Origin of the sequence: Dickeya sp. MK7 (assembly GCF_000406305.1) — a bacterium.
In the GTDB taxonomy this organism is placed as follows: Bacteria; Pseudomonadota; Gammaproteobacteria; order Enterobacterales; family Enterobacteriaceae; genus Dickeya; species Dickeya fangzhongdai.
This window is the reverse complement of sequence record NZ_CM001984.1, coordinates 3,840,318-3,897,988: the sequence shown is the minus strand read 5'-3', so window position 1 is coordinate 3,897,988 and position 57,671 is coordinate 3,840,318. Positions and strand designations below refer to the sequence as shown.

Sequence of the window (57,671 nt, the reverse complement as noted above, 5' to 3'; positions counted from 1 at the left end):
ATGGCAGGAGTCCACCGCCGATGATCTCACCGCTTCGCTGTTCTCGGGCGTCTCTATTATTTACGCTGCCTGCCGTATCGAGTCCCCTGAAATAAAAAAGCACCATTAATCCTCTCGATAATGATGCTTTGTTCATGCCAGACAATAATCAGTCAGCTACAGGATTAGATGTAGATATTGATGCTGTTCTCATCCGTCGGCGCGTTGACGCCTTCCTGAGGTTTGGTCGATTGCACTGAGGACGACACATCAGACTGTTGGGACTGAGACTGCTGCGTTTTCTGCTGCTGCAACTGCTGAATCTGTGCCTGCAACTGCTGGATTTGCGCCTGAATCAGTACCTGCTGTTGTTTATAAACTTCCTGCTGATTTGCATCCTGGGTTGATGCCAGCTGTGTCGCCAGTTTTGTCGCCTGCTGAGTCAACTTCTGGATCTGTTGATTGAGCTGGGCGATCTGCTGATCAACGCTGGTACCGCTGCTGCCCGAGGATGCAGAGACGGCCGATGTTGCCGAGCCGATAGAGCTTGCCATAAATTCCTCCTGAAAATAGCCATAGTGGCTATGCCGTTATCGACATAGCCCAGCTGCATCCTTACTGGCTTTTCGCTTTCCTGACGATAAACATACAAATACATCAGGATAATAACATCCCGTCAGATGTAGGTATCGATTGTGCGATCGGATGAAAGCGGGTTGGTCTTTTCCTGTTTCTCGGTCTGCGAAGAGACAGCATCAGTCGCTGATTGTGATTGCTGCTGCGCTTTCTGTTGCTGCAGTTGCTGAATCTGCTGCTGTAATTGCTGGATTTGCGCCTGGACCATTTTTTGTTGCTGCTGCAACAATTGGCGTTCTTCATCGCTCTTGGCTTCGAGCATTTTCGCCACAGTTTTACTCAGATCTTTGGTCAAGGTCTGAATCTGTTTGGTGAGTTGCATGATCTTTTGCTCAATGCCTGCAGTGCTGGTACCTGCTGATCCTGAGGCCGCTGATGTTGCTGAACCGACGGAACTTACCATACCTACCTCCTTTGCTTTCTGAGAAATAATCTACTTCCTAAGAATGATCACACCTGCGATATGGCTATCGGCACCGCTCTCTGGTGACTTTAGCGTCCTTTGTGCCGCTTCCCTAAAAAAGCAAAACCCGCTGTCTGGCAGCGGGCTTGGTTATTCGGTTTCACGCTCTTGACCAATCAAATGTAAATATCGATCGCATGTTCGGCAGACGGACGATTGACGCCTTCAACCGGCTTGACCAGCGGTTTGCTTTCCTGCGGCGGCGGCACTTGCTGAGTCTGCAACTGTGCGATTTGGCCTTGCATCACCACAATCTGAGCCTGCATCGACTGCTGCTGTCCGTTAATCGTGGTTTCCTGCTGCTTTTTAGTGCTCTCGCCCGATGTCTCGGCGGCTTTCAGGTTTTGCAGATTGCGATCGGAAACCTTCTGTTCAGTGTTGGTTTCGACGCTGGTGGATGCTGGCACCGGCATCACTGCAAACGCAGAGCTGGTAATTGGACTCAGCATACATCCTCCTGATTATGTCGTCTGGGCAGGGGACTGTCCCTGCTATCTCTATTATCGGCACCTGGCGCGATCTTATGAGTGATTATTAACCAAAAAGCGAATTCTATCTACCCTTTGTTCGGGGCGAGGCGTAAAGAATTGTATCTTTACGCCAACCATTATTTCCCGTAGACATTAATCGCATCGGTCAACCGCAGAGCCTGTCTGCTGAGGCAGGTGGCGAACTCGGCTGACTGATCGACCATGCCGGTATTGCCGGCGGTCATTTGCTCGATTTGGGCAATCGAGTCGTTGATCAGCGACAGCGCGGCGGTTTGTTCGCGGGTGGCGTTGCTGATCTCGCTGATCATGGTCGCGACCTGTTGCACGTCGTTGACGATGTCCTGAATATGCTGACCGGCTTTGTCCACCAGCGCGCTGCCGTTTTCAACGCTGGTCATGTTGGCGTCGATCAGCGTTTTGATTTCGCGGGCGGCAGACGCGGAATGTTGCGCCAGGCTGCGTACTTCCGCCGCCACGACGGCAAAGCCGCGTCCTTCCACACCGGCCCGCGCCGCTTCCACCGCGGCATTGAGCGCCAGAATGTTGGTCTGAAACGCGATGCTGTCGATGACGCCGATGATATCGACGATTTTGCGGCTGGCGTTCGAAATCGCCTCCATCATACCCACCGCTTCAGCCATGATATCGCCGCCTTTACCGGCGGACAGGCTGGCGTTTTGCGCCATATTGGTCGCCTGCGTGGCGGTGTCCGCGCTCTGTTGAACCGCGACGGTAATCTGCTCGATGGCTGCCGCTGTCTGTTGCAGATTGGCGGAGGTTTCCTCGGTACGCGCGCTCAGATCGCCGTTGCTGTCGGCCAGTTGCTGGCTGACGCTGTTGATGCCCGCGACCTGCGTGCCGACGTCGTCCACCAGCGAATGCAGGTTCAGCCCGAACTGATTGACCACCCGCAGCAGCAGGCCGATTTCATCCACCCGGTTGAGATGGATACTGTCCGCCCGACGGCCGGACACCACCTGTTGCGCCTGACGCAGAATCAAACGCAGCGGATGCGCGATTTGCCGTTGCAGAAATCGATCGAGCGCTACCATCAATAGCAGGGTGGCGACCATCGACGTTGCGGCGCCGAAACCCAGTAAGATCAGCGCCAGCGGCACCAGACCGCCAAGCAGAACGGCCAGCCGTAACCGCGAGCGCACCGATAGCCGCTGGAACAGGGACAGAACCGAGAACAGACCGGTCCGGACCACCAGCCCTTTATAAAACCGGATATGGCGGGCCTGCTTATTCTGTACCGCTTCGTACAAGGGTTCCGCAGCCTGAATTTCTTCCGCTTTGGGGGTATTGCGCACCGAAATATAACCGGCGAGCTGATTGTGGTGATAAACCGGCGTGACGTTGGCGCGTACCCAGTAATGATCGCCGTTCTTGCGACGGTTTTTGACCAGACCGGTCCAGCTGTCTCCCTGCTGCAGCGTGTACCACATGTCGGCGAAGGCTTCGATGGGCATATCCGGATGACGCACGATATTGTGCGCCGTTCCCATCAATTCGTCTTCATCAAAACCGCTGACGCGAATAAAGGCGGAATTGGCGTAAGTGATGTGGCTTTTAACATCCGTGGTCGACATTAATGTGGTGTCGTCATCCAACAGGTATTCCTGTTGTGTAATAGGTGCATTAACCCTCATTGGAAACCCCGATGCTGTGTATCAGTAATATATCGTGAGAATAGAAGGGCCGACGTGTGAGCACGGCCTGATTAATCACACGGGCTGAGAGGTGTGTTGAATAATCGTTTTTATTTTTTTAACGCAAAGTTAAAAGATGCGAAAAAAAGGGCGCTTTAAAATTCAAAGCATCCCTGCGTAAAGTTGTTCCATTTTTTTGTAAGGGGGAATTTATGCTTTGCGTCTTTGTGTTGTCAATCAAATCATTTTTTGAGCAGCGTTTTTTTTACCTTCTTTGGGTTTATTAAATATTGTTCGATTTTTTCTTAAACTTAGGATCACAATAAAAACGTTTTATTAACAGCAATAACGAAAAAGTGCGTTATAAAAATAAAAGGCAATAATGCGAATTATTAAGTGAAATTAAATGGTGACTCAATGAAAGGAACGGCGGGTTATTTTCTGTCGTAAATAAATTTACGTAGATGATATCTCTAATTAATGTCGGCGGATTAAAAGGCGATGGGCGGAAAATATTTTAAAACGTTCGCCGCCGGATGAACCATCCGGCGGCGAACAGGGCGATTTACGTCTAACTGCGTATATCAGGTCACCGGCGCCGGGTTGAACACCGACAGGGCGTTGTGCAGACCCCATTGATCGGACCAGGTTTTTTTCTTGCCGCTGGCGATATCCAGAATAAAGCGGAACAACTGCCAGCCCACATCCTCAATAGTGGCTTCGCCGGTGGCGATGGTGCCGGCGTTGATATCCATCAGGTCATGCCAGCGTTCCGCCAGCGCCGTGCGGGTCGCCATCTTGATAACCGGTACGGCTTTCAACCCGTAAGGGGTGCCGCGTCCGGTGGTGAATACCTGTACCGTGATGCCGGAAGCCAATTGCTGGGTACCGCACACAAAGTCGCTGGCGGGCGTGGCCGCGTAAATCAGGCCACGTTTGGTCGGGCGCTGACCCGGCGACAGCACTTCGACAATCGCGCTGGTGCCGGATTTGGCGATTGAACCCAGCGCTTTTTCCACCACGTTGGCCAGGCCGCCTTTCTTGTTGCCGGGAGACGGGTTGGCGCTGCGGTCGGTTTTGCCGCTGTCCAGATAATCGTCATACCAGGCCATCTCTTCCAGCAGGCGTTTACCCACCTCTTCATTGATGGCGCGCGGCGTGAGCAGATGGATGGCGTCGCGGACCTCGGTGACTTCGGAAAACATCACCGTGGCGCCGCAGCGCACCAGCAGATCGGAGGCGAATCCCACCGCCGGGTTAGCGGTTACGCCGGAAAAGGCGTCGCTGCCGCCGCACTGCATGCCGACCACCAGTTCGGAAGCCGGCACCGTTTCGCGCTGACGGCGGTTGAGCTGTTGCAGATGTTTATCCGCCATGCTCAGGATGTCGTCCACCATAGATTTGAAACCGACATGATGTTCATCCTGCAACCGCACGATACTGGTGTCGTCCAGTGAAATGGCCTGTACATCCGGCGTACCCTGCAGCAGCCGTTCCGGCTGGAGTTTTTCGCAGCCCAGCCCGACCACCAGCACTTCGCCGCCGAAATTTGGGTTCAGCGCCAGGTTATGGATGGTGCGAATCGGCACTACCGCGGCCGGGGCATTGATCGCCACGCCGCAGCCGTACAAATGGTTCAGCGCTACCACGCCGTCCACGTTGGGGTAACGGGGCAACAGGTCGCGTTCGATCAGCGTGACGACATAATCCACCACGCCGGCGACGCAGTGTACGCTGGTGGTGATGCCAAGCAGGTTTTTGGTGCCGACGCTGCCGTCCGGGTTACGGTAGCCTTCAAAGGTATAACCTTCCAGCGGCGGCAGAGACGGTGGAACCCGGGTCGCCAGCGGCAAGGTTTCCAGCGCCGGGGCGTTGGGCAATTCCACCAGAGATTCATCGATCCAACTGCCGCGGGCGATGTCTCTGAGGGCGTAGCCGATGATTTCGCCATAACGGACGATGGAGTCGCCGAGGGCGATATCGCTTAATGCCACTTTGTGGCCCTGTGGTACGTGCTCTTTCAGTTCCAGGCCGCAGCTGAATCGGGTGCCGGCTTTCAGGCCGTTATTGTTAACGACAATGGCAACATTGTCAGACTCATGGACCTTGATATAAAGCGGCCGCTCACTGGCCACACCCTTGTTTGTGTTATCTGACATGGTGCTAACCTTTATTATGTTATACCCGTCATGCATCAGGTTGCCGGGATGTCGGCGGCGCTACCGGCCCGTACTCAGGCCTGCCGCCCACCGAGTTCAAATCGGCTCGCGCCGGTTTGTCACTTACCTCAGCCGCTGACTGCGATAAGTTCCCTGGGAGTTCACTCGGTCGCCGCGTTACAAGGCTCGTTATGAGCCTTGCCCTGAAGGGCCAACGCGAACGTTTTGTCCTGCAACCCGAATTATTGGGGTATATAACGCTGGTTAAAGTTATAACGCGCGGTTTATTTTCACTGCTGCTAATAATGACTTTGCTCGGCACCAGTATAGAGGAGCTTTCCTCATCCGGGCATTATGCAATTGACTGACATCCTGATGCGCTGTGCTTAATTTCTCTGGCGAAGAAACAACATGCAGTGAGACTTGTCACATTATTCCGTTCCCCTGTCTTCTCCCGCCTTATCGACACCGTCGCGCCCTGTGACCAGAACGACAAAAAACGGCGTTTTCGTGAAATGACTCCCAATTCGTTAGGCGATTGCAAGAATCCGTGTTGGTGATGATGGTAATTGTTGGGCGCTTGTCCAGTGAGGCTCCCAGGGCCGCCCTTTATAATTCTCCCCAGAAGTCGAAGAGGTCTCGTGGTTTATTTTTGCTGTTCTGTTTGTTCCTTTGCTCAGGTTTCAAACCATTACCGACTCTTGATTTCATTCTGGTAACCCAACCCTACATTGTGTTGTTATTCGGAATGAATGAGCTAACCGCTATCTGAAAGTAGGAGTTCATCATGAATACCGTCAGCACAGCAGCAGGCGTATTACAAAAGAAAACCAACGCCCGTTACTGGATTGTCGTGATGCTGTTTATCGTCACGTCATTCAACTATGGCGACCGCGCCACGATCTCCATCGCCGGTTCCGCCATGTCCAAAGAGATTGGTCTTGATGCCGTGGGCATGGGCTATATCTTCTCCGCGTTTTCCTGGGCTTATGTCATAGGCCAAATCCCCGGCGGCTGGCTGCTTGACCGCTTCGGTTCCAAGCGGGTCTACTTCTGGAGTATTTTCACCTGGTCGCTGTTTACCCTGTTGCAAGGGTTCGTGGATCTGTTCCACGGTTCAGCCATCGTGATTTCACTGTTTATGCTGCGTTTTATGGTGGGATTGTGTGAATCCCCGTCCTTCCCTGGTAACAGCCGTATCGTTGCGGCCTGGTTCCCGGCGCAGGAACGCGGCACCGCTGTCGCCATCTTCAACTCCGCACAGTATTTCGCCACCGTTATCTTCGCTCCCATCATGGGCTGGCTGACGCACGAAGTGGGTTGGGCGCACGTGTTCTGGTTCATGGGCGGTCTTGGCATGATCATCAGCTTCCTGTGGCTGAAAGTGATTCACGACCCGAAAGATCACCCGAGCGTGAACAAGGCGGAACTGGAGTACATCGAAGCGGGCGGCGCGTTGGTCAATATGGATGCGGCGGCGACTAAAAAAGAGGTCGCCCGCGGCGAGAAATGGCACCAGATTAAGCAATTACTGACTTCCCGCATGATGATGGGGATTTATCTTGGTCAATACTGCATCAATGCGCTGACTTACTTCTTTATCACCTGGTTCCCGGTGTATCTGGTGCAGGCTCGCGGCATGTCGATTCTGAAAGCCGGCTTTGTGGCCTCTATCCCGGCGATCTGCGGTTTTGTCGGCGGCGTACTGGGCGGGGTGATTTCCGACTTCCTGATGCGTCGTACTCAGTCACTGACTGTCGCGCGTAAAACGCCGATTGTGCTGGGTATGCTGCTGTCCATGTCGATGGTGATTTGTAACTACGTCACCACGGAATGGGTGGTGATTGCGGTGATGGCGGCAGCCTTCTTCGGTAAAGGCATCGGCGCGCTGGGTTGGGCGGTAATGGCGGATACGGCGCCGAGGGAAATCAGCGGCCTGAGCGGCGGTCTGTTCAACATGTTCGGCAACATCTCCGGCATTGTGACCCCGATTGCCATCGGTTACATCGTCGGTAGCACCGGCTCTTTCAACGGCGGCCTGATTTATGTCGGTATCCATGCGCTGGTGGCGATTCTGAGCTTCCTGTTCATCGTGCAGGATATTAAACGTATCGAATTGAAACCTTATCAATCCCGCTGATGCAGGGTAAGGACGTGACTATGAGCAGTACGCAAGATTCCCCCGTCATTACCGACATGAAAGTCATCCCCGTCGCGGGCTATGACAGCATGTTGCTCAACATTGGCGGTGCGCACGGGGCGTATTTCACCCGCAACATCGTGATTCTGAAAGACAACGCCGGGCACACCGGCGTAGGTGAAGCGCCGGGCGGCGAGGTGATTTACAACACGCTGACGGCGGCAATCCCACAGGTGGTGGGGGCGCAGGTGGCGCGCATGAACCATCTGGTGCATCAGGTTCACAAAGGCAACCAGTCTTCGGATTTCGACTCGTTCGGCAAAGGCGCCTGGACGTTCGAATTGCGGGTCAACGCTGTCGCCGCACTGGAAGCCGCCCTGCTGGACCTGCTGGGTCAGCACCTGAATGTACCGGTGGCCGAGTTGCTGGGGCCGGGCAAACAGCGCGACGAGGTGACGGTGCTTGGTTACCTGTTCTACATCGGCGATCGCACCAAAACCGATCTGCCCTACCTTGAAGGCGAGCAGGGCAAGCATCCGTGGTATCACCTGCGTCACCAAAAGGCGATGGACAGCGAGGCGGTGGTGCGGCTGGCGGAAGCGGCGGCCGATCGCTACGGCTTCAAAGACTTCAAACTGAAAGGCGGCGTACTGCCGGGCGAGCTGGAAGTCGACGCCGTCAAGGCGCTGAAAAAACGTTTTCCGGATGCCCGCATCACGGTGGACCCGAACGGCGCCTGGCTGCTGGACGAAGCGATTGGCTTGTGCAAGGACCTGAACGGCGTGCTGACTTACGCCGAGGACCCGTGCGGCGCCGAGCAGGGTTTCTCCGGCCGCGAGGTGATGGCGGAATTCCGCCGCGCCACCGGTTTGCCGGTCGCCACCAACATGATTGCCACCAACTGGCGTGAAATGAACCATGCCGTGATGCTGCAGGCGGTGGATATTCCGCTGGCGGATCCGCATTTCTGGACCATGCACGGTGCGGTGCGGGTGGCGCAACTGTGTGACGAGTGGGGATTGACCTGGGGTTGCCACTCCAACAACCACTTCGATATTTCGCTGGCGATGTTTACCCATGTGGGCGCCGCGGCGCCCGGTAAACCGACCGCCATCGACACCCATTGGATCTGGCAGGAAGGTCAGCATCTGACCAAAGAACCGCTGCAGATTGTGAACGGCAAAATCAAGGTGCCGGAACGCCCGGGGCTGGGTATCGAGCTGGATATGGAACAGGTGATGAAAGCTCATGAGCTACACAAGAAACTGCCGAGCGGCGCGCGTAATGACGCGGCGGCCATGCAGTACCTGATCCCCGGCTGGAAATTTGATCGCAAGCGCCCGGTGTTCGGACGCGAGTTACCTAAGAATTCAACGTTTTAACAGAAGGAAACTATCATGACGTCGCAAAGTTCCACCCCGGTTATTACCAGTATGCAGGTGATCCCTGTCGCCGGGCACGACAGCATGTTGCTGAACCTCAGCGGAGCGCACGCGCCGTACTTCACCCGTAATATCGTGATCCTCCAGGACAATGCGGGCCATACCGGCGTGGGTGAAATCCCTGGCGGCGAGAAAATCCGCCAGACGTTGGAAGATGCCGCTGCGCTGGTAGTGGGTAAAACGCTGGGCGAATACAAAAACGTGATGACCGCGGTGCGTAACCAGTTCGCCGACCGCGATGCCACCGGCCGCGGTCTGCAAACGTTCGACCTGCGCACCACCATTCACGTGGTGACGGGAATCGAAGCCGCGATGCTGGACCTGCTGGGTCAATTCCTGAACGTGCCGGTGGCGGCGTTGCTGGGCGATGGTCAGCAGCGTGACGCGGTGGAGATGCTGGGTTATCTGTTCTACATCGGCGATCGCAACAAGACCGACCTGCCGTACCAGAATCAGTCGAATGAAAAATGCGACTGGTATCGCCTGCGCCACGAAGAGGCGCTGACGCCGGAAACGGTAGTGCGTCTGGCGGAAGCGGCGTACGAAAAATACGGCTTCAACGATTTCAAACTGAAAGGCGGCGTGCTGGCCGGCAGCGAAGAGGCCGAAGCGGTCACCGCGCTGGCTAAACGCTTCCCGCAGGCGCGCATTACGCTGGACCCGAACGGCGCCTGGTCGCTGAACGAGGCGATTGGTCTTGGCAAACAACTGCGCGGCGTGCTGGCTTACGCCGAAGACCCGTGCGGCGCCGAACAGGGCTTCTCCGGCCGTGAAGTGATGGCGGAATTCCGCCGCGCCACCGGGCTGCCCACCGCCACCAACATGATCGCCACCGACTGGCGTCAGATGGGCCACACTATTTCCCTGCAGTCGGTGGATATTCCGCTGGCGGACCCGCACTTCTGGACCATGCAGGGGTCGGTGCGCGTGGCGCAGATGTGCCACGAGTGGGGATTGACCTGGGGCTCGCATTCCAACAACCACTTCGATATTTCGCTGGCGATGTTCACCCACGTGGCTGCCGCCGCGCCGGGTCGGATTACCGCCATTGATACCCACTGGATCTGGCAGGAAGGCAATCAGCGTTTGACCAAAGAGCCGTTACAGATCGTCGGCGGCATGGTCGAAGTGCCGAAGAAACCGGGTCTGGGCGTCGAACTGGATATGGATCAGGTGATGAAGGCCCATGAGCTGTATAAAAACATGGGGCTGGGGGCGCGTAACGACGCCGTCGGCATGCAGTACCTGATCCCCAACTGGACGTTTGATAACAAACGTCCTTGCCTGGTTCGCTAATCCATCGCTGTTCGTTAATTATCGACAGTCGTTAATTGAGGTGCGCCGCCTCATCCGGGGCGGCGAGGTAAAGAGTAAGGACAAAACATGAAGACGCCACTGTTGCCTAACCAATTTCGCCAGGATTTACAGCAGGGGAAAACCCTGATCGGTTGCTGGTGCGCGCTGGGTAATCCTATTTCCACCGAGGTATTGGGACTGGCCGGGTTTGACTGGCTGGTACTGGACGGCGAGCACGCGCCGAACGATATCAACACCTTTATCCCGCAACTGATGGCGCTGAAAGGCAGCCACAGCGCGCCGGTGGTACGTCCGCCCTGCAATGAGCCGGTGATCATCAAGCGATTGCTGGATATTGGTTTCTACAACTTCCTGATCCCGTTTGTGGAAAGTGAAGAAGAGGCGATTCGCGCCGTGGCGTCGACCCGTTATCCGCCGGCCGGTATTCGCGGTGTGTCGGTCGGTCATCGCAGCAACGCCTACGGCACCGAGCCGAACTATTTCGCCACCATTAACGACAACATCACCGTGCTGGTGCAGATCGAAACGCAGGAAGGGGTGGACAATCTGGACGCGATCGCCGCGGTGGACGGCGTTGACGGTATTTTCGTCGGCCCGGGCGACCTGTCGGCCGCGCTGGGGTATCTGGGGCAGCCCAACCACCCGGAAGTGCAGAAAGTGATTCGCCATATTTTTGAACGCGCGGCCGCCCACGGTAAGCCGAGCGGCATTCTGGCGCCGGTGGAAGCGGATGCCCGTCGTTATCTGGAATGGGGCGCGCGTTTTGTTGCGGTGGGCAGCGATCTGGGCGTGTTCCGCGGCGCTACGCAGGCGCTGTGCGACAAATTCAAAAAGTAACTTGGATTAATCAGGGCCGCATCGGCCGTAAACATATCTGACCATGTCACTGAATGGACAACGAGGTTATCGCAATGAAAATTGGTTTTATTGGACTGGGTATCATGGGCAAACCGATGAGCAAAAACCTGATCAAAGCGGGTTACTCATTGGTCGTGCTGGACAGAAACAGCGCGGCGGTCGCTGAAGTTGTGGCGGCGGGCGCCACCTCGGCTGAAACGGCGAAAGCCGTGGCTGAGCAGAGCGATATCGTGATTACCATGTTGCCGAACTCGCCTCACGTTAAAGAGGTAGTGCTGGGCGAAAACGGCGTGATCGAAGGCGCGCGTAAAGGCACGGTGGTAATCGACATGAGTTCCATCGCCCCGTTGGCCAGCCGTGAAATTGCCGCGGCGCTGGCGGAAAAAGGCGTCGAGATGCTGGACGCGCCGGTCAGCGGCGGCGAGCCAAAAGCGATCGACGGTACGTTGTCCGTGATGGTGGGCGGCGACAAGGCGGTCTTCGACCGTAGCTATGAGGTGATGAAGGCGATGGCGGGTTCGGTGGTACACACCGGCGATATCGGCGCGGGCAACGTCACCAAGCTGGCGAATCAGGTCATCGTGGCGCTGAATATCGCCGCCATGTCGGAAGCGCTGGTGCTGGCGACCAAAGCCGGCGTGAATCCGGACCTGGTGTATCAGGCGATTCGCGGCGGTCTGGCGGGCAGCACCGTGCTGGATGCCAAAGCGCCGATGGTGATGGATCGCAACTTCAAGCCCGGTTTCCGCATCGACCTGCATATCAAAGATCTGGCCAACGCGCTGGATACGTCTCACGGCGTCGGGGCGCAGCTGCCGCTGACCGCCGCGGTGATGGAAATGATGCAGGCGCTGAAGGCCGATGACCTGGGCGGCGCCGACCACAGCGCGCTGGCTTGTTATTACGAGAAACTGGCGAAAGTGGAAGTTACTCGGTAGTTGACGGGGCGGCGTCGGCGCAAGGCGCGGGGCCGCCCGGTTGACGGAACATTTTTGACTTGCGCCGGTTCCTGGTTGTGTCCCGCAATTGTGCGTGACAGCGGCTGGCGGTCAAATCGCAGCGAGATCGGACGCGAACCGCGTGGTTGGGGAAGCCCAGACACACGTCGGGTCGTGCGGGATACTGCGTTTTGGCCCCGGCTCTGCGCCGGCGACGCGAATAATTGCGGGACACAGCCTACAGCGCGGGTAGTTGATGACGCGAGTCGTTTATGAAAATAGTTATCGCACCGGATTCTTACAAAGAGAGCTTATCCGCCCAGGAAGTGGCGACGCAGATTGAGGCCGGTTTTCGGGAGGTGTTCCCCGACGCCAGCTACGTGAAACTGCCGGTCGCCGATGGGGGAGAGGGAACCGTGGAAGCCATGGTGGCGGCAACCCGCGGTAAAATCGTCAAGGTGAACGTCACCGGTCCGTTGGGCGATGATATCGACGCTTTTTTCGGGCTGTCAGGGGATGAAAAAACGGCGTTTATCGAGATGGCGGCCGCCAGCGGGCTGGAACGGGTGCCGCCGCATCTGCGCAATCCGCTGCTGACCACCAGCTATGGCACCGGCGAGCTGATTCGCAGCGCGCTGGATCACGGCGTTCGCCACTGTATTATCGGCATCGGCGGCAGCGCCACCAACGATGGCGGCGCAGGGATGATGCAGGCGCTGGGCGCGCAGTTGCTGGACGACGCGAAGCAACCGATCGGGTTTGGCGGCGCGGAGTTGGCGCGGCTGGCGCACATTGATATTCATTCGCTGGACCCGCGTATCCGGCAGTGCCGGTTTGAGGTGGCTTGCGATGTCACCAATCCACTGACCGGCAAGCAGGGCGCATCGGCGATATTTGGGCCGCAGAAAGGCGCCACCGAGGCGATGGTAGAACAGTTGGATCAGGCATTACGCCACTATGCGGGCGTGATCCGCAACGATCTGGATATCGACGTGGAGCAGGTGCCGGGCGCGGGCGCCGCCGGCGGCATGGGCGCGGCGTTGCTGGCGTTCTGCGGCGCGGAATTGCGTCGCGGCATTGAGATTGTCACCGAAGCGTTAGGGCTGGACGAACTGGTCAGGGACGCGTCGCTGGTGATCACCGGCGAAGGCCGTATCGACAGCCAGACTATTCACGGCAAAGTGCCGATCGGCGTCGCTTCTGTGGCTAAACGCTACCACAAACCGGTGATCGGCATTGCCGGTAGCCTGACCGCAGACGTAGGCGTGGTGCACGATCATGGGCTTGATGCGGTATTCAGCGTGCTTTACAACATCTGTTCGCTGGAGGAAGCGCTGGACAACGCCGCCGCCAACGTGCGGATGACTGCGCGCAATATTGCCGCCACCATCAAACTGGCGCAGGCGATTTCCTGAGCTCGTCGCTGGCCGTCACCGCGACGGCTGACCAACCGGCAGGCGCTGCCTTTGCGTGCACCCGCCTGCCTGATGGTATTTCTGGTTTGTTATCGCCGCCGGCGTTTCAGGCTGAGGCTTCCAGCCGTTTGCGCGCCGCTTTTTCCACATTGGTCATTTCGTCCATCAACTCCAGCCATTCCGGCTCCAGTTCATCAGCCGACAGGCCTTTGCGCAGCGACTGTTCGAGGTAGTGACAGATCTGTTTGAGCCGCGGTACGCCGCTATAGCTGCAACTGCCGTGCAGTTTGTGAATGATGTCGACCAGATTGTCTGGTGAGTTGCCCGCCAGCACCGCGTCTACCTGCTGACGGACATCCGGCAGAAAATCCAGCAGCATCGCCAGCAGGTCGCGCGCCAGATCCGGTTTGCTGGCGGCCTGCCGCAACGCCAGATCCCAGTCCAGCGACAGCGGCGATTGCGCCGTGACCGCCATCATCGGCATCGGCGGCGCGGGCAGTTCGCTGGGCGTTTTACAGGCATGGCGCAGCAGCGTCTGGCGCAGCATCTGTTCGTCGATGGGTTTGGACAGATAATCATCCATACCCGATTGCAGCAGCACTTCGCGCTCGCCGCTCATGGTGTGCGCGGTTACCGCCACGATTGGCGTATGCGCGTGCTGCGACAATCGGCGGATATGCTCGCTGGCCTGCAGGCCGTCCATGCCGGGCATCTGTATATCCATCAGAATGATATCCAGATGGGTGCCCTGCGCGCGGGCGATGGCGTCGGCGCCGCTTTCGCACAGAATGATATTCTCCACCTGTTCTTCCAGCAGCGCGCCGATCAGCTTCAGGTTGGCCGGGTTGTCGTCCACCGCCATCACGCTGAGCGGTAAACGACTGAGCGACGCGGCGGGCGGCGGTAGCGCGCGCTCGCTGCTGTCCTGACTAAACAGGCTGTTATCCTGCAGCATCGGCAGCAGCCGCGGCGCGGTGATGGGCTTGCTCAGGCTGGCGTGGATGCCGAACGATTTCAACTGCTCCGCTTCCATTTCCGCCATGCTCGGCAGCGCCAGAATCACGCAGGAGGCCAGGCGACAGAAGTCACGAATCTGCGGCGTGAAATCCAACAGCGTATTGCGGTAGTGGATCGGTACGCCGATCAGCAGGATGTCGAAGGTGCGTTCCGGCAACTGTTCCATCGTCGGGCTGTAGCTGACGGTCAGCGGCGTATGCACCAGAATGTCCAGCGTCGCCTGAGCCGCCGCCGGGTTAGCTTCCACATAGGCCAGATGTTTGCCCTGCAAACTATCAAAGTGATAATCAGGCTCCAGCACGTGCGGGTTCATCTGTAGATTAACGGTACACCAGAAGGTGGTGCCCTGATTCAGTTTGCTGTGGAAACTGATGTCGCCGCCCATTTCCCGCACCAGCCGCTGGGTAATCACCAGCCCCAGACCGGTGCCGCCGTGCTGGCGTGAAATACTGGTATCCGCCTGACGGAACGCCTGAAACAGCTGAGTCTGCTGCGCTTCGGCAATGCCGATGCCGGTATCCTTGATCTGGATTTCCAGCAGCACCTGCAAACTCTCCTGCCTGCGCTTTTCGATGCGGATATCAATGTTGCCCTGTTCGGTAAATTTGATGGCGTTGCCCAGCAGATTGGTGATGATTTGCTGCAAGCGCAGCGGGTCGCCGACGAACTGTTCCGGCACGTCATGCTGGATGTTTAGCGTCAGTTCCAGCCCTTTCTCATGGGCGGTATGCGCCAGCAGCATAATCACTTCATCCAGCGTGTTGTGCAGCGAGAACGGGATATTCTCCAGCACCAGTTTCCCGGCTTCCAGCTTGGAGAAGTCCAGTACGTCATTGATGATATTGAGCAGATTGTTGGCGGAGCGCTCAATGGTTTGCAGGTAATCTTTCTGGGTCGGCGTCAGCTGGGTTTTCAGCGTCTGGCGGGTAAAGCCGATGACGCCATTGAGCGGCGTGCGCAGTTCGTGGGACATATTGGCCAGGAACTCGGATTTGATGCGCGCCGCTTCCTGCGCCCGCTTTTTGGCCAGATCCAGCTCGACGTTCTGGATCTCCATCTGTTCCAGCGTTTCGCGCAGGTCGTAGGTAGCTTGATCGATGTTTTGCTGCATCTCCTCATGATAGGCGGTGAGCGACATCGCCATCGAGTTGATGCCGTTTTTCAGCATGTCCAGCTCGCCCAGCATGTGGCCTTCCACCCGGCTGTCCAACTGGCCGCGACGGATACGGTCCACCGTTTCCACCATGTTGCGGATGGGGATGGTGACATCGCGCATCAGCCGATAGGCCAGCAGCATCGCCACGCCCATGCAGAACAGCAATAGCATCGCGGCCATGAACATCTCACGGTATTGCTGCAACCGGATGGTGTTCAAATCCAGCTCGACTGCGACATAACCCATCGGCGCCTGCCGGCTGATCAGCGTACCGGCGGAGACTTCGCCTTCGTTTTCGATAGGCATCTGCAACACCAGGCACTCTTCTTCGTTTTGCAGCCGCAGGGCGGTCGGCAGCGGATTGCCGGACGGCACCTGCAACAGCTGGCCGTGGGGGTTATTGGGGTTGCTGGTGACGATGAGCTGGTTGCGGGCGTCGAATACGCTGATGGTGCGCACAATGCCGGAATGATGACGATGCAGCATATTGACCAGTTGCCGCAGCGATTCCGGCTGACGCTGGGTCAAGGCATAGGCGCTATTGACCGCCAGCGGTTGAATGATACTGGCGCCGGCGTCGGCCAACTGTTCCTGCAACTGGTTATAGCGGTGGATGACGAAAAAACTACTGAGCAGCAGACCGATCAGCATGGTCGGGGCCAGAATCAGTATCATCATACGTGCGCGCAGACTGTATTTGGTCATGAGGTTCCAATGTGGGACAATTAAGGTCGACTATTCCATTAAATCAATGACAGCACACTTATGGCGCAATTCTACTCTCCAAACCGGCGCGTGACGACCCGGCAAACCCTTACCGTGACGGCGAATGATCTGGATCCATTCGGACAGGGAGTAGCCCGCCATCAGGGAAAAACGCTGTTCATCCCCGGCGTGCTGCCGGGTGAGCAGGCCGAGGTGCAGTTGACGGAAGAGAAACGCCAGTTTGCCCATGCCCGGCTGCGGCGGTTGTTGACCACCAGCGAAGAGCGCGTGACGCCGCGCTGCCCGCACTTTTCCGTTTGCGGCGGTTGCCAGCAACAGCATGCCAGCCAGCCGTTGCAGCACCGCAGCAAGGCGGCCGCGCTGACACACCTGATGACGCGGGAAACCGGCGCCGTCCCGCCGGAGCCGGAGGTGATCGCCGGATCGGCCTATGCCTACCGCCGCCGCGCGCGCCTTGCATTATACTATCAGGCGAAAACGCGCCGGTTACAGATGGGCTACCGGCAGGCGGGATCGCACGATTTGGTGGATATCGGCGCCTGCCCGATTTTGCGGCCGGAACTGGAAGCACTGCTGGCGCCGTTGCGCGATTGTCTCGGGCAGTTGCAGGCCGTCCGGCGGCTTGGGCACGTGGAGCTGGTGCTGGCCGAGCAGGGGCCGTTGGTGATCTTGCGCCATCTGGATCCGTTACGCGACGCTGACCGTCAGGCGCTGACGGCGTTCGCCGCTCAGCATGGCGCGGCGCTGTTTGCGGCGCCGGAAGCCGGCGCGCTGGAATGCCTGCACGGCGGCATGCCGTCTTATCGCATCGCCGGATTATCGCTGGCGTTCAGCCCGCGGGATTTCATTCAGGTCAATGACGACATCAACCAGCGTATGGTGGAGCGGGCGTTGACGTGGCTGGATCCGCAGCCGCAGGACCGGGTGCTCGACCTGTTTTGCGGCATGGGCAATTTTACCCTGCCGCTGGCGGCGCGCGCCGCCAGCGTGGTCGGGGTCGAAGGCGTGGCGGCGCTGGTGGACAAAGGGCGGGAAAACGCCCAGCGCAACGGGCTGACGCAGGTCACATTTTATCATCATGACCTGGAAGAGGACGTCACCCGGCAACCGTGGGCGTCGATGGGATTTGATAAGATACTGCTCGATCCGGCCCGCGCCGGCGCGCCGGGCGTGATGCCGCAGATTGTGAAACTGGCTCCCCGGCGGGTGGTGTATATATCCTGTAATCCCACCACGCTGGCGCGGGACAGCAAAGTGCTGATGGCCGCCGGTTATCGTCTGGCCCGGCTGGCCATGCTGGATATGTTTCCACATACCGGACATCTTGAGTCGATGGCACTGTTTTTGCTTGGTTCCGATGGCTCGGTAAAGTAGGGAGAAATTATGGTTGCGGTAAGAAGTGCGCATTTGAATACTGAAGGCAAGTTCGTGCCGGACGCGTGGATTGCCTCCCTGGGTATCGCCAGTAAAACGTCGTGCGAACGCCTCGCCGAAACCTGGCGCTACTGCGAAGAAAAAACAGAAGGCCACCCTGATGCGATGCTGCTGTTGTGGCGCGGCATCGAGATGGTGGAAATCCTCTCCACGCTGAGTATGGATAACGACAGCATGCGCGCGGCGATGCTGTTCCCGCTGGCGGACGCCAACGTGGTGGATGAAGAAACGCTGCGGGAAACCTTCGGCAAGAATATCGTCAATCTGGTGCATGGCGTGCGCGATATGGATGCGATTCGCCAGCTCAAGGCCACCCAGCACGATTCGATGGCCTCCGAGCAGGTGGATAATATCCGCCGTATGCTGCTGGCGATGGTGGAAGATTTCCGTTGCGTGGTGATCAAGCTGGCGGAGCGTATCGCCCACCTGCGCGAAGTGAAGGACGCGCCGGAAGAAGAGCGCGTGCTGGCGGCCAAAGAGTGTACCAATATCTACGCGCCGCTGGCTAACCGGCTGGGTATCGGCCAGCTTAAGTGGGAACTCGAAGATTTCTGCTTCCGCTATCTGCACCCGGATGAGTACAAACGCATCGCCAAACTGCTGCACGAACGCCGTATCGACCGTGAGCAGTACATCGACGATTTCGTCAAAAACCTGCGCGCCTCTATGGCGCAAGAGGAACTGAAGGCCGAGGTGTATGGCCGACCTAAACACATCTACAGCATCTGGCGCAAGATGCAGAAGAAATCGCTGTCGTTCGACGAACTGTTCGACGTGCGGGCGGTGCGTATCGTGGTGGAGCGGTTGCAGGACTGCTACGCCGCGTTGGGGATCGTGCATACCCACTATCGTCACCTGCCTGATGAGTTCGACGATTATGTCGCCAACCCCAAACCCAATGGTTATCAGTCGATCCACACCGTGGTGCTGGGGCCGGGCGGCAAGACGCTGGAAATTCAGATTCGTACCCGGCAGATGCACGAAGACGCGGAGCTTGGCGTCGCCGCACACTGGAAATACAAGGAAGGCGCCGCCACCAGCGGACGTTCCGGTTACGAAGAGCGTATCGCCTGGCTGCGTAAATTGCTGGCCTGGCAGGAAGAGATGGCCGACTCGGACGAAATGCTCGACGAAGTGCGCAGCCAGGTGTTCGACGACAGGGTCTATGTGTTTACGCCCAAGGGCGATGTGGTGGATTTGCCGACCGGTTCCACGCCGCTGGATTTTGCCTATCACATCCACAGCGACATCGGCCACCGTTGCATCGGCGCCAAGGTGGGCGGGCGTATCGTGCCGTTCACCTACCAGTTGCAGATGGGCGACCAGATCGAGGTCATCACCCAGAAGCAGCCGAACCCGAGCCGCGACTGGCTGAACCCCAATCTGGGGTACATCACCACCAGCCGCGGACGTTCCAAAATCCACAACTGGTTCCGCAAGCAGGATCGCGACAAGAATATCCTGGCGGGCAAACAGATTCTGGAAGACGAACTGGCGCATCTCGGCGTGAGCCTGAAAATGGCCGAAAAACTGCTGCTGCCGCGTTACAACATCAATTCGATGGATGAATTGCTGGCCGGCATCGGCGGCGGCGATATCCGCCTTAATCAGTTGGTTAACTTCCTGCAGTCGAAGGTGAACCAGCCGAGCGCCGAAGAGCAGGATCGCGAGGCGCTGCGCCAGTTGACGCAGAAATCCCAGCAACCGGCCCAGCGCGCCAGCGCTAAAGACAACGGCCGGGTGGTGGTGGAGGGCGTCGGCAACCTGATGCACCACATCGCGCGTTGCTGTCAGCCGATTCCGGGCGACGATATTATCGGTTTCATCACCCGCGGACGCGGCATTTCCATCCACCGTGCGGACTGCGAACAGCTTGACGACCTGCGCAGTCACGCGCCGGAGCGTATTGTCGAAGCGGTATGGGGCGAAAGCTACTCCAGCGGCTATTCGTTGGTGGTACGGGTGACCGCTAACGATCGCAGCGGCCTGTTGCGTGACATCACCACCATTCTGGCTAACGAAAAGGTCAATGTGTTGGGGGTTTCAAGCCGCAGCGACGTGAAGCAGCAGCTCGCCACTATCGACATGGACATCGAGATCTACAACCTGCAGGTGCTGGGCCGGGTGCTGGCCAAGCTCAATCAACTGCCGGATGTGATCGACGCCAGGCGCTTGCAGGGCAATTGATACTGTTGTTACTACCCTAAGGCGGGCCTGTCCCGCCTTTATCATGTCATTATCAGGATTATTATGAATTCATCCGCCATCGAGCGCTTACTCCACATCATGCAGCAACTGCGCGACCCGGAAACCGGTTGCCCGTGGGATCGCGAGCAGACGTTTGACACCATCGCCCCTTACACGCTGGAGGAAACCTACGAGGTGCTCGACGCCATCAGCCGTAAGGATTTCGACGACCTGCGCAGCGAACTGGGCGACCTGCTGTTTCAGGTGGTGTTTTACGCCCGAATGGCGCAAGAGCAAGGGCTGTTTGATTTCTCGGACGTGTGTGACGCCATTAGCGACAAGCTGGAACGCCGCCATTCGCATATCTTCGGCGACGCCACGCTGCCGGACAGCGACGCGGTGCTGGCTAACTGGGAGCAGACCAAGGCGCAGGAGCGGGCGGAAAAAGATCGTCATTCGCAGTTGGACGACATCCCGCAGGCGCTGCCGGCGCTGATGCAGGCGCATAAAATCCAGCAGCGCTGCGCCGCCGTCGGTTTCGACTGGACCACGCTCGGACCGGTGGTGGACAAACTGTACGAAGAGATCGACGAGGTGATGGTCGAAGCGCAGCAGGCGGTGATCGACCCGGAAAAACTGGGCGAAGAAATTGGCGATATGCTGTTTGCGGCGGTCAATCTGTCTCGCCATCTCGGACACAAGGCGGAAATCGCACTGCAGCAGGCCAATCGCAAGTTCACCCGCCGTTTCCAGCAGGTGGAGCAACTGATTGGCGAAAGCGGCAAATCCCTTGCCGACGCCACGCTTGATGAGATGGAAGCAGCCTGGCAACAGGTAAAAGCATCAGAAAAAAAGGATTGAAATCATTTCCTGAACGAAAGTCGGGTTTTCCCCGGTTTTTGGCGCTATCCGGCTGATTTTAAACCCGGTCATCGTCTCCCGCGTGGGTGGGAGATACCGCATCAGCCGGAGCCTGTCAACGTCACAAAGGGTAAAACGATCATTTGTGACGCCTCCCAGGTTCGGGTATACTACTTTCCCGTCCTGGTCTTTCCATCGTCCTTAAACCTAAACTTTCAGGTTCAGCATGACAACTAATTATATTTTTGTGACCGGCGGGGTCGTATCCTCTCTGGGTAAAGGCATTGCCGCAGCCTCTCTCGCGGCTATTCTCGAAGCCCGTGGCCTCAACGTGACCATCATGAAACTGGACCCGTATATCAATGTGGATCCGGGCACGATGAGCCCGACGCAGCACGGCGAAGTGTTCGTCACCGAAGATGGCGCCGAAACCGACCTCGATCTGGGTCACTACGAGCGTTTTATTCGCACAAAGATGACGCGCCGCAATAACTTCACCACCGGACGCATTTATTCTGACGTTCTGCGCAAGGAGCGTCGGGGCGACTATCTGGGGGCGACCATTCAGGTTATCCCGCACATCACCAACGCCATTAAAGAACGCATTATCGAAGGCGGCGAAGGCCACGACGTGGTGCTGGTGGAAATCGGCGGTACGGTCGGCGATATCGAATCGCTGCCGTTCCTTGAAGCGATTCGCCAGATGGCGGTGGAAGTGGGCCGCGAGCACACCCTGTTCATGCATCTGACGCTGGTGCCGTACATGGCGGCGGCGGGTGAAGTGAAAACCAAGCCGACCCAGCACTCCGTGAAAGAACTGCTGTCCATCGGTATCCAGCCTGATGTATTGATCTGCCGTTCCGACCGCACCGTGCCGGCTAACGAACGCGCAAAAATCGCGCTGTTCTGCAACGTGCCGGAAAAAGCGGTCATCTCGCTGAAGGATATTGATTCCATTTATAAAATTCCGGCGCTATTGAAATCTCAGGGTCTGGACGATTATATTTGTAAACGATTCAGCTTGAACTGTCCGGAAGCAAACCTGTCAGAATGGGAACAGGTTATTTACGAAGAAGCCAATCCGGGCGGCGAAGTGACCATCGGCATGGTCGGCAAGTACGTAGAACTGCCGGATGCCTACAAGTCAGTGATTGAAGCGCTGAAACATGGCGGTCTGAAGAACCGCCTGACGGTCAACATCAAGCTCATCGATTCGCAGGACGTGGAAACGCGCGGCGTCGATGTGCTGAAAGGGTTAGACGCGATTCTGGTGCCGGGCGGGTTCGGCTACCGCGGGGTGGAAGGGAAAATCATGGCGGCGCGCTATGCCCGCGAGAACAACATCCCGTACCTTGGCATCTGTCTGGGTATGCAGGTGGCGCTGATGGAGTTCGCCCGCAATGTCGCCGGTATGGAAGGCGCCAACTCCACCGAGTTTGTGCCAGACTGTAAATACCCGGTAGTGGCGCTGATTACCGAATGGCGTGACGCCGAGGGTAATATCGAAGTGCGCAGCGAAGACGGCGATCTCGGCGGCACTATGCGCGTAGGCGGGCAGCAGTGCCATCTGACTGAAGGCAGCCTGGTGCGCCAGATGTACGGTGAGCCGACGATCATTGAACGTCATCGTCACCGTTACGAAGTCAACAATATGCTGTTGAAACAGATTGAGGCGGCGGGATTGCGTGTTGCTGGTGTCTCCGCCGACCGTAAGCTGGTGGAGATTATCGAGATCCCTGATCATCCGTGGTTTGTGGCTTGTCAGTTCCATCCGGAATTCACGTCCACGCCGCGTGACGGGCACCCGCTGTTTGCCGGCTTTGTGAAAGCCGCCGGGGCGTACCAGAAGCGTCAGGTGAAGTAAGGTTTTACCGGTGAAATGAGTTTTGCAGCAACGCGCGGTCCTCTGATCGCGCGTTGCCGTCTGAGGTTTTAGTTTAACTTGTACTGAGGAAAATCTGATGTCCAAAATCGTTAAAGTCATTGGCCGTGAAATCATCGACTCACGCGGAAACCCGACCGTTGAAGCTGAAGTTCATCTGGAAGGTGGTTTCGTCGGTCTGGCTGCGGCACCGTCAGGTGCTTCCACGGGTTCCCGCGAAGCGCTGGAACTGCGTGACGGCGACAAATCCCGTTTCCTGGGCAAAGGCGTGACCAAAGCCGTTGCTGCGGTAAACGGTCCGATCGCACAGGCTATTCTGGGCAAAGACGCCAAGGATCAGGCTGCCATCGACAAGATCATGATCGACCTGGACGGCACTGAAAACAAATCCAACTTCGGCGCCAACGCCATTCTGGCCGTTTCTCTGGCTTCAGCTAAAGCTGCTGCGGCTTCTAAAGGCCTGCCGCTGTATGCTCACATCGCTGAACTGAACGGCACCCCGGGCAAATACTCCATGCCGCTGCCGATGATGAACATCATCAACGGTGGTGAACACGCCGACAACAACGTCGACATCCAGGAATTCATGATTCAGCCGGTTGGCGCGAAAACCGTGAAAGAAGCCATCCGTATGGGTTCTGAAGTTTTCCATCACCTGGCTAAAGTACTGAAAGGCAAAGGCCTGAACACCGCTGTTGGCGACGAAGGCGGCTACGCGCCGAACCTGGGTTCCAACGCCGAAGCGCTGGCTGTTATCGCTGAAGCGGTGAAAGCGGCTGGTTACGTGCTGGGCAAAGACATCACGCTGGCGATGGACTGCGCCGCATCTGAATTCTACAAAGACGGTAAATACGTTCTGGCTGGCGAAGGCAACAAAGCGTTCACCTCTGAAGAATTCACCCACTTCCTGGAAGAGCTGACCAAACAGTACCCGATCGTATCCATCGAAGACGGTCTGGACGAATCCGACTGGGCTGGCTTTGCTTACCAGACCAAAGTGCTGGGCGACAAAATCCAGCTGGTGGGCGACGACCTGTTCGTAACCAACACCAAGATCCTGAAAGAAGGTATCGAGAAAGGCATCGCTAACTCCATCCTGATCAAATTCAACCAGATCGGTTCTCTGACCGAAACGCTGGCTGCTATCAAGATGGCGAAAGACGCAGGCTACACCGCTGTGATCTCTCACCGTTCCGGCGAAACCGAAGACGCTACCATCGCCGACCTGGCGGTAGGTACTGCGGCTGGCCAGATCAAGACCGGTTCCATGAGCCGTTCTGACCGTGTGGCTAAATACAACCAGCTGATTCGTATCGAAGAAGCGCTGGGTGATTCTGCACCGTTCAACGGCCTGAAAGAAGTGAAAGGCCAGGCGTAAGCGCCTGCCGACCGGCGAACTCGACTCGCCGGTCATCACGTCTGACAATCCGGAAGCATTTCTGCTTCCGGATTTTTTTTGCCTGCCGGTTGGCCTCTGTGCGGTTTTATGGCCCGCTATCAGCCTGCCTGATTCGGCGCTGAATCATGTGAATTGCGAGCGTGCTTCCAGACTTTTCTGCCCCGTTGGGTCATGGGCATGACAAACAATGAACCCGATCCCAAATCCCTTCTTCACTGCATGCGAGCAGCGTCTCTACCCGCTAGAGTAATTTTGGACCGTAGGTTCTGTTAATTCGAAATCGTATTTCGACCAGAAGTTTGAAGCCGATCGGTTGGTTCTTCCCGCGGATGCCAGTAGCGGCGATGGGGTGGCAAACGCGCAAAGGTTTTTGCCTTGCCGCCTCGTTACCTTAACGCTACGGCGGCAACGATGTTTTTGGGTCCGCCGCAACACCTTCATAAATAAATCAATGAGGAAGGATGGCGATGAAAACACGTAAAATTGGGCTGGCGAATTACCTGGCCTACGGTTCCGGCGATTTCCTCGGGGCCGGCACCACGGCGCTCACCGCCGGCTGGCTGCTCTATTTTTACACCACGTTTTGCGGCCTGACGCCTATCGAGGCGACCTTTATTTTTGCCATGGCCAGGGTACTGGATGCGGTGGTCAGTCCGCTGATGGGGTTCCTGACCGATAATTTCGGCTCTACCTGGCTGGGCAAACGCTTCGGGCGCCGTAAGTTTTTTATTTTGCTCGGTATTCCCTGTGTCTTCAGCTACAGCCTGATGTGGGTCGGCCACATGGATTACTGGTACTACCTGATTACTTACCTGCTGTTTGACGTCATCTACACCATGGTGCTGGTGCCGTATGAAACGCTGGTGCCGGAAATGACCGATGATTTCAAACAGAAGACCAAGTTCTCCGGCGCGCGTATCGCGCTGGCGCAACTGTCGGCGATTCTGGCGGCGTTTCTGCCCGGTATCCTGCTGGGGTACTTCGGCAAAGACAATGCGGTCTCCTTCTTCTACTCCAGTCTGGTGTTCTCGGTGATCTGCGCCTGCGTGCTGGCGCTGGTGTACTTCTTCACCTGGGAGCGGCCGCGCGATCAAATGTCGGAAGCCTCGCTGCAGGCGGAAAAAGAACGCCAGTCGCTGACGCTGGGGCAGAGTCTCAGACGCCTGAACATTGAACTGTTGTCCACGCTGCGTATCCGCATCTTCCGTCAGCATCTGGGGATGTATCTGGGCGGCTATATTGCACAGGACGTGTTCAACGCGGTGTTCACTTACTACGTGGTGTTCGTGCTGATGCAAAGCCCGACCATGGCGTCCAACCTGATGGGGACGATGGCGATCCTGCAGTTTATTTCGGTGATTGCGATGATCCCGCTGTGCATCAAGTTCGGCCCGGCGCCGTCCTACCGTATGGTGGTCTGCCTGTTTGGTCTGAGCGCGCTCTCCTATGGCTTCCTGTACTACAGCGGCATGCATTCGGCGTTTTCGCTGTTGTTGCTGGTGTCCGGTCTGGCTGGTCTGGGCCGCGGCGGCATCAACTATGTGCCCTGGAATACTTATACCTACATCGCTGACGTGGATGAAGTCATCACCGCTCAGCGCCGTGAAGGGATCTTCGCCGGCATTATGACCCTGACCCGTAAAGCCTCTCAGGCCGGCGCGGTGATGCTGGTGGGCGTGGTGCTGCAGCTGTCCGGCTTTGTTTCCGGTCAGAGCGTGCAGGCGCCGGGCGTCAGCCACACCATTCTGATGGTGCTGTGTTTCGGCACTGTCGGGGTACTGGCGTTAGGCTTCCTGGTGTCGCTGCGCTTCAAGCTGAACCTGCAAACGCATGAAGTGCTGCGTCAGGAAACGGCGAAAATGCGCGAAGCAGGCCGCATCGTGCCGGAAAAAGTCACGCCGGAAGCCCGCGCCACGGTGGAAATGCTGGCCGGTATGCCATACGAATCCCTGTGGGGGAACAACAACATTGGTTATCTCAATCGTCACAAGGCGCCGGCCCGGCCGATCACCGGCGGAACGCCTCACCACGGCGTGCATTAAGCCGTGCTGTGCAGATTGATGCGTATCGAGAAGTCATCGATTGATAGGTAATAAAACTGGAATCGGATATCTGTTATGACCATTTTTCCTGTAAAACATAGCGCGCTGCTGCGCCAGCCCGAATACTTCATCTCCCGGGACGATTTAAAGGCGTTGATTTGCCGGGTGACCGACAATCTGATCAATATTGAGGATAAAACCGGTGAATTCCTGCTGCGGCTGGATGACGGCCGGGTGATCGATACCAAAGGCTGGGCCGGCTGGGAGTGGACGCATGGCATCGGGCTGTACGGCATCTACCAGTATTATCGTCAGACCGGCGACGAGCGGATGCGCGCCATCATCGATGACTGGTTCACCGCCCGGCTGGAAGAGGGCACGCCGACCAAAAACGTCAATACCGTGTGTCCGTTCCTGACGCTGGCCTACCGTTATGAAGAAACCGGCGACAGCCGTTGGGTGCCGTATCTCGAACGCTGGGCGGAATGGGTGATGTACGACATGCCGCGCACCCACAAGAACGGCTTGCAGCATATCGTCTACAACAGCGAAAACACCGATCAACTGTGGGACGACACGTTGATGATGAGCGTGCTGCCGCTGGCGAAAATCGGTAAGCTGCTCAACCGCCCCGAATTTGTAGAAGAAGCTACCTACCAGTTCCTGCTGCACGTGCAGTACCTGATGGATCGCCAGAGCGGCCTGTGGTTCCACGGCTGGACTTTCGACGGTAACCACAGTTTTGCGCAGGCCCGCTGGGCGCGCGGCAACAGCTGGCTGACCATCGTGATCCCGGAATTCATCGAATTGCTGGATCTGCCCGAACACAACGCCACCCGTCGTTTTCTGATTCAGGTGCTGGAAAGTCAGGTGGAAGCGCTGGCGAAGTATCAGGACGACAGCGGCCTGTGGCACACCTTACTGGATGACCCGACCTCGTATCTGGAAAGCTCGGCGACCGCCGGGTTTGCCTACGGTATCCTCAAAGCGGTGCGCAAGCGCTATATCGATCGTCGCTACGCCGACGTGGCGGAAAAGGCGATGCGCGGCGTGGTAGCGAATATCAGCGAGAACGGAGAGTTGCTGAACGTCTCCTTTGGGACGGCGATGGGTAAGGATCTGGACTACTACCGCCAGATTCCGCTGACCTCGATGCCATACGGTCAGGCGATGGCGATTCTGTGTCTGTCGGAGTATTTGCGCGTCTATCTGTAAAACGTGTCGAAGAGATAGCGAGTTTTGGACGGGCTTCCAGTGGAAGCCCGTTTTTTGAGGCTTGTGTGACTCACAACCCCGACAGACTGTAATTGACCGGCAACCAGCGGTAACCGTTGGTTTTACCGTTAGCGTCATGCTGTACCGCCACATGACCGATGCCGGGGAACGGCATGTGCGCGCCCGCTACCCAGTAACCCTGTTTCACCGTTTCTTTCAGCAGTGCATCACGGGTGCGAACCGCCTGCTCGCTATCAGAGTCAAACGCGATGGCGGTGTCTGGCAGCGGCATTTGTACCGCTTCGGCGTGCACGATATCACCCCACAGCAGGATTTTCTGGCCGTCGCTGTTGACCAGGAACGATGTATGGCCGGGGGTATGACCTGGCGTCGGCACGGCGGTAATGCTGGCGGGCAGTGACTGATGATCGGTGAAGGTCTTGAGTTTGCCGGCTTCGCGGATATGGCGGAACACTTCCTGCACGCGCTCAAATCCGGCTTTTTTGTCCTGCGGCGCTTTTTTCAGATTGTCCGGGCTTAGCCAGAAATCGGTGTCTTTCTGGTTCACGTAAATGGTGGCGTTGGGATAAACCAGTTTTCCGTCGCTGACCAGTCCGCCGAAGTGATCGGCATGCAGGTGAGTCACTAGTACGCTATCGACCTGCTCCGGTTTGTACCCGGCTGCTTTCAGGTTAGCCAGCGTTTTACCGGTGGTTTTTCCACCCAGCGCGCCGGTGCCGCTATCAACCAAAATCAGGTTTTTTCCGGTATTGATCAGAAACGCGTTGATAGAGGTTTCCACCTGCGGTTTCAGGTAGCTGGCTTCCAGCAGGCTGACGATTTTCTCCCGCGGCGTGCGGGTGAGCAGCTTGTCCATCGGCATGGTGTTGGTACCGTCGGACAGCGCGGTGATTTCATACTGCCCGACCATAATGCGGTAATAACCGGGCTGAGTTTTAACCTGGGCGACCGCTTCGGCATTGGCGAATGCCGGAACCAGAGATAATGACAAACAGAAAACAGCAAGGGGCTTTAATAACGTCATCTTACATTTCCTTATTTGTAAATATACCTTTCATCTTCCACATTGCAGCCGGCAGCGCTCAAATCGGCTTACGCAAACTTGTCGCGCATGCCCGTCGCTTACTGCGGTAAGCAAGCTCAGAGGATTCATGCTGTTGCCGCGTTCTACCTTGCCCTAAGGGGCCAACGCGTTGCGTTGTTCAAAACGCAAGCATTTTGTCCTGCAATGCGAGATCGATTGGCGATAGAGGTATGGCCGCATCATGTGCGACCTGTTGATTATTAACCGGGAATCGCACAGGCACAAATTTCGGGCAGCCGTTCTTTTTGGTTATTGCATCCGGCGGTTTGGCATGGCTTGCGCTATCGGCGATAATAGTGGTTTAGCCAGAAGGAATAATGAAACACGATGCTTTACCCGATTAACGAAATGTTCCAGACCCTACAAGGCGAAGGTTTTTTCACCGGCGTCCCGGCGGTGTTTATCCGTTTGCAAGGGTGCCCGGTGGGGTGCAGCTGGTGCGATACCAAACATACCTGGGAAAAACTGCCTGAGCGGCAGATTCCGCTGGCGGAGGTACTGGTTAAAAGCGGGGAAAGCGACGCCTGGAGCGGTTCCAGCGTTGAGGATCTGTTGCAGCAGATGGCATTGCAGGGGTACAGCGCCAGACACGTGGTGATTACCGGCGGCGAGCCTTGTATCCACGATCTGACGCCGTTGACGCAGACGCTGGAGCAGCGGGGGTTCAGTACTCAGATCGAAACCAGCGGCACCCACGAAGTACGCTGCTCACCCGATTGCTGGGTGACGGTTTCTCCCAAAGTGAATATGCGCGGCGGTCTGGCGGTATTGGATCAGGCGCTGCAACGGGCGAATGAAATCAAACATCCGGTGGCGCGCGAGCGGGATATTGAGGCGCTGGATGCGTTGCTGGCAAGACTGGATGACGACAAGGCGCGGGTTGTGGCGTTGCAGCCGATTAGTCAGAAGGACGACGCCACCCGGCTGTGTATTGAAACCTGCATCGCCCGCAACTGGCGTTTATCGATGCAGACCCACAAATACCTCAATATTGCCTGATGGGCGTCGTTTTAGCTGATAGCCGCGCAGGCCGCTGACTCAGTCGTCCTCGCCGCGGTATACGCAACCGGCGGTGCAGGTTTCTTTGACGGTCACCGCGCTTAATAATGGCAGCGTCGGTTTGAGTTGCTGCCAGATCCAGCGCGCCAGCACTTCGCTGGTAGGGTTTTCCAGCCCTGGAATATCGTTCAGGTAATGGTGATCCAACTGTTCCCAGGTGGGTTTGAATGCGGCTTTCAACTCGGCGAAATCCATCACCCAGCCGGTATAAGGATCGACCTCACCGGTAATTTCCAGACGAACCATGAACGAATGACCATGCAGGCGGCCGCATTTATGGCCGTTCGGCACATGGGGAAGCCGGTGCGCGGCTTCGAACTGGAAATCTTTAAACAGTGTGGTTGGCATGGTGAGGCTCTCGTGTCATTCAAAAAACCGTCGCATACTACCGGAAAGTGCCGTGTTAAGCACGTTTCCTGACACCAAACTGTCCTTTCTGCCAGTATCTGCGCGCCATCCTGCCAGGCTGTCAATCGGGCTATTCCGTCAGTTCGATAACCGCATCGTGACTCCAGCCGATGGGCAACGGAGACGGACGCTGCAACGTCATGTTGTGTAACGTTAATCCGCTGACGCCGCGTGCAAACAGCGCGGGCAGCCCGCTTGGGTAGGTTTCCACCCCGTAAGCGCGCCCGGTCTCCGGGTTGACCAGATAAGCATTGTCCAGCCCCATGCCGGTGGGGCGCTCCGGGTTGCAGGGCGGGCGGACGTCGTACAAGCCCTGTTCCGGCGAATCGCTCGGTCGCTGTTCTAACGTGATGCCGTCGAAATGAATATCGCGGATATAACCCGCCGGCGTACTGTGCAGGTTGATGGCGCCTTCGCTAACGCCGGACAGCCGCACGAAGCGCACATTCTCAATCACTCCGGGTTCAATCATCGGGTCGCGGTAACGTACCGACACGAATACCGGGTCGGCCTTGCCCCAGTGACAGGGCGGCGCCGCGACGCATTCGAAGGTGATATCGCTGAAACAGATACGGCGAAACGCGCCGCCGTCGCGGGAAATCAGTCCAATCCCCCGGTTGGAGTCGTAGATGGCGCAGTGGCTGACGGTCAGGTCTTCAATGTCGGTGAAGGTTTCGGTACCGATTTTCAGCGCGCAGCTGCGCGAACGCAGCCGGCAGTGACTGACCGTCATTCGCTGGGCCTTATACTGCATGGCGGGGGGCTTGGCGGTGGTTTTGATGCACAAGGCGTCATCGGCGGCGCTCAGGTGACAGTGACGTACCGTCACATCCTGACAGCTGTCGAGATTAAGCGCATCGGTGTTGGCCATGGTCATGTCGTTATCCACCGTCAGGCGTTCAACGTTGACCTGACGGCAACTCACCAGATGGACGGTCCACATCGGCGCCTGTTCGATGGTCACGTCCTGCAAACTGACCTGTTCGCAGTCCTCCAGCACCAGAATCCGCGGGCGATGCTGCGCCGGCAGGCGATAGCCCTGCTCATCGGGCTCGGCTGAGAAGTAGGCGTCGGCGCTACCGGTGATTTTCCCTTTTCCGCACAGGGTGATGTTGCGCTGCCGGCGGGCGTACAGAAACGCGCGATCGGAAAGCTCGGCCACGCTGACGGTAGTGGTTTGAGCAAAATCGTCATAGCAGGCGCTGGCGATCAGTTCCGCTCCGGCGTCCAGTTGCAGGCAGAAATTCGAGGGCAGCCGTAATCCTCCCAGCAGATAACGCCCCGCTTCCACCACCAGTGTGCCGCCGCCTTGCGCGGTCAGGTCGTCGATCGCCCGCTGGAACAGCACGGTGTCGGGGGTAACGCCATCGGCGGCGGGCGTGTAGGAGCGAATGGATAGCCTCATGGTTTTTATCCTGTTTCGATAGGGGTACGGAGGTCATTCCAGCACGGTTTTTCATCGCAGGCAGCCGCGGCGCGGCGGGAAATCGCTCAGGGTTAGAGCGCCTTCACAGCCTGTCTGACGCCATCCGACGGAATGTGAGCGTGATAACGTCATACTCGCTGCGGCCCTAACGCGATGTGTGTTTCATCACGTTTTTTATCCCTTCCGGCGAATGCGCGTAGCGTTGTCGGCGCATAGTGTTTTATTTTTGTTAAATAACTGTGAACTCGATCGCGCGACGTGTTCACAGTTGAACGCTGGTTGTGAGGCAAGGGCGCGGCAATGCGCCGGGCGGTGAACCTGCTTCCATGAAATGAGCGTTACCGGGGTTGTCGACACTCATTTTTTCAGCCTGCTCCGCATAACGCGCATTTGGTCGTTCCCCGGCGCTGGTGAAGAAAAAAACAATCTGCCTATCTTGTTTCCCAGCGGGAGGCGCCCTGTACCTGCCTGATTAACCTTCCGCCCTGAAATAACAACATAAAGAGGATCGGGGACATGATGAAATTGCTGGTAGGACTGGTGTTGTTGGCGTTTACCGTGCTGGGCCAGGTTCAGGCCGCGGAGCAGGTGACATTGCGTATGTCCTGGTGGGGCGGCAACAGCCGTCATCAGGCCACGTTGGCCGCCATTGAAGCCTTTCAGAAAAAATACCCGGGGATCACGGTCAAAGCCGAATATACCGGCTGGGATGGCTACCTCTCGCGCCTGACCACCCAAATCGCCAGCGGCGAAGAGCCGGACGTGGTGCAGATCAACTGGAACTGGATACCGATCTTCTCCCGCACCGGTACCGGCTTTTACGATTTGAACAAACTGAAAGAGACCCTAAAACTGCAGGATTTTCCGGCGGATGCGCTGACCACGGTGGACGGCAAAGTCAACGCCATCTCCACTTCGCTCAACGGGCTGGTGATGTATTACAACGTCGATACCTGGAAAAAGGCCGGTCTGGCGTACCCGACCACCTGGGAGGAGCTGTTCCAGGCTGGCAAGGTGTTCAGGGATAAGCTCGGCGACAACTACTTCCCGCTGGCTTCCCCGGCGCAGGATAGCGGCGAGGGATTGCTGGAGCTTCTCAACACCTATATGACCCAGAAATTTCATATCGGCATGATTGACGAGCAGAACAAACGCTTCAATTACACCGAGGCGCAGTGGCTGGAGGCGTTTCGTTTCTACAAACGGCTGGTGGATGATCATGTCATTCCGTCGGCGAAATACTACAACGCCTTTGGCAAAGCCGGGGTGTTTGAGACAAGGCCGTGGATCAACGGCGAATACGGCGGGGCGCAGCTCTGGGCCTCGGTGGTGAAAAAATACGCCGAACCGCTGGCGCCGCCCGCCAGACTGGAGCTGGGGCCGTACATGATGACGCCGGGCTCCGACAATCCGGGGCAATTCTTCAAACCATCGATGCTGTTTGCCATCAGCAAAAGCAGCAAACACCCGAAAGAAGCGGCGCTGCTGCTCAATTTCCTGATGAATGACCCGGAAGGCAGCCTGCTGATGGGCACCGAGCGCGGCGTACCGCTCAGCCGGGTGGCGCGTCAGGCGTTGCAGGACAGTCAGCGGCTGGATACGCAGGATCTGGCGGTGAAAGGGCTGATGCAGGCGCTGGAAAAACCGATGCAGACGCCAGTGTCCTCGTATATTGAAGATCCGCAATTGGCCAGCCTGATTCTGCAAACGGTTGAACAACTGGATTACGGCAACAGGAGCGTGGAGACGTCGGCGAAGAATTTCAACGACACGGGCAACCGCATCCTGAAACGAGTGATCCGCTGATTTACCGGCCCGGCGGCGTTACGCCTCGTGACGTGACGCCGCCTGATGACCGCCGCCGGTGTCCTGCGTCAGCACAGTCAGCTGTTGTTGCAGGCTGTCTGCCAGCGCGCGCGGGCGGGCGGCATCAAACATGACGTGCATACTCACCGGGTAGTCCCGGTGTTGCAGGCAGAAATCGTCCATTTCATGCGCGATGCCGTAGAGCGCCTGAATATTGGTTTTGGCGATTTCACGCAGCGTCCAGTTGTTTTCCACCCGCTGGCAGTAGTGCAGGGTGAAAAAGGCTTTCTGGGCATGGACGAAGGCGCGGCAATAGAGCGCCAGGCCGCGCCATTCCTGCTGCCAGCGCTGGCGCAGCGGTTCCGGCAGGTCGTGGTCGCGGGCAAACTGGCTGGCGGCCTGCTGGCTCTGGTCGGCCAACTGCCAGGCCGCATCTTTCTCCCGCACAATCTGGTACAGATTCTGGGAAGCCAGTTCCGTTTCGCGGCGATCAAAGGTGATGTCGCGCCCGGAACCGGGCAACCAGTGGTTGCGGTTGAGTTGACCGTACAAACTCCACACCGCCTGACCGTAACTGGACGGCAGCAGGCTATGGCGGTGGAACACATGGTGACGCGCATACAGCGACAACGACAGCGCTTGCTGCGCCTGTTCCAGCAGGGCGCGCATGGTGTGACGGACCGCATCGTCCGGCTGCCATTGCCAGCATTCCGCCAGCCACTGGCGAAACAGTTCGCTTTCGTTAACCGGCGGCGCGCTGTCGTTCAACAGGCGTGCGCAGGCGAACAGCGTGAATTCGCTCAACGACCCCAGCACGCTGTGGTTATCGACGCCGTCCCAACTGATGCGGCAGGCTGCGCTGACGATGGCCGGGTTCTTTTCCCGACACCACAGCAACCGCCCCTGAATCTCGGTGTAACGCAGAAACGGCAGATTGCCCCAGCCGACTTCCTCGCCCGCCAGATCCAACTCGACCCAAATCTCCCGGTCATCCAGCTCCAGCAGCGCCGGGTTGTTGGGGAATTCCGGCCAGAAGCGTTCCGGCGTCATCTTGATGGCGGCGGAGACGGTGACCGGCAGGCTGCGGATGGCCTCCAGTACGTGAGACATATCGTGATGATTGGCCGGAAAGGCGCGCAAGACCAGATGACGCTGATGGGCGTGAACGACGCGGGAAACGGCGGTAAACAATTGCCGGTAAATTGGTTCGCTGTCTAGTGTTGGCGGCATTGCCGGTGGCATCGTCGGTGAAATAATGCCGTTTTGCATCTCTTCGCCGGGCGGCGGAGCAAAACGTATCAGGCTATCGCTGTTGGAAATCGCCAGCATCAATCCACTCAAACGCGGGATCTGCTGCATCAACAGATCCACTTTAGCGGCCAGATAATCGCACCAGAAATGGGTGTCGATACGGAATTGACGCGCGTCGTCCAGCAACTGCGGGTGCTGCAGCAATAGATCGGTGGGGAAGGCCAGCTCCTTGCATTGCAGGTACAGCGCCAGCCCCTGTTCGCGACAATAGGCGGCGACCTGATTGAGATAGACGCAGCGCGAGCGTTGCTGGCTGCTGATGCGATCGTCAAAGCGGGCATGTTGATAGGCGGGCGGCGTCACCAGCTTGTCCAGCAGGTCCGCCTGTCCCAGCACCAGCGTATTGAAACCGTAACGGCGGGCGTAGTCCGCCAGCGCGGTAATATGCCGCCAGTGCCAGATATCCTGGGTGTTCAGTTCCAGTGCGCGACGCTGCCACATAATCGGTGTGCTCCCCGAACCACAGAGCATCGAGTATAACGCCGGCGCGATGGCGCAAAAGAAACATTAAAATAATCAATGCAGTAAATTGTGATCAATAACACTTAAAGCAATAAGTGTTATCAAAAAAACCATTTAGTCGTTTTGGTTATTAAATATTTCCATCATGTCTTTAATTGTTAAGATGGGGATGGTTACCTTATGTCCCATCTGACTTTCTATTTCATGAATTTGACTATTGCGGCAACCCGGCATTAGCGCCCGCGACCAGAACAAGGATACCGACACTACAATGACAACTCCGGCTTCTCCGACTCCGCTGCTCCCGTTGAGCGCGGAGCAACTTTCGCGTCTTCAGGCCGCGACCGGTGATCTTTCACCGACGCAACTGGCCTGGTTGTCCGGCTATTTCTGGGGCGTGATTCAGCAGCAGCCCGGCGCGCTTGCCGTACCGGTTGCAGCGGCGGCGCCAGCGGTTGACGCGGCGCCGCCGGCGTCCATCACGCTGATTTCCGCCTCTCAGACCGGCAATGCCCGCCGCGTGGCGGAGCAGGTGCGCGACGATCTGCTGGCGGCCAGCCTGCCGGTGACGCTGGTGAATGCCGGCGACTACAAATTCAAACAGATTGCGCAGGAAAAACTGCTGCTGGTCGTCACCTCGACGCAGGGCGAAGGCGAGCCGCCGGAAGAAGCCGTGGCGTTGCACAAATTCCTGTTTTCGAAGAAAGCGCCGTCGCTGGCGGGCGCCGCGTTTGCGGTGTTCGGCCTCGGCGATACCTCGTACGAGTTTTTCAGCAAGGCGGGTAAGGATTTTGACGGCCGTCTGGCTGAGTTAGGCGCCGAACGCCTGCTCGATCGCGTCGATGCCGATGTGGAATTCCAGCCGCTGGCGGAGCAGTGGCGTCGTCAGGTTGTGGAAACGTTGAAGACGCGCTTTGCCAGCCAGACGGCGGTGGCGGTGCAAACCGCGGCCAGCGGTCAGGTCAACGCCATCACCACCAGCCCCTATCACAAAGAGGCGCCTTACACCGCATCGCTGTCGGTCAACCAGAAGATCACCGGCCGCAACTCGGAGAAAGACGTTCGTCATATCGAAATCGATCTGGGCGATTCCGGACTGCATTATCAGCCGGGTGATGCGCTCGGTGTCTGGTATGAGAACGCCCCGGCGCTGGTGCAGGAACTGCTGGGATTGTTGTGGCTGAAAGGCGACGAATCCGTTGTCGTGGACGGCAATACCCTGCCGTTGAGCGAAGCGCTGCAACGCCATTTCGAACTGACGCAAAATACCGCGCCGATTGTCGCCAAATACGCGGCGTTGTCCCGCAACGAGGCGTTGCTGGGGCTGGTTGCCGATAAATCCGCGCTACAGCAGTACGCACAGCGTACTCCGCTGGTGGATATGGTGCGTGAAGCGCCGGTGGAACTGACGCCGGAACAGCTCACCGGATTGCTGCGTCCGTTGACGCCGCGCCTCTATTCCATCGCCTCGTCGCAGGACGATGTCGGCAGCGAAGTGCACATCACCGTCGGCGCCGTGCGTTATGAGTATGAAGGCCGTGCGCGTAGCGGCGGCGCGTCAGGCTATCTGGCGGACCGGTTGGAAGAGGACGGCGACGTTCGCGTGTTCATTGAGCACAATGATAATTTCCGCCTGCCCGCCAACCCCGAAACGCCGGTAATCATGATTGGTCCGGGCACCGGCATCGCGCCGTTTCGCGCGTTTATGCAGCAGCGTGAGGCTGAAGGCGCCGGCGGTAAAAACTGGCTGTTCTTCGGCAACCCGCACTTTACCGAAGATTTCCTCTATCAGGTGGAGTGGCAGCGCTACGTGAAAGACGGGCTGCTGACGACTATCGATCTGGCCTGGTCGCGCGATCAGGCGCACAAGGTCTACGTACAGGACAAAATCCGTGAAAAAGGCGCGGATGTGTGGCGCTGGATTCAGGATGGCGCCCATATTTATGTCTGCGGCGACGCCAATCGCATGGCGAAGGATGTAGAGCAGGCGCTGCTGGCCGTGGTGGCTGAACACGGCGGAATGGACGCCGAACAGGCGGATGAGTTTTTAAGCGAGCTGCGTCTTGAGCGGCGTTATCAGAGAGATGTGTACTAATGAGCGAAAGATATTCTGGTCCGCTGGTGGTCGAGGGCAAGCTGGCTGATGCCGAGCGTTTGAAGCTGGAAAGCAATTACCTGCGCGGCACGATTACAGAGGATTTGAGCGACGGCCTGACCGGCGGCTTTAACGGCGACAACTTTCTGCTGATTCGCTTTCACGGCATGTATCAGCAGGATGACCGCGATATCCGCGCCGAGCGCGCGGAGCAGAAGCTGGAGCCGCGTCATGCCATGATGCTGCGCTGCCGCCTGCCGGGCGGGGTGATGACGCCGAAGCAGTGGCTCGGCATCGACCAGTTCGCCGGTGAAAAGACGCTGTACGGCAGCATCCGCATCACTAACCGCCAGACGTTCCAGTTTCACGGCATTCTGAAGTCCGACCTGAAATCCGCCCATCAACTGTTGCATGAGGTTGGGCTGGATGCGCTGGCGACCGCCAACGACGTCAACCGTAACGTGCTGTGCACCTCTAACCCGGTGGAGTCAGAGCTGCATCAGCAGGCCTATGAATGGGCGAAGACGATTTCCGAGCACCTGCTGCCGCGCACCCGCGCCTACGCCGAGATTTGGCTGAATAAGGAAAAAGTCGCCACCACCGACGAGGAGCCGATTCTGGGGGCGACCTATCTGCCGCGCAAGTTCAAGACTACGGTGGTGATCCCGCCGCAGAACGATGTGGATCTGCACGCCAACGATTTGAACTTTGTTGCCATTTCAGATAACGGCCAACTGGTAGGTTTTAACGTGCTGGTAGGCGGCGGTCTGTCTATCGCCCACGGCGACAAGGCCACCTATCCGCGCACCGCCAGCGAATTGGGCTATATTCCATTAGCGCACACGCTGGCGGTAGCTGAAGCGGTGGTGACCACTCAGCGTGACTGGGGCAATCGCACCAACCGCAAGAACGCCAAGACTAAATACACGCTGGAACGGGTGGGCGTCGAGACGTTCAAACAGGAAGTGGAGCGCCGCGCCGGCATCACTTTTGAGGCCGTTCGCCCGTATGCGTTTACCGGTCGCGGCGATCGCATCGGCTGGGTGAAAGGGATCGACAATAAATGGCACCTGACGCTGTTTATTGAAAACGGCCGCATTCTGGATTATCCGGGGCGCCCGCTGAAAACCGGCATGGCGGAGATCGCCAAAATCCACAAGGGCGATTTCCGGTTGACCGCCAACCAGAACCTGATCGTGGCCGGCGTCGCTACCCGCGACAAAGCCAAAATCGAGGCGCTGGCGCGCCAGTATGGCCTGATCGACGACAGCGTCACCGAGCAGCGTCAGAATTCGATGGCCTGTGTATCGCTGCCGACCTGCCCGCTGGCGATGGCCGAGGCGGAGCGCTTCCTGCCGGAGTTTGTCACCAGGGTGGAAGCCATCATGCAGGCGCATGGCGTGGGTGACGACCATATCGTGTTGCGCGTGACCGGCTGCCCTAATGGCTGTGGCCGCGCCATGCTGGCGGAAATCGGTCTGGTGGGTAAAGCCATCGGCCGCTACAACCTGCATATCGGCGGCAACCGCGAAGGCACGCGTATTCCGCGCATGTATCGGGAGAACATCACCGAGAAAGAGATTCTGGCCGATATCGACCAACTGGTCGGGCGCTGGGCCAGCGAACGCGAGAGCGGCGAAGGGTTTGGCGATTTTGCGATCCGTGTCGGCATCGTTAAACCGGTGCTGGATCCCGCCGTTGATTTTTACGACTGACAGGAGAACCTGATGTCTATGTTGAATCTGGAGGCGCTGCGCGCCTTGCCCCAACCGGAACAGGCCGCCGCGCTGGCGGACGTTAACCAACAGCTGGAGAGTCTGTCCGCGCAGGAGCGCGTCAGCTGGGCGCTGGAAAACCTGCCGGGCGAGTTTGTGCTTTCCTCCAGTTTCGGCATTCAGGCAGCGGTGTGCCTGCATCTGGTTACCCGACAGCGGCCGGATATTCCGGTGATCCTCACCGATACCGGTTATCTGTTTACAGAGACGTATCAGTTCATCGATCAACTGACCGAACAGTTGGGTCTTAACCTTCAGGTTTACCGTGCCGCGCAGTCTCCCGCCTGGCAGGAGGCGCGTTACGGCAAACTGTGGGAGCAGGGGCTGACCGGCATTGAGCAGTACAACCAGATCAATAAAGTCGAGCCGATGGATCGGGCGTTGCAAGAACTGCGCGCCGGCACCTGGTTCGCCGGTCTGCGCCGTGAACAGTCGGGCAGCCGCGAAGGGTTGCCGGTGCTGGCGATCAAGCGCGGCGTATTCAAGTTTTTGCCGATCATCGACTGGGATAACCGCACGGTGTACCAGTACCTGAAAGCCAACGGATTGAGCTACCACCCGCTATGGGAACAGGGCTATCTGTCGGTGGGTGATACTCATACCACCCGCAAGTGGGAACCGGGCATGAGCGAGGAAGAAACCCGTTTCTTCGGCCTGAAACGCGAATGCGGGCTGCATGAAGGCTGACTATTATCCTTTTATGGATGAATGTGACGGCAGCAGCAGCACCGAGTCGACCCATCCCGATCGCGGGTATCAACCAGACGATGATTAACCTGTATGATAATTACGGGTAGTTATCTGGCGTGACATTCAGCCGGGCGGTGCTGCATCTTCAGCCCTGGCTTCAGGAAGTCCGGTGGTACCTACGTCAACAGCGTCTTGAAGATTATCAGCCGTATTTTTGTGAAACGTCACCGCCTGCGTGCTGATGTTTCCGCCTGCCCGAAGCAGGCCCAGGTGAACGCGAAGTGTAAAAATAGTCATGAAAACCGTTATTAAGCGTTTTTATTCTTTCCCGCATGGTTTGTTATTCCATTACGGAACTAATCATACTAATTCGGCATTTCATAACCTTTCTCTTCACGTTTTATAGTCGCTTTATAAAATTTTTAGCTTAGTAAAGGCATCTGTGAACTATCTCCCTATATTCGCCGATCTCCGGCAACGCCCCGTGCTGGTCGTCGGGGGCGGCGAGGTGGCAACCCGCAAGATTGACCTGCTGCAGCGCGCCGGGGCTGAGGTTCGGGTGGCGGCGCGGTCGCTGTGCGAGCCGCTGCATGAGCAGCATCAGGCGGGTCGGCTGGCATGGGTCGCGCAGGAATTTTCGCCTGCGCTGCTGGATAACGTGTTTCTGGTGATTGCCGCGACCGATGATGCCGCGCTGAATGCCACGGTATTTGAGGAAGCCAATCGCCGTCAGTTGCTGGTCAACGTGGTGGATGATCAGCCCAAATGCTCATTCATTTTTCCTTCGCTGATCGACCGCTCGCCGCTGATGGTGGCGATTTCGTCCGGCGGTCAGGCGCCGGTGCTGGCGCGTTTGCTGCGGGAAAAACTGGAGGCGCTGCTGCCCGCCCGTCTGGGGCAGATGGCGGCGCTGGCCGGAAAATGGCGCGGCCGCATCAAGCAGCGGCTGGCGTCGATAACGGAACGCCGTCGTTTTTGGGAGCGCATTTTTACCGGTCGTTTTTCCAGTCTGGTGGCCGCCGGGCAACTGGCGCAGGCCGAGCAGGAACTGGAACAGCAGCTGGCGCAGCCCGATATTCAGCAAGGCGAGGTGGCGCTGGTTGGCGCCGGGCCGGGCGACGCCGGTTTGCTGACGCTGCGCGGCCTGCAGGTGATTCAGCAGGCGGATGTGGTGCTTTACGACCATCTGGTCAGCGATGAGGTGCTGGATCTGGTGCGCCGTGACGCGGAGCGGATTTGCGTCGGTAAACGCGCCAGCGCGCATCTGCTGCCGCAAGACGAGATTAACGCGCTGCTGGTGAGGCTGGCGCAGGAAGGCAAGCGGGTAGTGCGGCTGAAAGGCGGCGACCCCTTTATTTTTGGTCGTGGCGGCGAAGAGCTGCAGCAGGTGGCGCAGGCGGGGATTCCGTTTCAGGTGGTGCCGGGCATCACCGCGGCGGCTGGCGCCACGGCGTATGCCGGCATTCCGCTGACGCACCGGGATTACGCGCAGAGCGTGATATTTATCACCGGGCACTGCCGCCCGGATGGCGACGCGCTGGATTGGTCGACGCTGGCGCGCGGCCGACAGACACTGGCTATTTACATGGGTGCGGTCAAGTCGGCGGAAATCAGCCAGCAGTTGATCGCGCATGGCCGGGCGCCGCACACGCCGGTGGCGGTAATCGGCCGCGGCACGCGGCAGGATCAACAGGTGCTGACCGGCACGCTGACGGAACTGGAACAACTGGCGCAGCAGGCTCCGACGCCGGCGCTGCTGGTGATTGGCGAGGTGGTGAATTTACATCAACACATCGCCTGGTTTGGTGAACAAGCGCGGATGACGCCGACTGACGGGCGCTCGGCCGTGGTGAATCTGGCTTAAGGTTAAGGTTATGGACGAGAAAAGACTCACGCATTTAAAACAGCTTGAAGCGGAAAGTATTCATATCATTCGTGAGGTAGCGGCTGAGTTCAGCAACCCGGTGATGATGTATTCCATCGGCAAGGACTCCTCCGTGATGCTGCATCTGGCCCGTAAGGCGTTCTTTCCGGGCACGCTGCCGTTCCCGCTGCTGCATGTGGATACCGGCTGGAAATTCCGCGAAATGTACCAATTCCGTGATCGTACCGCCAAAGCCTACGGCTGCGAACTGTTGGTGCACCGCAACCCGGAAGGGGTAGCGATGGGCATCAACCCGTTTGTGCACGGCAGCGCCAAGCATACCGACATCATGAAAACCGAAGGGTTGAAACAGGCGCTGGACAAGTACGGCTTTGACGCCGCGTTCGGCGGCGCCCGCCGCGACGAGGAGAAATCCCGCGCCAAAGAGCGTATCTACTCTTTCCGCGATCGCTTCCATCGCTGGGACCCGAAAAACCAGCGTCCGGAGCTGTGGAACAACTATAACGGCCAGATCAACAAGGGCGAGAGCATCCGTGTGTTCCCGCTGTCCAACTGGACCGAACTGGATATCTGGCAGTACATCTATCTGGAAAATATCGATATCGTGCCGCTGTATCTGGCCGCTGAGCGTCCGGTGCTGGAGCGCGACGGCATGTTGCTGATGGTGGACGACGACCGCATCGACCTGCAGCCTGGCGAAGTAATTACCCAGCGCATGGTGCGTTTCCGTACGCTCGGCTGCTGGCCGCTGACCGGCGCGGTGGAATCGCAGGCGCAGACGCTGCCGGAAATCATTGAAGAGATGCTGGTGTCGACCACCAGCGAGCGTCAGGGACGGGTGATTGACCGCGATCAGGCCGGCTCGATGGAGCTGAAAAAGCGTCAAGGGTATTTCTGAGGAATCGTCAAATGAATCATAGTATTGCAAAACAGATTGCCGATCAGGGCGGGGTTGAGGCTTATCTTCACGCACAGCAGAACAAAAGCCTGTTGCGTTTTCTGACCTGCGGCAGCGTTGACGATGGCAAAAGCACCCTGATCGGCCGACTGTTGCACGATACCCGTCAGATTTACGAAGATCAGCTCTCTACGCTGCACAATGACAGCAAGCGCCTTGGCACCCAGGGCGAAAAACTCGATCTGGCGCTGCTGGTGGACGGCTTGCAGGCGGAACGCGAGCAGGGCATCACCATTGATGTGGCTTACCGCTATTTTTCCACGGAAAAACGCAAGTTCATCATTGCCGACACACCGGGGCATGAGCAGTACACCCGCAATATGGCGACCGGCGCTTCCACCTGCGAGCTGGCGATCCTGCTGATCGACGCGCGCAAGGGCGTGCTGGATCAGACTCGCCGCCACAGCTTTATCGCCACGCTGCTGGGCATTCGTCATCTGGTGGTGGCGGTCAACAAGATGGATCTGGTGGGGTATCAGCAGGCGGTCTTCGAGCAGTTCAAACAGGATTATCTGGACTTCGCCAGTCAACTGCCGACCGATCTGGATATCACCTTTGTGCCGATTTCCGCGCTGGATGGCGACAATGTCGCGACGCCGAGCACGACCATGAACTGGTACCGCGGTCCGACGCTGCTGGATGTGCTGGAGACGGTCAATGTCTCTTCCCGCAGTCTGAGCCAGCCGATGCGTTTCCCGGTGCAGTACGTCAACCGCCCGAACCTTGATTTTCGCGGCTACGCCGGCACGGTGGCGTCTGGCGTGGTGCGGGTCGGACAGCGTGTGAAAGTGCTGCCGTCCGGCGTGGAGTCCAGCGTCAGCCGCATCGTCACCTTTGATAGCGACCTGCAACAGGCACAGGCTGGCGAAGCGGTGACGCTGGTGTTGTCCAGCGAAGTCGACATCAGTCGGGGCGACCTGCTGGTCGGCAGCGAGGAAACGCTCCAGCCGGTACGCAGCGCGAAGGTGGATGTGGTGTGGATGGCGGAGCAGCCGCTGGTGTCGGGACAAAGCTACGACATCAAGATTACCGGTAAGAAAACCCGCGCGCGGGTGGAAAACATCGACTATCAGGTGGAAATCAATACGCTGACTCAGCGGGTTACCGAGTCGCTGCCGCTCAACGGCATTGGTCTGGTCGAGCTGACCTTTGATGAACCGCTGGTGCTGGACAAATATCAGCAAAATTCTGTCACCGGCGGCATGATTTTTATCGATCGCCTGAGCAACGTGACGGTCGGCGCCGGGCTGGTGCGTGAGCCGGTCGAGCTGGCGGAAGCGGAAACCGGCAGTTACAGCGCTTTTGAGCTGGAACTGAATGCGCTGATTCGCCGCCACTTCCCGCACTGGGGCGCGCGCGATCTGCTGGGAGGAAAATAACGTGGCGCAAACGCATTCCCGGCCGGGCGCGCCGGCCGACGACAATGTGGTGTGGCACGACCATGCGGTCACGCGCGAAGACCGTGAGCGTCAACATGGGCACCGTGGCGTGGTGGTGTGGTTCACCGGGCTGTCCGGTTCCGGCAAATCTACGCTGGCCGGCGCACTGGAGCAGGCCTTGTTTGCCCGTGGCGTCAGCACCTATCTGCTGGATGGCGATAACGTTCGGCATGGGCTGTGTCGGGATTTGGGATTCAGCGATGACGACCGGCGGGAGAACATCCGCCGGGTGGGGGAAGTGGCCCGGTTGATGGTCGATTCCGGGCTGGTTGTATTAACCGCGTTTATCTCTCCGCACCGTGCTGAACGGCAGATGGTGCGAGAACTGCTTGATCAGGAGCAGTTTCTTGAAGTGTTCGTCGATACGCCGCTGGCTATTTGTGAAGCCCGCGACCCCAAAGGTTTATACAGGAAAGCCCGTGCCGGCGAGTTGCGCAATTTCACCGGCATTGACGCGGTTTATGAGGCGCCGGAACAGCCGGAATTGCATCTGGACGGCCAACAATTGGTAACAAATTTAGTCGCTGAATTATTAGATATGCTGCACGGTCGAGCTATCATCTAAGCCTCAGCTTGCCCCTTTGCAGGCGCTACGGTATGCGTGTTTTGCCTCGCTGCCGTTTGCCTGACGAAGGGGCAGTCTTCAGGCCCAACGGTTACCCGGTGATGGGGTAAAGCAGGAACGATGATGCAGAGTGTGACGCCATTACCTGATAGCAATACGCAAGCCGACCATGCCGAGGAGGAGGACGCGTCCTTCGTTTCTTGCAGCCCGCTGGTAGGGGCGCTGGCAGGCTTCTGCTTTTACTGGTTGGCTTTTTCTCTGCCGTTTATCGTGTATGGCCTGAATTCCACGCTATTGCTGATGCTTTACACCTGGCCCTTTTTTCTGGCGCTGATGCCCCTGTCGGTATTGATCGGCATGCTGTTTCGCGTGCTGTTGCCGAATCATGTGGTGTGGATGATGTTCTGCTGCGCAGTCAGCATTCCGGGCGTGTTCTGGCTGGTGTTCTTACTGATCACCGGGTGGTAGCGGCTCAGGCAACGCATCTCACCAGGATATCGATTTCAGAGAAACCGATTTCAGATTATTTACTCCTTTCGTGAAACTATTTCCCTGTGTGAGCAATTTTATCCTTCGCCACCCGGTGTGTGCCTGGCTTTTTCCTGCCGGAGGGGAATGCTGTTGGCGAAGGTGGAGTCCTGACAAAAGTTATGGGATGATTAGGCGGCTTTTCAGGGGGCTGGATGGGAAAACTTTCGCTGTTATTGTTGATTCTTCTCGGTTGGTTGCAATATTCGCTCTGGCTGGGGAAAAACGGTGTTCATGACTACGTGCGGGTGAAGGATGACGTGGCGGTGCAACAGGCCAACAACGTCAAACTGAAATCCCGCAACGAACAGCTGTTTGCGGAAATAGACGATCTCAATGGTGGTCAGGAAGCCATTGAGGAACGGGCGCGCAACGAGCTGGGCATGACTAAACCCGGAGAAAGCTTTTATCGTCTGGTGGCCGACCAGGCGGATCGTCGCGTCGGCGCGAACCCGTCGACGGCCCCTTCCACTTCATCATCGACGTCTCGCTAGGTATGTCTACTCCAAATCAGTCTTTGGCTGAGGTGGTTGCTGTTTTGCCGGCGGCCGGTAACGGCAGCCGGATGCAGAGCGACCGCCCCAAGCAGTACCTTTCCATCGGCGGTAAAACCATTCTTGAGCACACGGTCGCGGCTTTGTTGCGTCATCCGCGTATTCAACGGGTGGTTATCGCCATCAGCGCCGATGACCGTTATTTTCCCGAACTGCCCCTCGCAACTGATCCGCGTATTCAGGTAGTGACCGGCGGCCGCCAGCGGGCCGATTCGGTGCTGGCCGGTTTACTGCAGTTGCCGCACACCGATTGGGTGCTGGTGCATGACGCGGCGCGGCCCTGTTTGCATCAGGACGATCTGTCCCGGCTGCTGGCGCTGACCGGGCAAAGTGAGGTCGGCGGCATTTTGGCGGCGCCGGTGCGTGATACCATGAAGCGGAGCCGGGATGGCGTCATCGACCATACGGTGGAGCGCGAGGCGCTGTGGCACGCCCTGACGCCGCAGCTGTTCCCGCTGGCGCTGCTGCGGGGCTGCCTGGAGCGAGCGTTGCGCGAAGGCGCGACCGTTACCGACGAGGCGTCGGCGCTGGAATATTGCGGCTATCGTCCGCGGATTGTTCCAGGACGGGCAGACAACATCAAGGTCACGCGCCCGGAAGATCTGGCGCTGGCGGAGTTTTATCTGACGCGTAGCCCGGATCATCATCAACAAGATAATAAAGGAGCCTGAGTGATGCGTATCGGTCACGGTTTTGATGTGCATAAATTTGGCGGAGAAGGTCCGCTGGTGATCGGTGGGGTACGTATTCCCTATGAGCGTGGCTTGCTGGCGCATTCCGATGGCGATGTGGTGCTGCACGCCGTCACCGATGCGCTGCTGGGCGCGGCGGCGATGGGCGATATCGGTAAACTGTTTCCCGACACCGATCCGGCCTACCGCGGCATTGACAGCCGCGAATTGCTGCGCGAAGCCTGGCGTCGCATCACCGCCAAAGGTTACCAACTGGGCAACCTTGATGTCACCATCATCGCGCAGGCGCCGAAAATGGCGCCGCACATCCCGCAGATGCGCGTCAACATCGCCGAAGATCTGCAATCACACATGGATGATGTCAACGTCAAAGCCACCACGACTGAACAGCTGGGCTTTACCGGCCGTGGCGAAGGGATTGCCTGCGAGGCGGTGGTGTTGCTGGTCAAGAGCGATGCTACCGGCGTGGTGGCATGGTAATGCGTGAATCACTGTTTTGGTTGCATGGCGAACCGGCCGCAACGGGGGGGCTGAAAGCATCGCCGGATGATTTTTTTGTCGCCGAAGATCTGGGATTTGCACCGGATGGCGATGGCGAGCATGTGCTGGTGCGTGTGCGCAAACGCGGTTGCAACACCACGTTTGTGGCGGAAGCGCTGGCGAAGTTCGCCGGTATTCCGGCGCGTTCCGTCAGCTATGCCGGGTTGAAAGATCGCCATGCGGTAACCGAACAATGGTTCTGCCTGCATTTGCCGGGCAAAGCGGAGCCGGCGTGGGCGGCATTTGCGCTGGAAGGGTGCGAAATTCTTGAAGCGCAGCGTCATCGCCGTAAACTGCGTATTGGCGCGTTGCGCGGCAACCATTTTAGTCTGGTGCTGCGCGAAGTTAGCGACCGTGCCGATGTTGAAGCCCGTCTGGCGCTGATCGCCGGTGAAGGCGTGCCCAACTATTTCGGCAGCCAGCGTTTCGGTCGTGACGGCAACAATCTGGAACAGGCCCGCCGCTGGGCGAATGACGAGATTCGGGTTAAGGATCGCAGCAAGCGCAGCTTCTACCTTTCCGCCGTGCGCAGTGAGTTATTCAACCTGATGGCCAGTGCGCGTCTGGCGACGTATGGCGCAACGCAGGTGTTGACCGGCGATGCGCTGCAACTGGCTGGCCGCGGCAGTTGGTTTGTGGTCAAGCCGGAAGAGCAGGCTGAGGCGCAGTCGCGCGTGATAGCCGGCGAACTGCAGATTACCGCCGCATTGCCGGGGCAGGGCGAATCAGGTGTGCAGGAGCAGGCGCTGGCGTTCGAGCAGCAATGCCTGGAAGGCCAGACGCTGTTGTTGTCATTGCTGACGCGTGAGCGAGTGGACAGCGCGCGCCGCGCCGTCATGTTATATCCGCAAGACCTGCGCTGGTCATGGCGGGATGACGTCACGCTTGAGTTACACTTCTGGTTGCCGGCAGGGTGCTTCGCCACCAGCGTGGTGCGGGAGCTACTGCTTCCCGTGCAACAGGAAAACGAGTGGGCGGCCTGATAGCAGGCGGCTTTTTTCGGCTTCAGACGCGTGATTTATCCTGATACGGGCTGTCGATTTTCTTTGCTATCGGAGAACGGGGCGAATTGATGAGGTGGGCTAACGCCGGAGTTGACGGGGAATGGTGAATAAACGCGTGCAAACGTTGCTGGCGCAGCTTCACCAGCAGGGAATTCAGGACGAACGCCTGTTGCAGGCCATGGCCTCGGTTCCTCGCGAGCGTTTTGTTGACGAGGCGTTCGAACATAAAGCCTATGATAACGTCGCCCTGCCGATCGGTTCCGGACAAACCATCTCTCAACCTTACATCGTAGCCAGAATGACCGAGCTGCTGCGGCTGACGCCGGAGTCCCGCGTGCTGGAGATCGGCACCGGTTCCGGTTATCAGACCGCGATTCTGGCGCATCTGGTGCGGCATGTGTTTTCGGTGGAGCGTATTAAAGGCCTGCAGTGGCAGGCCAAGCGGCGTCTTAAGCAACTCGACCTGCACAATGTGTCCACCCGTCATGGCGACGGCTGGCAAGGTTGGGCGTCCAAAGGGCCGTTTGACGCCATCATCGTCACGGCGGCGCCGCCGGAGATTCCGTCCGCACTGATGGCGCAACTGGACGAAGGCGGCGTCATGGTCTTGCCCGTAGGCGAAGAGCAGCAGACATTACAGGTCGTTTTGCACCGCAACGGCGAGTTTATCGTTCAGACGGTGGAAATGGTTCGGTTTGTTCCGCTGGTCAAAGGAGAATTGGCCTGATACCGTTGCCAATCTCGGTAAAAAGTCCGTCTTTAAAATTTCAATACAACTGTCTTATGGTGATAACGGATTGATATTGATAGGCTGTGTCCCGTCGTTGTCCGTGATTCTGACCCTGTTGGTATGGCGTAACCGCCAGACAGACCTTATGGTACCGCCTGTTTGCGTCGACGAATAAAATAAACGGTAATCGTTTTACGTTCCTCGCTTCGCATTATTGCCTGCCTTTATCAGGGTGTTCCGAACGAAAATACGCGTCGGGACCGGACAGATTTCGTCATTTTTGGTTATAGGGGGAGTTTGGCGCATGGGAAGCCAAATCGTGAACTGGCGTCAGATCGCTGTGTGTTCGGTTATTACTCTGGGATTGGCCGGTTGTGCAAATGACAATAATCAGGCGGCCCCGATCAGCAGCGTGGGAGATAACGGCGCAGGAAGTCGTTCGGGCAGTACCACCACCTATTCGCCGCCGCCGCGCATTTCCAGCGTGGGCAGCGTGAGCAATAATACTCAAACCGTTCCTTCGGCGGGCATCAGCCGCCCTCCCAGCGATGCGGGGGTCACTACCCGTGAAGGTAAGATTGTCTATAACCGCAGCTATAACAGCATCCCCAAAGGGAGCTACAGCGGCAATACCTACACCGTCAAACGCGGGGATACCCTGTTCTATATTGCCTGGATTACCGGCAACGATTATCGCGAACTGGCGCAGCGCAACAACATTCAGGAACCTTACAGCCTGAATGTGGGCCAGTCGTTAAGCCTCGGCAGCAATATGAATGCCGGCGGTAGCACCCAGGGCATGGCGATTGCCAGCGCGCCGACGACGGTAACGACATCCGCACCGGTGGAAATCAGCCCGTCCAACAGCGGTCATATGCTGCCTGAAAATGCCGCTAAAGCCTCTGGCAGCGGCCGTATGCTGTCAGGCAACGCCACCGCCAGCAGCAGCGGTCATATGCTGCCGGCTAACGCAGCCGCCGCAGCTGCCGCGCAGCCGTCATCGGCAACACAAATGCAGACTACGCAGGTTGATTCTCAACCAACTAATGCGTATTCTGAAAGTTCGGGTAAACAGAATGTGGGTAAGATGTTGCCCACGGCGGGAGCCGCGACCACGCTTCCGACCACCGAACCGACGCAAACGAACACGGCAATTGCCAGCTGGCGTTGGCCTACAGACGGGAAAGTCATAGATAGTTTCTCAGCCTCAGAGGGGGGAAATAAAGGGATTGATATCGCCGGCTCACGTGGGCAATCCGTTATCGCTACCGCATCCGGGCGTGTAGTGTATGCGGGTAATGCGTTACGCGGTTACGGTAATCTGATCATCATCAAACATAATGATGATTACCTGAGCGCCTATGCCCATAACGAAACCATGCTGGTCCGGGAACAACAAGAGGTAAAGGCGGGTCAACAAATTGCTACCATGGGTAGCACCGGAACCAGTTCAGTACGCTTGCATTTTGAAATTCGTTACAAGGGGAAATCCGTAAACCCGCTGCGTTTTCTTCCGCAGCGATAAATCGGGCAGAGTATTTCGGTATTCTGCCATGGGATCACGGGTAGGAGCCACTTATGAGCCAAAACACGCTGAAAGTTAACGAGTTACATGAAGATGCTGAATTCGATGAGAATGGAATCGACGTTTTTGACGACAAAGCGCTGGCGGAGGAAGAAACCGGCGATAGCGACCTGCTCGACGAGGAATTGCTTTCGCAAGGAACTGCTCAGCGCGTGCTGGATGCAACCCAGCTTTATCTGGGAGAAATCGGCTACTCACCTCTTCTGACCGCTGAAGAAGAAGTTTACTTTGCCCGTCGGGCGCTGCGCGGCGATGTTTCATCTCGCCGCCGCATGATCGAGAGTAACCTGCGGCTGGTGGTGAAAATCGCCCGCCGCTACAACAATCGGGGACTGGCGTTGCTGGACCTGATTGAAGAAGGAAACCTCGGTTTGATCCGCGCAGTCGAGAAGTTTGACCCTGAACGCGGGTTCCGCTTTTCGACTTACGCCACCTGGTGGATCCGTCAGACCATTGAACGGGCCATCATGAATCAGACTCGCACCATCCGTTTACCCATCCATATCGTCAAAGAATTGAATGTCTACCTGCGTACCGCACGCGAACTGTCCCACAAGCTTGATCACGAGCCCAGTGCGGAAGAAATCGCCGAGCGGCTGGATAAGCCGGTAGATGACGTTAACCGTATGCTGCGTCTCAACGAGCGCATCACCTCGGTGGATACGCCGCTGGGCGGGGATTCGGAAAAGGCGCTGCTGGATATTCTGGCCGATGAGAAGGATAACGGCCCGGAAGATACCACGCAGGATAACGATATGAAGCAGAATATCGTTAAGTGGCTGTTTGAACTGAACGCAAAACAGCGTGAAGTGCTGGCTCGCCGTTTTGGCCTGCTGGGATATGAAGCCGCCACGCTGGAAGATGTGGGTCGTGAAATCGGGTTGACTCGTGAACGGGTTCGCCAGATTCAGGTAGAAGGGCTGCGTCGTTTACGCGAGATCCTGCAGGTGCAGGGGCTGGACATCGAAGAACTGTTCCGCGAATAACTCGCACAATAACTAACATGGCACAAAAAAATGGTGGGATACCCCACCATTTTTTATATCTGCAATTAGGTTCGTGCGTTATCGGGTACACTGAGACAGCAGGAACTCGACGATATCGCCGGCCTTGATCATCTCTTTTTCGCCTTTACGGCGGTGCTTGTATTCGATCTCGTCGTTATCCAGATTGCGATCGCCGATCACGATGGTGTGCGGAATGCCGATCAGTTCCATATCCGCAAACATCACGCCGGGGCGTTCTTTGCGATCGTCCAGCAATACATCGACGCCGTTGGCGCGCAGTTGCTGATAGATATTCTCGGCCACTTCCTGCACGCGGAAGGACTTATGCATGTTCATCGGCAGAATCGCCACCTGGAACGGCGCAATGGCGTCAGGCCAGATAATGCCGCGATCGTCATGGTTCTGCTCAATGGCGGCGGCGATCACGCGTGTTACGCCGATACCGTAGCAGCCCATGGTCAGCGTCTGATTGCGGCCGTCTTCGCCCTGAACCGTTGCTTTCAAGGCTTCGGAGTATTTCTTGCCCAACTGGAAGATGTGGCCGACTTCAATACCACGCTTAATCAGCAGCGTGCCTTTGCCGTCCGGGCTGCGATCGCCTTCCACTACGTTACGGATATCGGCAACCTGCGGCAGAGCGGTATCGCGTTCCCAGTTAATGCCGAAATAGTGTTTGCCGTCGATGTTGGCGCCGGCGCTGAAATCGCTCATCGCTGCCACGGTACGATCGACCACAACCGGCACCGGCAGATTTACCGGCCCCAGCGAACCCGGACCGGCCTTAACCACCGCACGGATTTCTTCTTCAGTCGCGAAGGTCAATGGGCTGGCGACCAGCTCCAGTTTTTCCGCTTTGACTTCGTTCAGTTCATGATCGCCACGCACCAGCAGCGCAACCAACTTATGGCCGCTTTCTTCGGTCGCTTTCACCAGCAGGGTCTTGACGGTTTTTTCCACCGGCACTGCGAATTGTTCCACCAGCTCGGCGATGGTTTTGGCGTTCGGGGTATCCACCAGCGTCATGGCCTGAGTCGGCGCCGCGCGGCCGTGCTCCGGCGCAACGGCTTCCGCCAGTTCAATGTTGGCGGCGTAATCCGACCCGGTAGAGAACACGATGTCGTCTTCGCCGCTGCTGGCCAGAACCTGGAATTCATGTGATGCGTTACCGCCGATGGAGCCGGTATCGGCCTGTACGGGGCGGAAATCGAGATCCATGCGGCTGAAAATCTTGCTGTAGGCCGCGTACATGGCATCGTAAGTGACCTGCAGGGATTCCTGCGTGGTGTGGAACGAGTAGGCATCCTTCATCAGGAACTCGCGGGCGCGCATTACGCCAAAACGCGGGCGTACTTCGTCACGGAATTTGGTCTGGATCTGATAGAAATTCAGCGGCAACTGCTTGTAGGAGCTGATTTCATTGCGGATCAAATCGGTGATGACTTCCTCATGCGTTGGGCCGAGCACAAACGGGCGGTCGCCTCGGTCAACAAAGCGCAACAGCTCCGGGCCATATTGTTCCCAGCGGCCGCTTTCCTGCCACAGGTCGGCGGGTTGAACTACCGGCATCGAAATTTCGATGGCGCCGGCATTGTTCATTTCTTCACGCACGATGTTTTCGACTTTTTTCAGCACCCGCAACCCGGTCGGCAACCAGGTATAAAGGCCGGAAGCCAGTTTACGAATCATCCCGGCTCGCAGCATCAACTGATGGCTGATGACTTCGGCATCGGCGGGCGTCTCCTTCAGCGTGGAGAGCATGTATTGACTTGTACGCATGATGTTTGAGTTCCGTCAGAACAAATAAATAGCATTAACCACAACGTGGTTCAGGCAGAAAAAGTGGTTTAGTTTACCAGTGCGGGCCGTTCCCCAAAAGGCGCAGCCACGTTTTTTAACCGGCATCAAGGCTGATGACTTCCGTTTGACCGTCAATAACCTGCCATTTGACATTAAATTCCAGCAACCGCGCGGCATAGACCTTGAGGTCATCTTCTCCTTTACGGTAAGCCGGACGGGGATCCTGCGCCAGCACCTGGCTAATGAAACGCCGCAGATTGGGGTGACGCTGCTGATGTTCCGTCAGTTGTTGCTCCGCCATAACGGAAAAATGGATCGGCATATCGGCTTCGGGCGCCAACTGGGCAAAACCGGCCCGCGCCTGCGGCTGACTTTCCGCGAACGGCAGGTAGGGTTTGATGTCCACGACCGGGGTGCCGTCCACCAGATCCAGACTGCCCAGCTCCAGTATCACGCTATCCCGCATGGTGCGTATCGCTTTCAGTTCAACCAGCGACATACCGATCGGGTTAGGGCGAAACGTTGAGCGGGTAGCGAACACGCCCATGCGGGCATTGCCGCCCAGACGAGGCGGCCTGACCGTTGGGCGCCAGCCCGCGGAGGCTGTCTGGTGGAAAATGAACAGCAGCCACAGGTGGCTGAAATCTTCGAGCCCGCGTACGGCCTCGGGTTGGTTATAAGGCGAGAGGAGATGTAATTCTCCGCCGCCATCCTTAATCAGACCGGGCTGTCGGGGTACGGCAAATTTTTCTTTATAAGGTGAGCGGATAACGCCGATCTGATTAAAGCAAAATTGGCTCATTGCGCGGAAACTTTCAGTGCATAACCCTGGCAGACAGCCTGACGGTAGCATCCCGCTACATTACTGATGATCTGGCAGTCATGCAGCAGCACGGCATTGGCTTTCATGGCGGTGGCGCGATTCTGCATTCTTCTTCGGGCAGACGGAATGCTGGGCGGCGTGTCCTGCGCGCTGGCCTGGCACGATGAACCAGACACTTCACCCATATCGCGGAACGGCTTACCTACCAACTCTTCGGCACTTTTATACAACACGGCAGGGGCGGGATGCGTGACCGGCTTCGGCTTCGGCGGAGGTTCCACAGCCACTGGTGTCTGCGGTTGTGGTGCCGGCGCAGCAGGTTTGTGCAGCAGGGAACATCCTGTCAGCGAAAACGCCAACAGCAGAACAGGTACAGCACGCATAAATTTTCCTCTGGCTTGGATAAAGTGCGGTTATTGAAGCAAGCAATACAGAAAATAACAAGACGGGCAGTTGCCCGTCTTTCATCTCTTTTATGCAAGAAAGTAAGTATTAACTTACCATCCTTTCACCGCGCCACCATTAAATGTTTTCAGCGCCGCCTGATTTACTTCGTCAGACTGATAAGCCTTTACGAATTTTTTCACGTTTTCTGCATCTTTATTGTCTTCACGAGCAACCAGCAGGTTAACGTACGGTGAGTCTTTTTCTTCTACGAACAAACCGTCTTTGGTCGGGGTCAGGTTGATCTGGCTGGCATAAGTGGTGTTGATGATGGCCAGAGCAATCTGATCGTCATCCAGAGAGCGCGGCAGCTGCGGCGCTTCCAGTTCGACCAGCTTCAGGTTTTTCGGGTTTTCAGTCACATCCAGTACGGTCGGCAGCAGGCCAACGTTGTCTTTCAGTTTGAGCAAGCCCACTTTCTGCAGCAGCAGCAGCGAACGGCCCAGGTTGGTCGGATCGTTCGGCAGGGCGATCTGCGCGCCGTTCTGCAGGTCATTCAGCGATTTGATTTTTTTGGAGTAACCGGCGATCGGATACACGAAGGTGTTGCCGACGGAAACCAGCTTATAGCCGCGATCCTTGATCTGCTGGTCGAGGTACGGTTTGTGCTGGAAAGCGTTCAGGTCGATATCGCCTTTGCTCAGCGCTTCGTTCGGCAGCACGTAATCATTAAAGGTAACCAGTTCAACATCCAGACCGTATTTTTCCTTGGCGACTTTCTGCGCCACTTCCGCTACCTGCTGCTCGGCACCGACGATCACGCCCACTTTAATGTGGTTAGGGTTCTTCTGCTCCTGACCGCATCCGGCCAGCGCCAGCGCACCAATCAACGCACCAACCGCCGCGAGAGATTTCAATTTAATTGCCATTTTTTACCTCTGTTTAATGTTTTAACCTGCATCGAAGAATAATAGACGCGATGGTGAAACCCGTTATTTGTGGGTAACCGCGCGAACTGCTCTGTCACCAAAAAACTGAATGAGATAAACCAGAACCACCAACAGGACCAGCACGGTATTCATCACGGTGGCGTTATAGCCGACATAACCATACTGATAACCAATCTGCCCCAGACCACCGGCGCCGACCGCACCGCCCATGGCTGAATAACCTACCAACGTAATCAATGTAATAGTGGCGGCGTTGATCAGACCGGGCAGGGCTTCGGGTAGCAAAATCTTGCGGATAATCTGCAGCGGCGTAGCGCCCATCGCGCGTGCCGCTTCGATCAACCCGGTCGGAATTTCCAGCAGGGCGTTTTCCACCATGCGGGCGATAAAAGGCGCCGCTCCTACCGTTAACGGTACAATCGCTGCCTGTAGACCAATTGCGGTGCCTACAATCACTCGGGTAAAAGGAATCATCCACACCAGCAGAATAATGAAAGGAATGGAGCGGAAAATATTCACCAACGCGGAAATGCTGCGATAAAGCTTAGGATTGGCGATAATCTGCCCGGGGCGGGTGATATACAACAGCACGCCGACGGGCAAACCCAGCATAAAACCGAAAAAGCCGGACACGAATGTCATCACCACGGTCTCCCAAACGCCGCGGGCAATCAACCAGAGCATGGCTTCAGACATAACCCAATACCTCAATATTCACGTGATGTTGCTGCAGAAAGGCAATGGCTGCCTGGGTGTCGGTTTCCTGCCCGTGCATTTCGGCCAGCATGATGCCGAATTTCACACCGCCAGCGTAATCCATCTGCGCGCTGATAATGTTGTTGTTGACGTTGAACGTCCGGGCCACTTCGGACAATAAGGGCGCGTCGACCGACTGGCCGGTAAACTCCATACGCAGCAGCGGTACGCTGCCTGGGCGAGGCGTTGTCGACAGTCGCTGCTGATAGTCATCCGGAATATCCAGATGCAGGGTGGACTGGATAAATTTCTGAGCCAGCGGTGTTTTCGGATGAGAAAACACTTCGCTGACCGTATCCTGCTCAATCAGTTTGCCGTTACTGATAACCGCCACCTGATCGCAGATACGTTTAACCACATCCATTTCATGCGTAATCAACAGGATGGTCAGCCCCAGCCGACGATTGATGTCTTTCAGCAATTCAAGAATAGAACGGGTTGTGGCCGGGTCCAGTGCGCTGGTTGCTTCATCGCACAGTAGAACTTTGGGGTTGCTTGCCAGCGCGCGGGCAATGGCGACGCGCTGTTTTTGCCCGCCGGACAGATTAGCAGGATAGGCGTCATGCTTGTCCGACAGCCCGACCAAATCCAGAAGCTGATGCACCCGCTGTTTGATTTCAGCCACGGGCGTGTTGTCCAGCTCCAGCGGCAGCGCCACATTGCCGAATACGGTACGTGAGGACAACAAATTGAAGTGCTGGAAAATCATGCCGATTTGGCGGCGGGTGCGCGTTAATTGGCTTTCCGACAGGCTCATCAGCTCTTTCCCGTCGATCAACACTTTCCCCTGCGTCGGTCTTTCCAGCAGATTCACGCAGCGAATCAGCGTGCTTTTACCTGCGCCTGATGCGCCAATCACGCCATAAATCTGACCCGCGGGCACGCGTAATGTCACGTCGTCCAGCGCAGTGACGGCGCGTCCTTTTTGCTGGAAAACCTTTGTAATATTAATCAGTTCAATCATAAGTTTTATCAAAGATGACGATGGCCGGACAAGAAACCATAATATTCCGACCCAATGTGGAGGGGATGTTAAGGCGTCTAGACGTCTAAGTCAATCGAGATCCCGTCAGGGATGACATTCTCTCTGGTGATGAAAACATGCGATACTAAGCACAATTTACGCCATCAGGAGCAAAGGTAAGTGGCAAACAGCGTCCCTGCAATTTTTCTCGACCGTGACGGTACCATTAATGTTGATCATGGCTATGTCCATGAAATCGATCAGTTCCAGTTCATTGACGGCGTGATTGACGCCTTGAATGAACTCAAAAAAATGGGCTTTGCTCTGGTGCTGGTGACCAACCAGTCAGGGATTGCCAGAGGTAAGTTTACCGAAGATCAGTTCATGCAACTGACCGAGTGGATGGATTGGTCGCTGGCCGACCGTGGTGTTGACCTGGACGGTATCTATTATTGCCCGCATCACCCTGATGCAGGTGAAGGGGAATATCGTCAACAGTGTGATTGCCGTAAACCTCAGCCGGGGATGTTTATCTCTGCGCAGCGTCATTTGCACATTGATATGGCCGCTTCTTATATGGTGGGCGATAAAGTTGAAGATATGCAGGCAGCGCAGGCAGCAGGGGTAGGAACGAAAGTATTGGTTAAAACCGGTAAACCGATCACCGAAGAAGGCGAAAAATTGGCTGATTGGCTAATAGATAGCCTGGCGGACCTGCCAAAAACGATCAAACAGCACGTAAAATAGCCGTAAGGGTGGAAAAATGCGCGAACGGAAAAAAAGATCGAGAAAGTGGTTGTGTAACCCGTTCGGATCCCTATAATGCGCATCCACTGACACGGCAACGGCGACAAGCCAGCGCGGTGTGAGGCAGAGAAAACGAGAAAAAAGTCGTTGACTCTGAATGAGGAAAGCGTAGTATACGCCACCTCGCGACAGCAGGCTGCAAGCCGGTCGCACTGCT

At 57.2% G+C, this 57,671-nt stretch carries 47 protein-coding genes; 31 read left to right on the top strand and 16 right to left on the bottom strand.

What is annotated here, in order from left to right; genetic code table 11:
• Positions 1-164: 164 nt before the first annotated feature.
• From DXXMK7_RS16875 to garD, 5 genes are all read right to left on the bottom strand, one after another.
• Positions 165-533 (bottom strand): FlxA-like family protein, encoded by a 369-nt coding sequence (locus DXXMK7_RS16875; protein WP_038920081.1) that lies wholly within the window; start codon positions 531-533, stop codon positions 165-167.
• Positions 534-655: 122 nt separating this feature from the next.
• On the bottom strand, positions 656-1,018 hold the full coding sequence (locus DXXMK7_RS16870) for a FlxA-like family protein (RefSeq protein ID WP_038920080.1): 363 nt from the start codon (positions 1,016-1,018) through the stop codon (positions 656-658).
• Positions 1,019-1,194: 176 nt separating this feature from the next.
• Positions 1,195-1,527 carry a FlxA-like family protein gene (locus DXXMK7_RS16865; protein WP_022634696.1) on the bottom strand — a complete coding sequence of 111 codons (333 nt, stop codon included), beginning with the start codon at positions 1,525-1,527 and terminating at the stop codon, positions 1,195-1,197.
• A gap of 158 nt (positions 1,528-1,685) precedes the next feature.
• Complete coding sequence (locus tag DXXMK7_RS16860; RefSeq protein ID WP_038920079.1) at positions 1,686-3,221, bottom strand: PAS domain-containing methyl-accepting chemotaxis protein; 1,536 nt, start codon at positions 3,219-3,221, stop codon at positions 1,686-1,688.
• Positions 3,222-3,805: 584 nt separating this feature from the next.
• A complete protein-coding gene (gene garD, locus DXXMK7_RS16855; protein ID WP_038920078.1) occupies positions 3,806-5,380 on the bottom strand; it encodes a galactarate dehydratase in 1,575 nt (524 codons plus the stop codon).
• Between the two features lie 787 nt (positions 5,381-6,167).
• On the opposite strand from garD, the gene DXXMK7_RS16850 reads away from it, so the two are divergent.
• The 6 genes from DXXMK7_RS16850 to DXXMK7_RS16825 all read left to right on the top strand — a co-directional run bounded on the left by DXXMK7_RS16850 (position 6,168) and on the right by DXXMK7_RS16825 (position 13,490).
• On the top strand, positions 6,168-7,520 hold the full coding sequence (locus DXXMK7_RS16850) for an MFS transporter (RefSeq protein WP_038920077.1): 1,353 nt from the start codon (positions 6,168-6,170) through the stop codon (positions 7,518-7,520).
• Positions 7,521-7,540: 20 nt separating this feature from the next.
• The gene (locus DXXMK7_RS16845; protein ID WP_038920076.1) at positions 7,541-8,902 is read left to right on the top strand and encodes an enolase C-terminal domain-like protein; all 1,362 of its coding nucleotides are present in this window, start codon (positions 7,541-7,543) and stop codon (positions 8,900-8,902) included.
• A gap of 15 nt (positions 8,903-8,917) precedes the next feature.
• The gene (gene gudD, locus DXXMK7_RS16840) at positions 8,918-10,258 is read left to right on the top strand and encodes a glucarate dehydratase (RefSeq protein ID WP_038920075.1); all 1,341 of its coding nucleotides are present in this window, start codon (positions 8,918-8,920) and stop codon (positions 10,256-10,258) included.
• Positions 10,259-10,345: 87 nt separating this feature from the next.
• A complete protein-coding gene (gene garL / locus DXXMK7_RS16835; protein ID WP_022634690.1) occupies positions 10,346-11,116 on the top strand; it encodes a 2-dehydro-3-deoxyglucarate aldolase in 771 nt (256 codons plus the stop codon).
• Positions 11,117-11,184: 68 nt separating this feature from the next.
• Entirely contained in the window at positions 11,185-12,075 is an 891-nt protein-coding gene (gene garR, locus DXXMK7_RS16830) for a 2-hydroxy-3-oxopropionate reductase (protein WP_038669312.1), read from the top strand.
• 272 nt (positions 12,076-12,347) lie between these two features.
• Complete coding sequence (locus tag DXXMK7_RS16825; protein ID WP_038920074.1) at positions 12,348-13,490, top strand: glycerate kinase; 1,143 nt, start codon at positions 12,348-12,350, stop codon at positions 13,488-13,490.
• A 106-nt stretch (positions 13,491-13,596) separates the two neighbouring features.
• Here the strand turns inward: DXXMK7_RS16825 and barA are convergent, their stop codons facing one another.
• On the bottom strand, positions 13,597-16,368 hold the full coding sequence (gene barA / locus DXXMK7_RS16820; protein ID WP_038920073.1) for a two-component sensor histidine kinase BarA: 2,772 nt from the start codon (positions 16,366-16,368) through the stop codon (positions 13,597-13,599).
• Positions 16,369-16,428: 60 nt separating this feature from the next.
• Between barA and rlmD the strand changes: the two genes are divergently transcribed.
• The 7 genes from rlmD to DXXMK7_RS16785 all read left to right on the top strand — a co-directional run bounded on the left by rlmD (position 16,429) and on the right by DXXMK7_RS16785 (position 27,409).
• Complete coding sequence (gene rlmD / locus DXXMK7_RS16815) at positions 16,429-17,763, top strand: 23S rRNA (uracil(1939)-C(5))-methyltransferase RlmD (protein WP_038920072.1); 1,335 nt, start codon at positions 16,429-16,431, stop codon at positions 17,761-17,763.
• Positions 17,764-17,772: 9 nt separating this feature from the next.
• Complete coding sequence (relA, locus tag DXXMK7_RS16810) at positions 17,773-20,010, top strand: GTP diphosphokinase (protein WP_038920071.1); 2,238 nt, start codon at positions 17,773-17,775, stop codon at positions 20,008-20,010.
• Between the two features lie 63 nt (positions 20,011-20,073).
• On the top strand, positions 20,074-20,871 hold the full coding sequence (mazG, locus tag DXXMK7_RS16805; RefSeq protein ID WP_038920070.1) for a nucleoside triphosphate pyrophosphohydrolase: 798 nt from the start codon (positions 20,074-20,076) through the stop codon (positions 20,869-20,871).
• 226 nt (positions 20,872-21,097) lie between these two features.
• A complete protein-coding gene (gene pyrG / locus DXXMK7_RS16800; protein ID WP_038920069.1) occupies positions 21,098-22,735 on the top strand; it encodes a glutamine hydrolyzing CTP synthase in 1,638 nt (545 codons plus the stop codon).
• A gap of 97 nt (positions 22,736-22,832) precedes the next feature.
• A complete protein-coding gene (gene eno, locus DXXMK7_RS16795; protein WP_038666183.1) occupies positions 22,833-24,131 on the top strand; it encodes a phosphopyruvate hydratase in 1,299 nt (432 codons plus the stop codon).
• A gap of 488 nt (positions 24,132-24,619) precedes the next feature.
• Positions 24,620-26,194, top strand: coding sequence for an MFS transporter (locus tag DXXMK7_RS16790; protein ID WP_038920068.1), 1,575 nt, complete (start codon positions 24,620-24,622; stop codon positions 26,192-26,194).
• A gap of 75 nt (positions 26,195-26,269) precedes the next feature.
• Positions 26,270-27,409: a glycoside hydrolase family 105 protein gene (locus tag DXXMK7_RS16785; protein WP_038920067.1), complete on the top strand. Its 1,140-nt coding sequence runs from the start codon at positions 26,270-26,272 to the stop codon at positions 27,407-27,409.
• A 70-nt stretch (positions 27,410-27,479) separates the two neighbouring features.
• Here DXXMK7_RS16785 and DXXMK7_RS16780 read toward each other — a convergent pair whose 3' ends face one another.
• Positions 27,480-28,454, bottom strand: coding sequence for an MBL fold metallo-hydrolase (locus tag DXXMK7_RS16780; RefSeq protein WP_038920066.1), 975 nt, complete (start codon positions 28,452-28,454; stop codon positions 27,480-27,482).
• A 387-nt stretch (positions 28,455-28,841) separates the two neighbouring features.
• On the opposite strand from DXXMK7_RS16780, the gene queE reads away from it, so the two are divergent.
• Entirely contained in the window at positions 28,842-29,513 is a 672-nt protein-coding gene (gene queE, locus DXXMK7_RS16775) for a 7-carboxy-7-deazaguanine synthase QueE (RefSeq protein WP_038920065.1), read from the top strand.
• A gap of 39 nt (positions 29,514-29,552) precedes the next feature.
• On the opposite strand, the gene queD is transcribed toward queE, so the two are convergent.
• Positions 29,553-29,921 carry a 6-carboxytetrahydropterin synthase QueD gene (gene queD, locus DXXMK7_RS16770; protein WP_033569254.1) on the bottom strand — a complete coding sequence of 123 codons (369 nt, stop codon included), beginning with the start codon at positions 29,919-29,921 and terminating at the stop codon, positions 29,553-29,555.
• Between the two features lie 130 nt (positions 29,922-30,051).
• Positions 30,052-31,386: a glycoside hydrolase family 28 protein gene (locus DXXMK7_RS16765; protein ID WP_038920064.1), complete on the bottom strand. Its 1,335-nt coding sequence runs from the start codon at positions 31,384-31,386 to the stop codon at positions 30,052-30,054.
• A 537-nt stretch (positions 31,387-31,923) separates the two neighbouring features.
• On the opposite strand from DXXMK7_RS16765, the gene DXXMK7_RS16760 reads away from it, so the two are divergent.
• Positions 31,924-33,213, top strand: coding sequence for an ABC transporter substrate-binding protein (locus DXXMK7_RS16760; protein ID WP_082170929.1), 1,290 nt, complete (start codon positions 31,924-31,926; stop codon positions 33,211-33,213).
• 18 nt (positions 33,214-33,231) lie between these two features.
• Here the strand turns inward: DXXMK7_RS16760 and DXXMK7_RS16755 are convergent, their stop codons facing one another.
• Positions 33,232-34,965 (bottom strand): hypothetical protein, encoded by a 1,734-nt coding sequence (locus tag DXXMK7_RS16755; protein WP_038920063.1) that lies wholly within the window; start codon positions 34,963-34,965, stop codon positions 33,232-33,234.
• A gap of 292 nt (positions 34,966-35,257) precedes the next feature.
• Here DXXMK7_RS16755 and cysJ point away from each other — a divergent pair, with 292 nt between their 5' ends.
• The 15 genes from cysJ (at position 35,258) to rpoS (ending at position 51,012) form a co-directional block, all read left to right on the top strand.
• Entirely contained in the window at positions 35,258-37,081 is a 1,824-nt protein-coding gene (gene cysJ / locus DXXMK7_RS16750) for an NADPH-dependent assimilatory sulfite reductase flavoprotein subunit (protein ID WP_038920062.1), read from the top strand.
• Positions 37,081-38,796 carry an assimilatory sulfite reductase (NADPH) hemoprotein subunit gene (cysI, locus tag DXXMK7_RS16745; protein WP_038920061.1) on the top strand — a complete coding sequence of 572 codons (1,716 nt, stop codon included), beginning with the start codon at positions 37,081-37,083 and terminating at the stop codon, positions 38,794-38,796. The genes cysJ and cysI overlap by 1 nt, the downstream gene beginning before the upstream one ends.
• 12 nt (positions 38,797-38,808) lie before the next feature.
• A complete protein-coding gene (locus DXXMK7_RS16740; protein ID WP_038920060.1) occupies positions 38,809-39,543 on the top strand; it encodes a phosphoadenylyl-sulfate reductase in 735 nt (244 codons plus the stop codon).
• A 445-nt stretch (positions 39,544-39,988) separates the two neighbouring features.
• Positions 39,989-41,410, top strand: a complete 1,422-nt coding sequence (gene cysG / locus DXXMK7_RS16735) for a siroheme synthase CysG (RefSeq protein WP_038920059.1) — start codon at positions 39,989-39,991, stop codon at positions 41,408-41,410.
• A gap of 10 nt (positions 41,411-41,420) precedes the next feature.
• Complete coding sequence (gene cysD / locus DXXMK7_RS16730; RefSeq protein ID WP_038920058.1) at positions 41,421-42,329, top strand: sulfate adenylyltransferase subunit CysD; 909 nt, start codon at positions 41,421-41,423, stop codon at positions 42,327-42,329.
• A gap of 11 nt (positions 42,330-42,340) precedes the next feature.
• Positions 42,341-43,768, top strand: a complete 1,428-nt coding sequence (cysN, locus tag DXXMK7_RS16725; RefSeq protein ID WP_038920057.1) for a sulfate adenylyltransferase subunit CysN — start codon at positions 42,341-42,343, stop codon at positions 43,766-43,768.
• Position 43,769: 1 nt separating this feature from the next.
• Entirely contained in the window at positions 43,770-44,393 is a 624-nt protein-coding gene (gene cysC / locus DXXMK7_RS16720) for an adenylyl-sulfate kinase (RefSeq protein WP_038666210.1), read from the top strand.
• Positions 44,394-44,516: 123 nt separating this feature from the next.
• A complete protein-coding gene (locus DXXMK7_RS16715) occupies positions 44,517-44,861 on the top strand; it encodes a DUF3561 family protein (protein WP_038920056.1) in 345 nt (114 codons plus the stop codon).
• Positions 44,862-45,076: 215 nt separating this feature from the next.
• Entirely contained in the window at positions 45,077-45,415 is a 339-nt protein-coding gene (gene ftsB, locus DXXMK7_RS16710) for a cell division protein FtsB (RefSeq protein ID WP_038920054.1), read from the top strand.
• Positions 45,416-45,417: 2 nt separating this feature from the next.
• Positions 45,418-46,146 carry a 2-C-methyl-D-erythritol 4-phosphate cytidylyltransferase gene (gene ispD / locus DXXMK7_RS16705; protein ID WP_038920053.1) on the top strand — a complete coding sequence of 243 codons (729 nt, stop codon included), beginning with the start codon at positions 45,418-45,420 and terminating at the stop codon, positions 46,144-46,146.
• A gap of 3 nt (positions 46,147-46,149) precedes the next feature.
• Entirely contained in the window at positions 46,150-46,647 is a 498-nt protein-coding gene (gene ispF / locus DXXMK7_RS16700; protein WP_038666217.1) for a 2-C-methyl-D-erythritol 2,4-cyclodiphosphate synthase, read from the top strand.
• Complete coding sequence (truD, locus tag DXXMK7_RS16695) at positions 46,641-47,690, top strand: tRNA pseudouridine(13) synthase TruD (RefSeq protein WP_038920052.1); 1,050 nt, start codon at positions 46,641-46,643, stop codon at positions 47,688-47,690. Before ispF ends, truD begins: the two co-directional genes overlap by 7 nt.
• Positions 47,691-47,811: 121 nt before the next feature.
• The gene (locus tag DXXMK7_RS16690; protein WP_038920051.1) at positions 47,812-48,438 is read left to right on the top strand and encodes a protein-L-isoaspartate(D-aspartate) O-methyltransferase; all 627 of its coding nucleotides are present in this window, start codon (positions 47,812-47,814) and stop codon (positions 48,436-48,438) included.
• A gap of 307 nt (positions 48,439-48,745) precedes the next feature.
• A complete protein-coding gene (nlpD, locus tag DXXMK7_RS16685; RefSeq protein ID WP_038920050.1) occupies positions 48,746-49,966 on the top strand; it encodes a murein hydrolase activator NlpD in 1,221 nt (406 codons plus the stop codon).
• A gap of 53 nt (positions 49,967-50,019) precedes the next feature.
• On the top strand, positions 50,020-51,012 hold the full coding sequence (rpoS, locus tag DXXMK7_RS16680; protein ID WP_038666226.1) for an RNA polymerase sigma factor RpoS: 993 nt from the start codon (positions 50,020-50,022) through the stop codon (positions 51,010-51,012).
• Between the two features lie 78 nt (positions 51,013-51,090).
• On the opposite strand, the gene proS is transcribed toward rpoS, so the two are convergent.
• The 6 genes from proS to metN form a co-directional block, all read right to left on the bottom strand.
• Positions 51,091-52,809 carry a proline--tRNA ligase gene (proS, locus tag DXXMK7_RS16675; RefSeq protein WP_038920049.1) on the bottom strand — a complete coding sequence of 573 codons (1,719 nt, stop codon included), beginning with the start codon at positions 52,807-52,809 and terminating at the stop codon, positions 51,091-51,093.
• A gap of 115 nt (positions 52,810-52,924) precedes the next feature.
• On the bottom strand, positions 52,925-53,632 hold the full coding sequence (gene tsaA, locus DXXMK7_RS16670; protein ID WP_038920048.1) for a tRNA (N6-threonylcarbamoyladenosine(37)-N6)-methyltransferase TrmO: 708 nt from the start codon (positions 53,630-53,632) through the stop codon (positions 52,925-52,927).
• A complete protein-coding gene (gene rcsF / locus DXXMK7_RS16665; protein WP_038666231.1) occupies positions 53,629-54,036 on the bottom strand; it encodes an Rcs stress response system protein RcsF in 408 nt (135 codons plus the stop codon). The genes tsaA and rcsF overlap by 4 nt, the downstream gene beginning before the upstream one ends.
• A 114-nt stretch (positions 54,037-54,150) precedes the next feature.
• A complete protein-coding gene (locus DXXMK7_RS16660; protein ID WP_038920047.1) occupies positions 54,151-54,966 on the bottom strand; it encodes a MetQ/NlpA family lipoprotein in 816 nt (271 codons plus the stop codon).
• A gap of 63 nt (positions 54,967-55,029) precedes the next feature.
• Complete coding sequence (locus tag DXXMK7_RS16655) at positions 55,030-55,683, bottom strand: methionine ABC transporter permease MetI (protein ID WP_038920045.1); 654 nt, start codon at positions 55,681-55,683, stop codon at positions 55,030-55,032.
• Positions 55,676-56,707 carry a methionine ABC transporter ATP-binding protein MetN gene (gene metN, locus DXXMK7_RS16650; RefSeq protein WP_038920044.1) on the bottom strand — a complete coding sequence of 344 codons (1,032 nt, stop codon included), beginning with the start codon at positions 56,705-56,707 and terminating at the stop codon, positions 55,676-55,678. Before metN ends, DXXMK7_RS16655 begins: the two co-directional genes overlap by 8 nt.
• 180 nt (positions 56,708-56,887) lie before the next feature.
• On the opposite strand from metN, the gene gmhB reads away from it, so the two are divergent.
• Entirely contained in the window at positions 56,888-57,454 is a 567-nt protein-coding gene (gmhB, locus tag DXXMK7_RS16645; protein ID WP_038920043.1) for a D-glycero-beta-D-manno-heptose 1,7-bisphosphate 7-phosphatase, read from the top strand.
• Positions 57,455-57,671: the final 217 nt, after the last annotated feature.

Excerpts from the sequence above, each read along its gene's own strand:
- DXXMK7_RS16765 (WP_038920064.1), bottom strand. The coding sequence starts at position 31,386 with ATGAGGCTATCCATTCGCTCCTACACGCCCGCCGCCGATGGCGTTACC.
- queD (WP_033569254.1), bottom strand. The coding sequence starts at position 29,921 with ATGCCAACCACACTGTTTAAAGATTTCCAGTTCGAAGCCGCGCACCGG.
- DXXMK7_RS16850 (WP_038920077.1), top strand. The coding sequence starts at position 6,168 with ATGAATACCGTCAGCACAGCAGCAGGCGTATTACAAAAGAAAACCAAC.
- relA (WP_038920071.1), top strand. The coding sequence starts at position 17,773 with ATGGTTGCGGTAAGAAGTGCGCATTTGAATACTGAAGGCAAGTTCGTG.
- barA (WP_038920073.1), bottom strand. The coding sequence starts at position 16,368 with ATGACCAAATACAGTCTGCGCGCACGTATGATGATACTGATTCTGGCC.
- ispF (WP_038666217.1), top strand. The coding sequence starts at position 46,150 with ATGCGTATCGGTCACGGTTTTGATGTGCATAAATTTGGCGGAGAAGGT.
- cysD (WP_038920058.1), top strand. The coding sequence starts at position 41,421 with ATGGACGAGAAAAGACTCACGCATTTAAAACAGCTTGAAGCGGAAAGT.
- DXXMK7_RS16875 (WP_038920081.1), bottom strand. The coding sequence starts at position 533 with ATGGCAAGCTCTATCGGCTCGGCAACATCGGCCGTCTCTGCATCCTCG.
- DXXMK7_RS16845 (WP_038920076.1), top strand. The coding sequence starts at position 7,541 with ATGAGCAGTACGCAAGATTCCCCCGTCATTACCGACATGAAAGTCATC.
- DXXMK7_RS16660 (WP_038920047.1), bottom strand. The coding sequence starts at position 54,966 with ATGGCAATTAAATTGAAATCTCTCGCGGCGGTTGGTGCGTTGATTGGT.
- DXXMK7_RS16755 (WP_038920063.1), bottom strand. The coding sequence starts at position 34,965 with ATGTGGCAGCGTCGCGCACTGGAACTGAACACCCAGGATATCTGGCAC.
- ispD (WP_038920053.1), top strand. The coding sequence starts at position 45,418 with ATGTCTACTCCAAATCAGTCTTTGGCTGAGGTGGTTGCTGTTTTGCCG.
- DXXMK7_RS16760 (WP_082170929.1), top strand. The coding sequence starts at position 31,924 with ATGATGAAATTGCTGGTAGGACTGGTGTTGTTGGCGTTTACCGTGCTG.
- DXXMK7_RS16780 (WP_038920066.1), bottom strand. The coding sequence starts at position 28,454 with ATGACGTTATTAAAGCCCCTTGCTGTTTTCTGTTTGTCATTATCTCTG.
- cysN (WP_038920057.1), top strand. The coding sequence starts at position 42,341 with ATGAATCATAGTATTGCAAAACAGATTGCCGATCAGGGCGGGGTTGAG.
- DXXMK7_RS16740 (WP_038920060.1), top strand. The coding sequence starts at position 38,809 with ATGTCTATGTTGAATCTGGAGGCGCTGCGCGCCTTGCCCCAACCGGAA.
- cysJ (WP_038920062.1), top strand. The coding sequence starts at position 35,258 with ATGACAACTCCGGCTTCTCCGACTCCGCTGCTCCCGTTGAGCGCGGAG.
- DXXMK7_RS16715 (WP_038920056.1), top strand. The coding sequence starts at position 44,517 with ATGCAGAGTGTGACGCCATTACCTGATAGCAATACGCAAGCCGACCAT.
- mazG (WP_038920070.1), top strand. The coding sequence starts at position 20,074 with ATGAATTCATCCGCCATCGAGCGCTTACTCCACATCATGCAGCAACTG.
- DXXMK7_RS16825 (WP_038920074.1), top strand. The coding sequence starts at position 12,348 with ATGAAAATAGTTATCGCACCGGATTCTTACAAAGAGAGCTTATCCGCC.
- ftsB (WP_038920054.1), top strand. The coding sequence starts at position 45,077 with ATGGGAAAACTTTCGCTGTTATTGTTGATTCTTCTCGGTTGGTTGCAA.
- garL (WP_022634690.1), top strand. The coding sequence starts at position 10,346 with ATGAAGACGCCACTGTTGCCTAACCAATTTCGCCAGGATTTACAGCAG.
- metN (WP_038920044.1), bottom strand. The coding sequence starts at position 56,707 with ATGATTGAACTGATTAATATTACAAAGGTTTTCCAGCAAAAAGGACGC.
- DXXMK7_RS16790 (WP_038920068.1), top strand. The coding sequence starts at position 24,620 with ATGAAAACACGTAAAATTGGGCTGGCGAATTACCTGGCCTACGGTTCC.
- rlmD (WP_038920072.1), top strand. The coding sequence starts at position 16,429 with ATGGCGCAATTCTACTCTCCAAACCGGCGCGTGACGACCCGGCAAACC.
- cysI (WP_038920061.1), top strand. The coding sequence starts at position 37,081 with ATGAGCGAAAGATATTCTGGTCCGCTGGTGGTCGAGGGCAAGCTGGCT.
- gudD (WP_038920075.1), top strand. The coding sequence starts at position 8,918 with ATGACGTCGCAAAGTTCCACCCCGGTTATTACCAGTATGCAGGTGATC.
- DXXMK7_RS16870 (WP_038920080.1), bottom strand. The coding sequence starts at position 1,018 with ATGGTAAGTTCCGTCGGTTCAGCAACATCAGCGGCCTCAGGATCAGCA.
- garD (WP_038920078.1), bottom strand. The coding sequence starts at position 5,380 with ATGTCAGATAACACAAACAAGGGTGTGGCCAGTGAGCGGCCGCTTTAT.
- rpoS (WP_038666226.1), top strand. The coding sequence starts at position 50,020 with ATGAGCCAAAACACGCTGAAAGTTAACGAGTTACATGAAGATGCTGAA.
- DXXMK7_RS16860 (WP_038920079.1), bottom strand. The coding sequence starts at position 3,221 with ATGAGGGTTAATGCACCTATTACACAACAGGAATACCTGTTGGATGAC.
- pyrG (WP_038920069.1), top strand. The coding sequence starts at position 21,098 with ATGACAACTAATTATATTTTTGTGACCGGCGGGGTCGTATCCTCTCTG.
- queE (WP_038920065.1), top strand. The coding sequence starts at position 28,842 with ATGCTTTACCCGATTAACGAAATGTTCCAGACCCTACAAGGCGAAGGT.
- nlpD (WP_038920050.1), top strand. The coding sequence starts at position 48,746 with ATGGGAAGCCAAATCGTGAACTGGCGTCAGATCGCTGTGTGTTCGGTT.
- rcsF (WP_038666231.1), bottom strand. The coding sequence starts at position 54,036 with ATGCGTGCTGTACCTGTTCTGCTGTTGGCGTTTTCGCTGACAGGATGT.
- proS (WP_038920049.1), bottom strand. The coding sequence starts at position 52,809 with ATGCGTACAAGTCAATACATGCTCTCCACGCTGAAGGAGACGCCCGCC.
- DXXMK7_RS16785 (WP_038920067.1), top strand. The coding sequence starts at position 26,270 with ATGACCATTTTTCCTGTAAAACATAGCGCGCTGCTGCGCCAGCCCGAA.
- tsaA (WP_038920048.1), bottom strand. The coding sequence starts at position 53,632 with ATGAGCCAATTTTGCTTTAATCAGATCGGCGTTATCCGCTCACCTTAT.
- truD (WP_038920052.1), top strand. The coding sequence starts at position 46,641 with ATGGTAATGCGTGAATCACTGTTTTGGTTGCATGGCGAACCGGCCGCA.
- DXXMK7_RS16865 (WP_022634696.1), bottom strand. The coding sequence starts at position 1,527 with ATGCTGAGTCCAATTACCAGCTCTGCGTTTGCAGTGATGCCGGTGCCA.
- DXXMK7_RS16655 (WP_038920045.1), bottom strand. The coding sequence starts at position 55,683 with ATGTCTGAAGCCATGCTCTGGTTGATTGCCCGCGGCGTTTGGGAGACC.
- eno (WP_038666183.1), top strand. The coding sequence starts at position 22,833 with ATGTCCAAAATCGTTAAAGTCATTGGCCGTGAAATCATCGACTCACGC.
- DXXMK7_RS16690 (WP_038920051.1), top strand. The coding sequence starts at position 47,812 with ATGGTGAATAAACGCGTGCAAACGTTGCTGGCGCAGCTTCACCAGCAG.